35 protein-coding genes and 8 riboswitches are annotated in these 57,671 nt (G+C 44.4%); of the genes, 22 read left to right on the top strand and 13 right to left on the bottom strand.

Annotated elements, in window-relative coordinates; genetic code table 11:
* Nucleotides 1-243 precede the first annotated feature (243 nt).
* From carB to NBH07_RS15605, 6 genes are all read left to right on the top strand, one after another.
* A complete protein-coding gene (carB, locus tag NBH07_RS15630) occupies nucleotides 244-3,462 on the top strand; it encodes a carbamoyl-phosphate synthase (glutamine-hydrolyzing) large subunit (protein WP_009016854.1) in 3,219 nt (1,072 codons plus the stop codon).
* A gap of 77 nt (nucleotides 3,463-3,539) precedes the next feature.
* Entirely contained in the window at nucleotides 3,540-5,600 is a 2,061-nt protein-coding gene (locus NBH07_RS15625) for a ligand-binding sensor domain-containing protein (RefSeq protein ID WP_039848535.1), read from the top strand.
* A 254-nt stretch (nucleotides 5,601-5,854) separates the two neighbouring features.
* Entirely contained in the window at nucleotides 5,855-6,094 is a 240-nt protein-coding gene (locus NBH07_RS15620) for a hypothetical protein (protein ID WP_008779155.1), read from the top strand.
* An 82-nt stretch (nucleotides 6,095-6,176) separates the two neighbouring features.
* Entirely contained in the window at nucleotides 6,177-7,229 is a 1,053-nt protein-coding gene (locus tag NBH07_RS15615; RefSeq protein ID WP_229033860.1) for a DUF4934 domain-containing protein, read from the top strand.
* Nucleotides 7,219-7,812, top strand: coding sequence for a hypothetical protein (locus tag NBH07_RS15610; RefSeq protein ID WP_005859604.1), 594 nt, complete (start codon nucleotides 7,219-7,221; stop codon nucleotides 7,810-7,812). Before NBH07_RS15615 ends, NBH07_RS15610 begins: the two co-directional genes overlap by 11 nt.
* 397 nt (nucleotides 7,813-8,209) lie before the next feature.
* Nucleotides 8,210-9,586 carry an NAD(P)/FAD-dependent oxidoreductase gene (locus NBH07_RS15605; RefSeq protein WP_008772856.1) on the top strand — a complete coding sequence of 459 codons (1,377 nt, stop codon included), beginning with the start codon at nucleotides 8,210-8,212 and terminating at the stop codon, nucleotides 9,584-9,586.
* A 100-nt stretch (nucleotides 9,587-9,686) separates the two neighbouring features.
* Here the strand turns inward: NBH07_RS15605 and NBH07_RS15600 are convergent, their stop codons facing one another.
* From NBH07_RS15600 to accC, 8 genes are all read right to left on the bottom strand, one after another.
* A complete protein-coding gene (locus NBH07_RS15600) occupies nucleotides 9,687-12,458 on the bottom strand; it encodes an FAD-binding and (Fe-S)-binding domain-containing protein (protein ID WP_009016852.1) in 2,772 nt (923 codons plus the stop codon).
* 63 nt (nucleotides 12,459-12,521) lie between these two features.
* Nucleotides 12,522-13,640: an ABC transporter substrate-binding protein gene (locus NBH07_RS15595; RefSeq protein WP_005867452.1), complete on the bottom strand. Its 1,119-nt coding sequence runs from the start codon at nucleotides 13,638-13,640 to the stop codon at nucleotides 12,522-12,524.
* The gene (locus NBH07_RS15590; protein ID WP_005859612.1) at nucleotides 13,640-15,004 is read right to left on the bottom strand and encodes a DUF5074 domain-containing protein; all 1,365 of its coding nucleotides are present in this window, start codon (nucleotides 15,002-15,004) and stop codon (nucleotides 13,640-13,642) included. The genes NBH07_RS15595 and NBH07_RS15590 overlap by 1 nt, the downstream gene beginning before the upstream one ends.
* A gap of 20 nt (nucleotides 15,005-15,024) precedes the next feature.
* Entirely contained in the window at nucleotides 15,025-17,028 is a 2,004-nt protein-coding gene (locus tag NBH07_RS15585) for a TonB-dependent receptor plug domain-containing protein (protein WP_034526476.1), read from the bottom strand.
* A 38-nt stretch (nucleotides 17,029-17,066) separates the two neighbouring features.
* Nucleotides 17,067-17,271: riboswitch (cobalamin riboswitch) on the bottom strand.
* A 109-nt stretch (nucleotides 17,272-17,380) separates the two neighbouring features.
* The gene (locus tag NBH07_RS15580; protein ID WP_005859616.1) at nucleotides 17,381-19,063 is read right to left on the bottom strand and encodes a putative transporter; all 1,683 of its coding nucleotides are present in this window, start codon (nucleotides 19,061-19,063) and stop codon (nucleotides 17,381-17,383) included.
* Between the two features lie 300 nt (nucleotides 19,064-19,363).
* Nucleotides 19,364-19,564: riboswitch (cobalamin riboswitch) on the bottom strand.
* A 157-nt stretch (nucleotides 19,565-19,721) separates the two neighbouring features.
* The gene (locus NBH07_RS15575) at nucleotides 19,722-21,254 is read right to left on the bottom strand and encodes an acyl-CoA carboxylase subunit beta (RefSeq protein ID WP_005859626.1); all 1,533 of its coding nucleotides are present in this window, start codon (nucleotides 21,252-21,254) and stop codon (nucleotides 19,722-19,724) included.
* Nucleotides 21,247-21,771 carry an acyl-CoA carboxylase biotin carboxyl carrier protein subunit gene (locus NBH07_RS15570; protein WP_005859628.1) on the bottom strand — a complete coding sequence of 175 codons (525 nt, stop codon included), beginning with the start codon at nucleotides 21,769-21,771 and terminating at the stop codon, nucleotides 21,247-21,249. Before NBH07_RS15570 ends, NBH07_RS15575 begins: the two co-directional genes overlap by 8 nt.
* A gap of 12 nt (nucleotides 21,772-21,783) precedes the next feature.
* Complete coding sequence (accC, locus tag NBH07_RS15565) at nucleotides 21,784-23,295, bottom strand: acetyl-CoA carboxylase biotin carboxylase subunit (RefSeq protein ID WP_008777846.1); 1,512 nt, start codon at nucleotides 23,293-23,295, stop codon at nucleotides 21,784-21,786.
* A gap of 86 nt (nucleotides 23,296-23,381) precedes the next feature.
* Nucleotides 23,382-23,582, bottom strand: a riboswitch (cobalamin riboswitch).
* Nucleotides 23,583-24,071: 489 nt separating this feature from the next.
* Between accC and NBH07_RS15560 the strand changes: the two genes are divergently transcribed.
* The 6 genes from NBH07_RS15560 (at nucleotide 24,072) to NBH07_RS15535 (ending at nucleotide 30,000) form a co-directional block, all read left to right on the top strand.
* On the top strand, nucleotides 24,072-24,665 hold the full coding sequence (locus tag NBH07_RS15560; protein ID WP_008772864.1) for a sugar O-acetyltransferase: 594 nt from the start codon (nucleotides 24,072-24,074) through the stop codon (nucleotides 24,663-24,665).
* Nucleotides 24,658-25,275 (top strand): HAD family hydrolase, encoded by a 618-nt coding sequence (locus NBH07_RS15555; RefSeq protein WP_009016851.1) that lies wholly within the window; start codon nucleotides 24,658-24,660, stop codon nucleotides 25,273-25,275. Before NBH07_RS15560 ends, NBH07_RS15555 begins: the two co-directional genes overlap by 8 nt.
* Nucleotides 25,276-25,287: 12 nt before the next feature.
* On the top strand, nucleotides 25,288-25,425 hold the full coding sequence (locus tag NBH07_RS15550; RefSeq protein WP_156682557.1) for a hypothetical protein: 138 nt from the start codon (nucleotides 25,288-25,290) through the stop codon (nucleotides 25,423-25,425).
* Nucleotides 25,426-25,530: 105 nt separating this feature from the next.
* Complete coding sequence (locus NBH07_RS15545) at nucleotides 25,531-26,328, top strand: TerB family tellurite resistance protein (protein WP_009016850.1); 798 nt, start codon at nucleotides 25,531-25,533, stop codon at nucleotides 26,326-26,328.
* A gap of 179 nt (nucleotides 26,329-26,507) precedes the next feature.
* Nucleotides 26,508-26,704: riboswitch (cobalamin riboswitch) on the top strand.
* Between the two features lie 112 nt (nucleotides 26,705-26,816).
* Nucleotides 26,817-28,880, top strand: coding sequence for a TonB-dependent receptor plug domain-containing protein (locus NBH07_RS15540; protein WP_009016849.1), 2,064 nt, complete (start codon nucleotides 26,817-26,819; stop codon nucleotides 28,878-28,880).
* 22 nt (nucleotides 28,881-28,902) lie between these two features.
* Nucleotides 28,903-30,000, top strand: coding sequence for a sirohydrochlorin cobaltochelatase (locus NBH07_RS15535; protein ID WP_009016848.1), 1,098 nt, complete (start codon nucleotides 28,903-28,905; stop codon nucleotides 29,998-30,000).
* A gap of 80 nt (nucleotides 30,001-30,080) precedes the next feature.
* On the opposite strand, the gene NBH07_RS15530 is transcribed toward NBH07_RS15535, so the two are convergent.
* Both NBH07_RS15530 and NBH07_RS15525 read right to left on the bottom strand, forming a co-directional pair.
* Nucleotides 30,081-31,010 carry a sirohydrochlorin cobaltochelatase gene (locus tag NBH07_RS15530; RefSeq protein ID WP_250833556.1) on the bottom strand — a complete coding sequence of 310 codons (930 nt, stop codon included), beginning with the start codon at nucleotides 31,008-31,010 and terminating at the stop codon, nucleotides 30,081-30,083.
* A gap of 33 nt (nucleotides 31,011-31,043) precedes the next feature.
* A complete protein-coding gene (locus tag NBH07_RS15525; protein ID WP_250833555.1) occupies nucleotides 31,044-33,227 on the bottom strand; it encodes a TonB-dependent receptor in 2,184 nt (727 codons plus the stop codon).
* A 49-nt stretch (nucleotides 33,228-33,276) separates the two neighbouring features.
* Nucleotides 33,277-33,478, bottom strand: a riboswitch (cobalamin riboswitch).
* A 261-nt stretch (nucleotides 33,479-33,739) separates the two neighbouring features.
* Here NBH07_RS15525 and NBH07_RS15520 point away from each other — a divergent pair.
* The 10 genes from NBH07_RS15520 to NBH07_RS15475 all read left to right on the top strand — a co-directional run bounded on the left by NBH07_RS15520 (nucleotide 33,740) and on the right by NBH07_RS15475 (nucleotide 50,322).
* Nucleotides 33,740-35,947: an anaerobic ribonucleoside triphosphate reductase gene (locus NBH07_RS15520; RefSeq protein ID WP_009016845.1), complete on the top strand. Its 2,208-nt coding sequence runs from the start codon at nucleotides 33,740-33,742 to the stop codon at nucleotides 35,945-35,947.
* Nucleotides 35,948-35,980: 33 nt separating this feature from the next.
* Nucleotides 35,981-36,481 carry an anaerobic ribonucleoside-triphosphate reductase activating protein gene (gene nrdG, locus NBH07_RS15515; RefSeq protein ID WP_009016844.1) on the top strand — a complete coding sequence of 167 codons (501 nt, stop codon included), beginning with the start codon at nucleotides 35,981-35,983 and terminating at the stop codon, nucleotides 36,479-36,481.
* Nucleotides 36,482-36,521: 40 nt separating this feature from the next.
* A riboswitch (cobalamin riboswitch) is annotated at nucleotides 36,522-36,730 on the top strand.
* Nucleotides 36,731-36,783: 53 nt separating this feature from the next.
* Complete coding sequence (locus NBH07_RS15510) at nucleotides 36,784-38,799, top strand: TonB-dependent receptor (protein ID WP_005859654.1); 2,016 nt, start codon at nucleotides 36,784-36,786, stop codon at nucleotides 38,797-38,799.
* Nucleotides 38,796-39,950, top strand: coding sequence for a YncE family protein (locus tag NBH07_RS15505; RefSeq protein ID WP_039848533.1), 1,155 nt, complete (start codon nucleotides 38,796-38,798; stop codon nucleotides 39,948-39,950). Before NBH07_RS15510 ends, NBH07_RS15505 begins: the two co-directional genes overlap by 4 nt.
* A 9-nt stretch (nucleotides 39,951-39,959) precedes the next feature.
* Complete coding sequence (locus NBH07_RS15500) at nucleotides 39,960-41,240, top strand: hypothetical protein (RefSeq protein WP_009016841.1); 1,281 nt, start codon at nucleotides 39,960-39,962, stop codon at nucleotides 41,238-41,240.
* A complete protein-coding gene (locus NBH07_RS15495; protein ID WP_009016840.1) occupies nucleotides 41,237-43,093 on the top strand; it encodes a DUF5074 domain-containing protein in 1,857 nt (618 codons plus the stop codon). The genes NBH07_RS15500 and NBH07_RS15495 overlap by 4 nt, the downstream gene beginning before the upstream one ends.
* 11 nt (nucleotides 43,094-43,104) lie before the next feature.
* Nucleotides 43,105-43,303: riboswitch (cobalamin riboswitch) on the top strand.
* A 46-nt stretch (nucleotides 43,304-43,349) separates the two neighbouring features.
* Nucleotides 43,350-44,687, top strand: coding sequence for a threonine/serine exporter family protein (locus NBH07_RS15490; protein ID WP_044544886.1), 1,338 nt, complete (start codon nucleotides 43,350-43,352; stop codon nucleotides 44,685-44,687).
* A 114-nt stretch (nucleotides 44,688-44,801) separates the two neighbouring features.
* Nucleotides 44,802-44,998, top strand: a riboswitch (cobalamin riboswitch).
* Nucleotides 44,999-45,074: 76 nt separating this feature from the next.
* Entirely contained in the window at nucleotides 45,075-47,414 is a 2,340-nt protein-coding gene (locus tag NBH07_RS15485; RefSeq protein ID WP_009016838.1) for a TonB-dependent siderophore receptor, read from the top strand.
* Between the two features lie 14 nt (nucleotides 47,415-47,428).
* Nucleotides 47,429-48,529 (top strand): PepSY-associated TM helix domain-containing protein, encoded by a 1,101-nt coding sequence (locus tag NBH07_RS15480; protein ID WP_009016837.1) that lies wholly within the window; start codon nucleotides 47,429-47,431, stop codon nucleotides 48,527-48,529.
* Between the two features lie 74 nt (nucleotides 48,530-48,603).
* Nucleotides 48,604-50,322, top strand: coding sequence for a PD-(D/E)XK nuclease domain-containing ATP-binding protein (locus NBH07_RS15475; RefSeq protein ID WP_009016836.1), 1,719 nt, complete (start codon nucleotides 48,604-48,606; stop codon nucleotides 50,320-50,322).
* A gap of 108 nt (nucleotides 50,323-50,430) precedes the next feature.
* On the opposite strand, the gene NBH07_RS15470 is transcribed toward NBH07_RS15475, so the two are convergent.
* The 3 genes from NBH07_RS15470 to NBH07_RS15460 all read right to left on the bottom strand — a co-directional run bounded on the left by NBH07_RS15470 (nucleotide 50,431) and on the right by NBH07_RS15460 (nucleotide 57,555).
* Nucleotides 50,431-50,988 (bottom strand): DUF2284 domain-containing protein, encoded by a 558-nt coding sequence (locus tag NBH07_RS15470; protein WP_009016835.1) that lies wholly within the window; start codon nucleotides 50,986-50,988, stop codon nucleotides 50,431-50,433.
* A 346-nt stretch (nucleotides 50,989-51,334) separates the two neighbouring features.
* Nucleotides 51,335-52,618, bottom strand: a complete 1,284-nt coding sequence (locus tag NBH07_RS15465) for an Ig-like domain-containing protein (protein ID WP_227154235.1) — start codon at nucleotides 52,616-52,618, stop codon at nucleotides 51,335-51,337.
* Nucleotides 52,619-52,650: 32 nt separating this feature from the next.
* Entirely contained in the window at nucleotides 52,651-57,555 is a 4,905-nt protein-coding gene (locus NBH07_RS15460) for an Ig-like domain-containing protein (protein ID WP_009016833.1), read from the bottom strand.
* Between the last annotated feature and the right edge of the window lie 116 nt (nucleotides 57,556-57,671).

Genomic DNA, 57,671 nt, shown 5'->3' with positions numbered 1-57,671 from the left:
GCCGAAATTTTGAAGAGAGAGCAGATGACAAACAAGACACATAAGGATAATCCGAAGTTCTATTCCGGTTATATGTCGGAGGTTGAGGCTCTTTTCTCTATTTTACGGGATTATAATTTGGTTATATAAGATGCGTTGGTTACTTTTACTAACGCATTTTTTTTGTGTCCAGCGGTCCGGTGATATAATATAAAGGTATAATATTCTAAAATCATTATAATAAACAAAACAACCCAAATTACTATGTCGAAAAGTGATATCAAAAAGGTGATTGTTCTGGGCTCGGGTGCCCTGAAGATCGGACAGGCCGGGGAGTTTGACTACTCTGGTTCGCAAGCGTTAAAGGCTCTGAAAGAAGAAGGGATCAGTACCGTATTGCTAAATCCGAATATCGCGACTATCCAAACATCCGAGGGAGTAGCCGATAAGGTATATTTCTTGCCTATCACTCCTTACTTCGTTGAGGAAGTTATCAAAAAAGAACAACCGGACGGAATCCTATTGGCGTTTGGCGGCCAGACCGCTTTGAACTGCGGTACTCAACTTTACACCAGCGGCACGTTGGCTAAATATGGCGTGAAAGTATTGGGTACATCCGTTGAGGCTATCATGTACACCGAGGACCGTGACCTATTTGTTAAGAAACTGAACGAGATAGAAGTGAAGACCCCGATCAGCCAAGCCGTAGAAAGCATGGACGACGCCGTGGCTGCCGCTTACAAGATCGGTTTCCCCGTAATGATCCGTTCCGCTTACGCATTAGGTGGTATGGGCAGTGGTATCTGCAAGGACGAGGCCGAGCTTCGCACCTTGGCGGAAAGCGCTTTCGCTTACTCATCCCAGATCTTGGTCGAGGAATCTTTGAAGGGTTGGAAAGAGATCGAGTTCGAGGTGATCCGCGACAAGAACGACCATTGCTTCACGGTAGTGAGCATGGAGAACGTTGACCCGCTAGGCGTACACACCGGCGAGAGTATCGTAGTGGCTCCGACTTGCTCCTTGACCGAGAAAGAATTAGACCTGTTGAAGGAACTTTCTACCAAGACGATCCGCCACTTAGGTATCGTGGGTGAATGTAATATCCAATACGCTTTCAACTCCGAGACTTGCGATTACCGCGTGATCGAGGTGAACGCTCGTTTGAGCCGTTCTTCCGCCTTGGCATCCAAGGCCAGCGGTTATCCATTGGCTTTCGTCGCCGCTAAGTTGGCGTTGGGCTACGGATTGGACGAGATCGGCGAGATGGGTACCCCGAACTCCGCGTACAAAGCGCCGGAGGTAGATTATATGATCGTGAAGATCCCGCGTTGGGACTTGACGAAGTTCGTGGGTGTCAGCCGCCAGATCGGTTCCAGCATGAAATCCGTCGGCGAGATCATGTCGATCGGTAAGAGCTTCGAGGAGATCATGCAGAAGGGTCTTCGTATGATCGGACAAGGAATGCATGGTTTCGTAGGTAACAACGATATCCACTTCGATAACTTGGACGAGGAGTTGGCGAACCCTACCGACTTGCGTATCTTCGCCGTGGCGCAAGCCTTGGAACAAGGATATAGCGTAGACAAGATCCATGAGTTGTCAAAGATCACACGCTGGTTCTTGGAAGGCTTGAAGAATATCGTGGATTACGCCAACGTATTGAAAGGCTACAACAAGATCGAGGATCTTCCGGAGGATGTATTGAAAGAGGCTAAACGCCTTGGTTTCTCAGACTTCCAGATCGCTCGTTACGTAGAGAGCCCGGAAGGCAATATGGAGAAAGAGAATATCCGCGTACGCAACTTGCGTAAGAAAATGGGCATTCTCCCTACCGTGAAACGTATCAACACGATCGCTTCCGAACATCCGGAATTGACCAACTATCTATATATGACTTACGACGGTACGCCGCACGACATCACCTACTACCCGAATGAGAAGAGCGTGATTATCTTGGGCTCCGGAGCTTACCGTATCGGCTCGTCCGTTGAGTTCGACTGGTGTTCGGTGAATGCCGCCCAGACCGCTCGTAAGCTAGGTTATAAATCGATCATGATTAACTATAACCCGGAGACCGTATCTACCGACTACGATATGTGCGACCGTCTTTACTTCGACGAGCTTTCATTCGAGCGCGTGCTAGACGTGATCGATCTGGAATTGCCGAAGGGCGTAATCGTCTCCGTAGGTGGACAGATCCCGAACAACTTGGCGATGAAACTCTACCGCCAGAATGTTCCGGTATTGGGTACTTCCCCGCTATCAATCGACCGTGCCGAGAACCGTCATAAATTCTCCGCGATGTTGGATTCGCTAGGTATCGACCAACCTCGTTGGGCAGAGCTTACCAGCATGGAAGAGATCGACGCGTTTATCGAGAAAGTAGGTTTCCCGATCTTGATCCGTCCGTCTTACGTATTGTCCGGTGCGGCGATGAACGTTTGCCATACGAAAGAGCAGATGATTGAGTTCTTGGATTTGGCCGCTAAGGTTTCCAAGGAATATCCGGTGGTCGTATCCGAGTTTATGCAAGGAACGAAAGAGATCGAGTTCGACGCTGTCGCTATGAATGGCGAGGTGGTTGAGTATGCGATCTCCGAGCATATCGAGTTCGCCGGTGTTCACTCCGGTGACGCTACCTTGGTGTTCCCGGCTCAGAAGATTTACTTCGAGACAGCCCGTCGTATCAAGAAAGTAAGCAAGATGATCGCGAAGGAGTTAAACATCAGCGGTCCGTTCAATATCCAGTTCTTGGCGAAGAATAACTTCGTGAAAGTAATCGAATGTAACTTACGTGCCTCACGTAGTTTCCCGTTTGTATCTAAAGTATTGAAACGCAACTTTATCGAGACGGCTACCCGCATCATGCTGGACGCTCCGTATACGAAACCGGATAAGAGCGCATTCGATATCGACTGGATCGGTATCAAGGCTTCCCAGTTCTCATTCGCCCGTTTGCACAAGGCAGACCCCGTATTAGGTGTGGACATGAGCTCCACCGGCGAGGTAGGTTGTATCGGCGACGATTTCAACGAGGCTTTGCTTTCCGCCATGATCGCCGTAGGCAACAGTATTCCTAAGAAGAACATTTTAGTTTCTTCCGGCGCAGCTAAGAGCAAGGTCGATTTATTGGAGCCTTGTCGCATGCTGGATACCAAGGGTTACACGATCTATGGTACGCACGGAACCGCCAAGTTCCTGAACGACAACGGAATCAAGGCAACCGCAGTTTGCTGGCCGGATGAGGAAGGTGATTTGAACATCATGGATATGTTCAGCAATCACGCTTTCGAATTGGTAGTAAATATCCCGAAAGATCATAGCAAACGTGAGTTGACCAATGGCTATAAGATCCGCCGTGCGGCGATCGATCATAACATTCCATTGATCACGAACGCCCGTCTGGCCAGCGCCTTTATCGACGCTTTCTGCAATATGAACGTAGAAGATATTCAGATTAAGAGCTGGCAGGAGTACAAATAATCAAAATTTGATTATATTTGCATGCGTGTAATAGAAAGAGACAAGGCTTTATGCCTTGTCTCTATAGTTTAAAGACCATGTACAGACGGCTACCTTTTATCATATTATTATCTATACTGGCGGTTTTCGCCTTGCGTGCGTCTGTGGTCGCTCCCTCTATCCTCGTACAAAATTATTCCGTAGACGATTACAAGGCTAGTTGCCAAAATTGGGATTTAGCGGTTTCCTATCATGGCATCTTATATGTAGCTAATAATTCCGGTCTGGTTACTTTTGACGGGAATACATGGAACACATATCCATTACCGGATAAAACCCCTATTTATAAAGTATCTTTCCAGAACGATTCTATCTATACCCAAGGCAAATCATCGTTAGGCTATTGGCTATACGACAAACTCGGGAATCTGGAATACCATCCGATCGATACGCTCCCGTCATATATAAATTTCGATGATCCCGAGACGAATTACACGATCCCGAAAGAAATCGAGGAGAAGCACCCAACTTCCTTCGCTAGCGCCGGAGGTCTCAATTTCACGGGAACATCTACGTCCGGTATTTATATCACCAACGACGAAGGGGAGATCTTTCAACATCTCAACATCAATAATCAGTTACAAGATAATATCGTACGCTCCATCTGCGTACAGGATAATAATTTAATCTGGGTCGCCTTGGATAATGGTATCTCCCAAATAGATATCAATCCTCCCATCGCCATGTTAGGTAAAAGAAGCCAGATCGGAAAGTTGGAAGACGCTGTAAAAGAGGATAACCGCCTCTATATCCGGACCAATGTCGGCTACTTCAGCCGGAGCCTGATGTTTGGTGATAAGTTTACCCCGATATCCGATGAGATCGGACGTTCATATATCCATCCGGATACGACCGATAATCATTTATCGGTAAGCTCTTTATTTAAGAATAAAGACGTATTGAGCGTATTCGCCAACGCAGAAAGTATTTACCCGGTTCCAGACAATTTGTATTGGCTCACGATCCAGAATGAGGCCGGACTCTTCCATCGGGAAAACGGTACAGGAACTTTAAAATGCCGGATCCTATTCGATAATTACGATCTGAATCTGGTAACCAATGGCAAACGGATCATCCCCTTGAATGATTCTCTTGATTTGGTATCTGCCATGCAAGGAACCCTATTAATCAACACTCGTCAATTAATAGAGGGAAGCCTAGGAGGATTGACGATGCCACGGTTTATGCGCATCGAGTATCAAGATCAAGAAGGTACACATTATTTATATCCGGACACGCAAAGAATCGACCTGCCCCATAACTTCCAAGAACTCTCGCTATACATCGGAACAACGGTATTCACCCCTAATCACCAAATCTGTTATAAGCTGGAAGGGGTATCCGCCGATTGGTCTTCTTGGCAGAAAGACGGCAAAATTACCTTCTTACAACTTCCGGAAGGAACTTATGAGCTAAGGGTACGTAAATATGTAACCCGTGGGCCGTTTCCCGAGATCACGATGCAAATCACGGTGCGCCCTCCTTGGTATAATACCGTATGGGCCTATTTGATCTACGTCGCTTTGATATGGTTCGCCATTCAAGAAGGACTTCGGTACCATTTAAGGAATTTGCGGAAAAAAGAACAAGAAAAGCTGGAGGCAGAGCGACAAGCCGAACTGCAAAGGCTTCAACAAATGAAAAGCGAGATGCTGGAAACGGAGTTGCAAAACAAAAACAATGAGCTTACTCTCCAGACAACAGCTTTGGTAAAAAGAAACGAGGCAATCCAAGCTTTGTTGGAAGAACTGGATAAGCAGAAAGAGACATTGGGTGACCGATACCCCAATAAGTTATATACCCGTTTACGTTCCTTGATCGAATCTACCTTGAACGATCAAGCGGATTGGGTGCAGTTCGAGACCTATTTCAATAGCGCCCACCAGAATTTCATGGATCGTTTACGCCAGCAATACGCAGATATAACGGCAGGCGATTTGCGTATTTGTTGCTTACTCCGCATGAACCTTTCCACGAAGGAGATCGCATCGTTAATGAATGTATCCGTACGGGCTATCGAGCTAAGAAGATACCGCTTAAGAAAGCGATTAGCCCTTGATGGGGATACGAATCTTGTCGATTTCCTGATGAACTACTAAAAATATTTTCCGAGAATCTCACCAGAACGCCCGACGGGTTGGTTATACGTCCTCCAATTGCACATGGCTACCGGAGGGGAAGAAAGCTACAAGATCGTATTGAAGTAAAAAATTCTTCCCGAAAATGATCTCTCGACAAACTCAACATCTAACATGAATAATTTATTCCGGGAAATTTTCACATGGAAATCATTACACTATCAATATATATATATTTGTATTCAAACTTTTGTTTCACTTAAATTTAATGATGTATGGGAAAGAGATTTTTTAAATTCACGGCGTTAATCAGTTTGATCTTTTTCGCTATAAACGTAGATGTTTTAGCAGAAGGTGACAGTGATGATCATGCTTGCCCGGATGGCGACCAAGGCCCAGTCATAAGCTGCGGCAGATATGAGGGGACTTGCTGGAATGTAGATTGGATAAGTGGTATTTATTATGTGCATTGTTATTTCTCAGGAATGCAAGAACATCATTGTTATCCAGATTAAAAAGCATGAAAAGTATCATCTATTATTTTTCGATGATATCCATATTTTTCTTTCTTGTACGGGATGGAAGGATAAGAAAAATATGGAATCAGATATCATCACCGTGAATTTGGACGAGCGAGACGAGATCTCCACTAAAGATCTATTTTCTGAGATCCAACTCATTCCGTTAGAGACAACGCCAGAATCGCTGATCCGTAATATAACCCAAATCAAGTTTTTTGAGGATCGATATTATATTCACGATTATTCGAGATCCCAAATCTTTGTTTTCGATAGGGAGGGACATTTCCAATTCGCGCTTAACGAGAAAGGAAACGGCCCGGGTGAGTATTTAAACTTAACAGATTTCGCGATCGATACGACCCGCAGGAACCTTGTAGTACTTTGCGCCGTCAGCAACGCTCTCTTTTTCTATGATCTAGGGGGCAAGTTCATCGAGAAAAAGAAACTTCCTGAAATAGCGGGGGCCTACAACAGCCTACAGTTCCAAAACAAGGATACGATAGCTTTCTTCACATACGATTACGACCATCGCTTGAAGTTTTATTCCCTATCAAGAAACGAGATACTCGATGAATATTTTCCTGAAGACATAAAAGATGTATTTTGTAGGGGTGTATTTCCATTTCCACACGCTTTTCGAAGGTCTTTGACTAATACGATTTATTCACTATCGGGAGCGACCTTTACAGAGCTTTATCGTTGGGATTTTGGTGATTTAAATAATGACATCGAAAAATTAGAATTCCATCCCAATATGAGCAAGCAAGAAATAATTCAATACGCGAAGGATGTCTATTCCTCTAAGAGCGTAAATTATATAATAGACTCTCAGGGACAAAACAGCAGATATCGATACGCCATGGTAGTCCGCCAAAACAAGTACATCCAACTGTTTTATAACAGGAAAAACCATGACTTGCTTCAATTCGAGCGAACCAAGGAGGGCTTGCAACTTTACCCGATCTACTTCGGAGAAGACTTCATCCTCTGTACTCCGGAAGGAGGGCTTCCATTAAATGATCTATTTCCCGAGAAGTTAAGAAATGAGGATCAGCAAAGAATTATTCAATCACATTCGGAACAAGAGAATCCTGTCTTAGTAAAATATGTTTTCAAAAATGAAGGTTAACGAGAATACAATTTATATTTTCCTTTTGGGGATACTGGCAGGCATAATTTGTATGCAATGCGTGAATCATTTTAGAAAATCCCCGAAGGATGTGTATGTTGACAATTTTGAATACGAGAAAGAAAGTCTGGGTATCCTTAAAAGAGAAGAACTAAAAAATGAACACTATGAATGCCTTGATCAAATAGCCTATTGGGGAACAGACTCTCTAGATTCTTTCTCCTTAAGTAATTTATGTAATGATAAAAAATTATTCTTTTGTTTTTCAGAGAAAACATGTCCTCCTTGTATCGATGCAGTTGTCGATATAATGAACGAGGTTTTTACAGACGAGGAAATAAAAACAAAAATAGTTTTCGTATCGCCTGATTATCCTGCTCGATTAAGAAACGATTGCTATGGGAAAAAACTATTGAGCTTACATAATAAGAATTTAGGGCTACCTATGGAACTAGAAGATTCTTTCGCTCCTTTCTTATTCATTATGGATAAAGATTTATGTGTTAAATATTTACATATTCACAATAAACCACTCCCACGACTTACTTTAATTTATCTGGAAGAGATAAAAAAAATGTGGTAGATCTTATTGCGGTTGATCGTACGATATTAAGCCGCAGGCTGTTAACGAGGATGGGAAGGAGGATTTGATCATCGTCGGAAGCTTTGAGGAAGCGGAAGGAATGATCGAAGAAAGAATCGTGTTGGAATTGGAGGATGTGCCAGCGTATCTCTGGCTTCCGGATCGCATCACTTTAGAATCTCGCAAAAAGTGAGTCTTATATAATTTTAATCTATTTGACATATAATATACTATATAACAGCATAGTATATATATACAAAAGGAGCTTGAGAAAGTCTTGTAGTAGTCTTATCCAATAAAAAAATCATTTGCGCAAGTCGTGTAGTAGTCATTTTCATGGCTACCGTAATTTATTATGTTTCCTTTGCCGGCGAATAAAATCTTAAATTCTTTCGACATGATGAAACACGAACTGGAGAAACAATTAGATGCGCTAGAAAAGAAAGGTGTCGACAGACGACATTTCTTTAAGTTATTAGCGGCGACAGGACTGATCGCGGGAGTTAATACCGGAAAAGCAAACGCTTTTTCAAGCAGCGCAAAAGGTAAAATCGTTATTATCGGTGGAGGAGCCGCTGGTATCAGTATGGCTGCCCGATTAAAACATTGGCTTGATGAACCGGATATCACCCTGATTGACCCCAGCGATCGTCAGTTTTATCAACCGGGATTCACTCTGATCGCCTCAGGTGTGTACCAACCGGAAGATGTTTGGAAGAAGCAAGAGGATTGTATGCCTAGCGGTATAAAATGGATAAAGGACTCGGTCGCCGCGGTTGATCCCGTATGGAATCAAGTAACGACCAAAAGTAACGGAAAGATTCCATACGACTTTTTAGTACTGACCCCGGGATTACAATGTAACTGGGAAAAAGTAGAGGGTATTACCCACGATACCTTGGGACAAGGAAACGCAAACTCTATTTACGATTTCGAAGGAGCCCAAAAGACATGGAAAGCTCTTCAAGAATTCGCGAAAAAAGGAGGCAAAGGTATTTATACCGATACCTATACAAAACATAAATGTGGCGGCGCCCCCAAAAAGATCTGTTTATTATCCGAGCATTACGCAAGGAAACAAGGGACACGCGACAAACTGCAATTGAATTATTTTACCGCATCGAAGGAACTATACGATATCCCGTATTTCACACCTCGCTTGCTAGAAATATATAATGAACGTAACATACCTATTAACTTGAATGTACGTGTAAAAGGTGTAGACACATCCGCGAAGCAAGTACATTTTGAGAAGATAGAGACAAAAGGCGAAGAAAAGATCGTAACGCCGTTCGTAGAGGATTACGATTTCTTACACTTCACCCCGCCTATGTCCGCTCCTGATTTCGTTCGTGATGCCGGATTAGGTTGGACAGAAGGTAAATTGGCCGCGGACGCATGGGTAATGGTCGATAAAGAGACCTTGGTACATAAGAAATACCAGAACATCGTTTCTCTGGGTGATGTAGCCGGTATCCCGACCAGTAAAACATCTGCCGCTATCCGTAAGCAAGTACCTATCGCCGCCAAGAACCTGATCGCGCTCATGGAAGGCAAAGAGCCGACCGAGAAATACAACGGTTATGCCGCTTGCCCGATCGTCACGGATTACGGTCATGTGTTGCTTTGTGAGTTTGACTACGAAAAGAAACCAGACATTTCATTCCCATTCTCGATGATCGATACATCAAAAGAGCAATGGCTTGCTTGGATCTTAAAGGTATATATTTTAAAACCGATGTATTTCAACGGAATGCTTAACGGTTACGCATAATATGAATAAAAAAAATCTATGAAATAAAACTCCCTATAATTTCGAATGCCAAACTACAAAGCCCCGGGTTTCAGTTGTACGAAACCGGGGTTTTTGATTTTTAACGAGTAGCCTTTTCCACTAAATAGACGATCGATTTATAGGATATCCCACTATTCATCGTCAAACCGATCTCGCACGTACGGCTATTGCTATATCCTTCCGTCGCCCCATGCAAATTCGGTTTCAAGTAATGAAGACCGGAAGCGTTTAGTTCCGGATAGAAGAAACCACGATCGCCCGCCCAACCGCAACAAGTAACTTGAGAGGGAGAGACCACCCGGTTCGCGCATAAGCCCGCCAGTTCCACCAGCTTGTCTTGTACTCCCATCTTCGTTGTACTACAAGTAGAGTGTACCGCTACCGTAACCGGCAACTTAGTAAAGTTCAGACGATCACGCATAAAGTCATAGATAAACTCCACAGGTTCATATAATCGTAAACGTTTATCCAAGGTTTCCCTCATATGCAGCAAGCAAGGGCTCATGTCACACAAAATAGGCAAGCGACCGTTATCGCTCGCCCGCAAAAGAGCCTCATTCAATTCCTCCGCCTTCTGCGCCGCTTGCTTCCGGAACCCTTTACTGCTAAAAGCCATGCCGCAACAAAGCTTACTTAGATTCTCAGGATAACGAATCGTAAAGTCCGCTCTTGTCAATAAAGCGATTATTTGTTCCGTTACACTTACAAAATCCACATCTTCATAATCAGCTGAAGCTCCCATCGTACGGGTAATACAAGACGGGAAATAAACCATTTCCATCCCATTCTCTACACCCGTCAGTTCCTTGAACTTTGACGCGCCAGAAGGTGTATGCCGAGTCCAAAGCGGGAATTTATGAGCGGAAGCCCTAAACAAGAAAGAGGCAAATCTCTCGAATGCGTTATACCCCACCAGCTTTGAAAGCACATGGGGCAGCTTAAGCAAAGGACGAAGCATACCCGTTACGGTTCCCATATTCCCGGCGATGCCCGAAGCGATAGCATTCGCCAAGACACCATTCTCTTTCCACCGTAACTCTTTGATCAATAAACCGGTATTAATGCCAACCGGACATGCCGTAGCACATAGGCCATCGGTAGCGCAGGTAGCGTTACCTTTATAGTTAAAGGCTTTCTTGAGTTCTTTATATCGCTTAGAGTTTGTTTCCCCCTGTTCCGCCAAAGCCGATAATTCCCTATAGATCACGATACGTTGCCGGGGTGTCAATGTCACATGCCTTGACGGACATTGTATCTCACAAAAACCACACTCGATGCATTTATCGATCAGCTCATTCGCCAACGGTATTTGCTTTAAGTTCTTTATAAACACATCCGGGTCCCGATTTAAAAGGACACCCGGATTTAATATATTTTCCGGGTCAAAGAGCCTTTTGATCTTCCACATCAACTCATAAATCTCCTCACCCCATTCATCTTTAACAAATGGAGCCATATTTCGTCCCGTGCCATGCTCCGCTTTCAAGCTACCGTCGTAGTAAAGTACCACATCTACAAGGCTACGCATAAAAGAAGCGTAATGATCGATACCTTCCTGTGCGTTTATATCCGGAAAAATCGTGAAATGAACGTTTCCATCCAATAAATGTCCCCACATCACCGCATTTCCGTATCCATAATCCGACAAGACCCCACGCACTTGTTCCAAAGCCTCTCCTAAAACCTCTTCCCGGAAAGCGATATCTTCAATAATAGATACCGTACCCCGTGGCCGTCTTCCCGCAGCGGAAGTAAATAAACCGTTTCGTACCCGCCAATAAGTAGCGTAAAGCTTCGGATCGGTCGTAAATGATACCGGATATAAGGTCTGTATATCTGCTAGCCGCTCCTCTATATCCCGGAATTGGATTTGAAGTTCTTCTTCCGAATTAGAAGACGTGTCGATCAGCAACGCTACCGCATCCTCGGGTAAAGAATGTAATATCTCCGGCATCCCCGGTTCATCCTCTACCGCATGTAAGGCGTTTCTATCCATCAACTCGGCGGCGGACACTTTGCATTGGCGTAACGGGGCTATGGCTCTGCACGCCTCCATCAAAGAGGGGAAATAAATCAAGGCGGAAGCTTTTAAAGCCTCATCGGGGACTGTCTCGAAAGTAACCGAAGAAATAAACCCTAAGGTTCCTTCCGAGCCAACCATTAAATGCATGAGTATATCGTATGGATCGGTATAATCCAAGAAAGAGTTCATTCCATAACCGCATGTATTCTTCAACTCATATTTAGATAGAATCCGGTCTTCCATGTCCGGATTCAACAAGATCTCCAAACGGAAATTCATCAACTTCTCCAATAAGCCTATATGCGTTTGCATGAAATCCCTGCGACTCGCTAACGAAGAAGTATCCAAAAAGGCTCCATCCGCAAAGATAATCTCCATATCCCGGACCGTATTATAGGAGTTATGGATAATACCATAGCTAGAACCACTCGAGTTATTCGCTACGATCCCGCCGATACGTGCGGATTTGATGGAGGCAGGGCTAGGCCCTAGCTTACGGCCATAAGGTTTCAACCAGCGGTTCGCCTCTTCTCCAGTTATACCACAAGGGAATTTAGCCAAACTCCCATCTCCTGAAATCTTAACCTTTCCATAGTCAGGACTGATTTCCATCAATACAGAATCTGTAATAGTCTGGCCGGATAAAGAGGTCCCCCCAGCTTTAAAGGTTACAGATTTACCAGTCTTCTCACATTCAGCAAGAACACGTTTTACATCTTGCTCACGACTCACGATTTCAACTCGTTTGGGATTCAACCTGTAAATCCCGGCATCTGTTCCCTTCGCTAATGTAGTTAAAGCATCAGCATATACCTTTTTTATCTTCATAGTCTAATACCTTTATTTGTCTAGAAACGACATTTCAACAAAGATATGAAACCTTTAAGACAATCAGGGCATTTCTCTAAAATAACGGGGAGAATACCCGAATACTAGCTCCGGATGGAAAATCCAGATTAAATCTTTCAATAAATATTCCGGATGTATAGGGAATTCCTCGTAATAAGGAACTGCACCTGTATTACAGGTATAAATCCGTTTTTTTTTAAAAGCGTCGAAATTCTCGTAAGGAGTATATTCGGAGCGTAAATCGTTATAGGTCATCTCAGAAGACTGATTATATTTAACAAGCCAAATATCCGCATGGATCGCTTTATCAAACACGGTCTCAAACGCTAAGGGGGTACTTCCGGCACCCGGTAAATCCTTAAACATATAATCAGCTCCGGCGTCCTCGATAAGATGAGCCATATAACTATCTCCGGATGGTACATACCACGAAGAGCCGAACTTTTTCTCCGACAAAACAGTAGGACGATTATCTATATTTGCGGTTAAGTCCTTTAGAGACAAATAGGCTTGCTCTGTTTCTTTAAATATAGAATCGGCCATCTCTTCCTTTCCGAATAGCAAACCATAAAAGCGAATCCACTCCGTACGCCCCAAAGGAAATGCCTCCATATAGTCGGCTCCTTCGATAATGGGTATCCCTATCTTCTCGACAGGCCCATAACTACTGTTCTGGAATGGGGAAGCTATCACGAGTTCCGCGCCGATCTCTATCATTTTCTCTATATTCGGAGAGGTAGCCTCACCTAAATCAGCGATTCTTCCGGCCTGTATACCCTCTTGTATGGCAGGAGTATCCATATAACGAGGCTCACAAACGCCTATAACCTTATCGGTTTCGTGCAGTTGATCAATAATAGCCGCATGGACAGAAGTATAAATCACAATATCTTTTACCGGGACCTTCACGATCGTCCCTTTGGGTAATCCGCCGGGAACCGACTTTGTCCGGTCTACCAATAAATAGCGTTGAAGCAGACGGGTGCTATCCCACGGATCACGAACTTCCACCATTATATAGGTATCAAAGCGCTGAACCGTGAAACCTTGGGCATATTGAATACTATCAGAGGAAAGAGCTTCCTTGGAAGAAGTTTGCTTTCCGGATGGCGTACATGCCACCATCCAGAAAGCGAACCCTAAGAGAATCAGTAATCGCATTAGATATTATCTTTTTGAGCGAGGACTACTTTCATGGGATTTAAACCGGCCTCAAACTTCTTGAACAATTTACCGTCACCTCCGAAACAATAGATATCGCCATTATTCTTATAATCAGACTCTGCGACATAGACATTTCCACCCACGGCACTGATTGAATAAGGGGATTGTATTGAGGTTCCATCTGTAATAAAGCTCGTTCCCGCAGATTGGCTCTTTGTATCAAATGTTAAAAATGCAGGGCTAGACATTCCCCATTGCGCATAGAACAGAAATAGCTTGCCATCCTCATAGGCCATCTCCGTTGCGTTTGGACAATTCGTAAGGGAAGTAACCTCATAAGTCTCCGTATTTATCTTTTGTACCGTATTGGGTATATCCGCATAGTTACCCATAGAAACCACATATACATTTCCTTGCTCATCCGCCTGTATCCGTGTGGGATTCAATACTACATCCAACTTCTTTATCTCTGTAAAAGTAGACAGATCAACCACTGATACCGTTTTATCATACCCAACCTCGGTACTGTAATCCATACCTCCGGAGTTTGAGACAAACAATTTATTAGAAGATACCGCCAATTGTTCCGGATTCCGTCCGACCTTTACTTTCGCCTCAACCTCCAAGGATGCGGTATCCAAACGAGCGACATATCCATTATAATAGCTAATATAGACTTTTCCACCCTCTGATACCATATAACGGGGCTGCCCCTCTGTCTTGACTTGCTTAATGGATTTTGCCTTCAGATCTGTCACTTCTATCGTAGACTCTCCATATACCGCGATATACATCTTATCGCCATACACGATCATATCCTGTGCCGTATCTCCCAGCCCCCTGCCATTTTGAGCCAAGAAATAATCGGGGACAACCTCATCCTTTTCTATGTCGTACATATATAAAGAAGAGTTGTTATTTCCCATATTGCCCGAATTCAAGAAATATAAAGCCATGAAAGAACTATCCTTCACAAAATCAATAACTCTTACGGAAGCATAAACAGAAGACTCACCTTCCGCATTTGCGGCTATAACTAATAAATAGCCTATATTTACGACATCCGTAATAGCATATGAATGTGTTCCAACTTCTACCTCCGCAATTTTCATATCTTTAGCGGTTCCATCAGAGGAACCATAAATCACGTACTTTGTTACATTGTCAACAGAAGACGGAGCTGTCCAATTTAAGGTTCCGCTAACTTTTAAAGCTTCCGGATTCTCATCCGTAAAACTGACATTAGTTACAGATACATTTGGTATGTTCAGTGAAGGCTCATTGTCATCATCACAGCTGACAAACGAGAAAGACATCAATGCACACAAGGCAGAGACACAAACTAAATTCTTCTTTTTCATTACTTTACTTTTATAGTTTACTAATAGGATAAACAAATACTTAAACGCCAAGAACGGCCCGGCATGGGATAATACTGAATAACATCATAATTCACGTTCGCAAGATTTAACAATTCACCTTGCAAACGCAAACCGAAATATCGAAAACGAAAATCTCGATTTATAGAAATACTCTGTTCTATATAAGAATCAATCCTGTTCCGATCTATATTTTGCGGCAATGCATAACGATCACCAACCGCAGTCAGTATATAAGAGACATTTACCCATGGATTTTCCAAGGTTACGGAAACCGTGCCAGAATGACGAGGTGTATAAGGAATCTGATCCTTATAATTCTTAGCTTCCGGATCTGTCACATCAACCGCGTATTGAAAAGAATAAGTGGAAGCCAAAAGCAAGCTCATTCGTAAGGGCAATCGGAATTGTGTAGATAAATTTACATCTACCCCTTTAATATCCACTTCGCCCATATTCATCATCTTCCAAACATACATGGTAGGTAAAGCCACGATCTTATCTTTCACCGTATTATAATATCCATCCGCCGAAATACTGAAATGCCGCAGCCAATCCCCACAGGAAGAACTCCATGTTACCCCTACATTATATTGGGAAGTTTCTTCCGGTTTCAAATTTGTATTTCCCATACGGAGGTAATACAAGTCCGTAAATGTAGGAACCCGGAATATATCTTTGTAAGAGGCACGTATCCGCAAAGTACTTTCCGAGAATGGCCGCCAAGACAAACTTACAGCCGGGGATAAACGCCTCTTATCATCCGGTTTTTCCCCTTGCTCCACTTTATCAGTGATATATGTTCCCAATAAACTAGCGGTAGCCGTGAATCGACTGTTCTTATATTGCACCGCTAGTACTGATTGAGAGGCCATTCGCTTTGGATTAGGGCCGTTCACAAAATTATTGTCCAGCATAGAGCGAGTTAAATCCGTAGTCAACGTCGCCGATACATACTTTATAGGAGTATACAGCAAACCTACAGAGCCATAATACTCATTCTGTGTATTCAAATCGACTTGTTCGCCCGCAGCATATTTATCATTTATATCTAAATAACGAGTAAAAGCATAATTATACTTAGCCATGGCCCGTAGCGTAAATTTCTCATTAAGAACATTCTTATACCCCGATTGCACGAAAAAGTTATTATCCCATAATCGTTCAGAAGTGTTCTTGTTATATAAATTAACAGAACCGGGAAGCCCCCGCTCCGAATCAAAATAGTACGCCTTAAAGGAAAGTTCGCCTCCCCTTCCAAAATCGCCGAATAGATTACCTTCCAAATGGAAAGAATGGATATCGCTATTTCTTCGCTTCTCTCTCGTTTCCAATTCCCCATTAATTAATGTATAGGGATATTGTCCATCCGCACGCACGAAATCACCATGTAAGGATGCGCTCCAACGCTTTCCTAATTTTTGATCATAATGCAGCACAGGATTAAAAAGCCCGAAGGAACCTCCCTTAACCTTAAGATAAGTATGAAACGATTTGTCTTTAAACGTGGGCTTTCCGGTTTGTATATTCAAGGCGCCTGCCGAAGCATACACCCTTGCCGTTTGGAAAATGTCATCCGACTGCCCGATTGACAAGGAAACCATCTCCACATTATCCAACGAGAAACGGCTGATATCGACTTGCCCGCTTTGCGCGTCCGTAATCGTCACCCCATCGTAACTGACGGCGGTATGCTTCGCCCCCAAGCTACGTACCGAGACCGTTTTCAATCCTCCGATCCCCCCATAATCCTGTACCGTAACTCCCGAGAAGCGTTTCACGGCCTCGGATAGGTCTTGTACTCCCAAGCGATCGATTCCCGCCCGGTCCATAATTTGCAAAGGCGTACCTTCACGGGTGACCGACGGACGTACCTTCTCCACCACTTCCACCCCGGAAAGCTCGTGATAGGCCGTCGTATCGATCTGTTGACCGTAAGCGACACCCAAAGAGAATAACCATGCGCTAAAAACGCATAGGCATCTTATAAGATATAAATCTCGCATAGCAACATTTAGATTTACCAACGTCTTCACCCGAAACGTCGCATAACAAAATCATGGCAGGTTTTCTGGCTCGTCCACCCTCTGTCGGCTACCTTCCCGCCTATCCGATAGGCAGTGGCAACAAGATTTGCCGGGGCTCCAAGGACTTACAGCTACGGGTACAGCTCCGGACTCGCACCGGATTCCCTTTTACTGATTATTATCGGAATCGATAACATCTACACCTTGATTGGCCGCAAAGATACATGTTTACTTTTTGATTAGCAACAAAAAAGCCCCCCGGCGAATCACTTCGGCGGAAGGCTAGGGAGTTTACACTTTTCTAAACATTACTAACAACAAAATATTTATTCTATGTATAAAAGAATAATATCATTAACTGTGCGGTCAACACACGCAAAAACATGGTCAATGGATAAACCGTCGCATATCCAACCGCCGGCGCATCATTTCCTGCCGCCATATTGGAATAGGCTAACGCAGGAGGATCGGTCGTACTTCCCGCAATCAATCCCATCAACGTAAAATAATTCAGTTTATAAAAATACCTTCCCACACAACCGATAATCAGTAGAGGCAATAACGTTATTATAAAACCATAACCGATCCAAGCTACACCACCCTTATTGACTATCGTATCGACAAAACCTTCACCCGCACTCAATCCCACGCAGGCGAGAAACAACGTGATTCCTAATTCCCTCAATAGTAAATTAGAACTTTGCGTGGTATAAGTAACCAATTTATAACGATAACCGAACCGGCTTATCAATATCGCAACGATCAACGGACCTCCCGCTAATCCTAATTTCACCGGTTGAGGAATACCCGGAAAACTAATAGGAAGACTTCCCACGATAATACCCAAAACTATACCAACAAAAATAGTCACCAAATTAGGTTCATTCAAGCGTTTCATTGAATTACCCAGCGTCTCGGCAACTTTCTCCACCGCCAATTCACTACCGACCACTGTCACCCGGTCGCCTATTTGCAAGACCAGATTAGGAGTAGCTACCAACTCCAGCCCCGCACGATTGATCCGAGTCACGTTAATTCCATGTAAACGGCGTAACTGCAAAGCCCCTAATTGCTTACCGTTGATTTCAGACCGGGTAACCAAAATACGCCGGCTGATAAACTGGCTTTCCGCCGGAATCCATTGCTTACGATCCATCTGTATTTCTTGACCGATAAAAGTCTTTATCGCCTCCACGTCATGCTCTGCGGTAATAACAAAAATCTTATCATCCCCATTCAATACCGTGTTCCCCGCCACGATCTCTATCCGATTCGTATCGTTACGTAAAATACGGGAAATAACAAATTCACGGTGTTCCAACAATTTAGATAGCTCACTTACGCTACGACCAAAAATCGCCGGATTCTTCACCACCAAAGAGATAGGTACAGCCTCTCCTCCCGATTCCGTATCCGTCTCTTCTTCCAATTGTTCCGTCTCCTTCGCAAAAGAGATACGGAAAACATAACGGATAAAAATCATCGACAAGATAATGCCGATCACACCTAACGGATAGGCAACCGCATATCCTAAAGCGATCGTTTCATCCGAGATCCCCGTCATATCTGAATAAGCCTGTTGAGCAGCGCCCAATCCCGGTGTATTCGTCACTGCTCCGGATAAGATACCTACCATTGTCGGTATAGGAATGCCTGTAATATAATGTATAATCAAGGCAGTAATCACCCCTAGAAAAACAATACCGCAAGCAAGCATATTCAACGTGATCCCTCCCTTTCGAAACGAAGAGAAAAATCCGGGGCCTACTTGCATACCTACCGAGTAAACAAATAAGATCAAACCAAACTCTCTAAAAAAATGAACGACCGACGGATTCGCCGTAAAACCGAAATGCCCGAGAAAGATCCCGACAAACAGTACCATGGTAATCCCTAAAGAGATACCGAATAGCTTCAGTTTACCAAGCTGGATCCCCAGAGCGATCACAACGGATAACAAAAGGATAGAATGCCCTACCCCTTCTCCCCATAACAATTCATTAATCCATTCCATATCTATTCATGTATATATTAATTTAAGATAAAAAAGTACCTCTGGCGAATCACTTCGGCAGAGATACACATATTGAACATTTAGTATCCCAGTTTAATCTGGCATCCATTCTAACAACATTTACTAATATATTTTCTATTTCTTATGCTGATAATTTAGACAAACTTTCCTCTTCCGGCAAAAGGGTTACCGGCCATTCAAATGTCGCACGACAGTGCGAACAGATCCTTTTCATACGTCTTTGTTCCTTTTAAGATATTGCTTATCTTTTCGTACTGCTTTCCTAATCCCTCGAGCAAAAACAGCCTTTAATGAATGGCAGGTCTTCTGACTGACTCCCATCTTGAAGCCTTCCCGGTCGCTAGAACCAGTGGCGATAGTGTTGTTTCAAGATGTTCTTCGGAGCTTCACAGCAGCGGGACTGTCCGGGATTTACACCCGATTCCCTTTTAATCCACATACCCGAATGGTATATGCGGAACCGATTCGGGAACAAAGATAGCATGTTTTCCGTATATATCATATCTTTTCGCTTTTTTGTTTACTTTTATTATCCAAATAAAAAAATCCCGGGACAAAACAATTGAACCGGGATCTTTTAACCTCTAAGCTATCCTCCCGACAGGAAGAGGCTTTGATTTTCCTTAAATAATAATTACTACAAGGGAATATTTCCATGTTTTTTAGGAGGATTACTCTGGCTCTTATTTTTCGCCATTTCCAACGCCTGAATCAATTTAAAACGTGTGTCTCTAGGTTGTATGACTTCATCTATAAATCCTTGCTCGGCTGCCCGGTAAGGATTTGAGAATTTCTCGGTGTATTCACGAATTGCTTGTTTCTTCTCCTCATCGTTGGCTTTCCGGTATAATATATTCACGGCACCTTCAGCCCCCATCACCGCAATCTCAGCCATCGGATATGCCAAGTTTATATCGGCACCGGTAGGCTTACTTGCCATTACGATATAGGCTCCCCCGTAAGCCTTCCGGGTAATCAACGTGATTTTGGGAACCGTGGCCTCCGCATAAGCGTAGACAATTTTTGCCCCGTGGCGTATAATTCCCGCATGTTCTTGCGTACAGCCCGGCAAGAAGCCCGGCACATCCTCGAACGTGATCAATGGAATATTGAAGCAATCGCAGAAGCGAATGAAACGTGCGGCCTTATCAGAAGCATCGATATCCAAGACTCCCGCTAAAAAGGCAGGTTGGTTCCCTACGATACCTATGGTACGGCCTCCCAAACGAGCGAATCCCACTACAATATTGCGAGCGAAATGAGGCATAACCTCGAAAAAGTAATGATTATCCACTATCGGCTCTATAATATCCTTGATGTCATAAGGGACATTAGGATCTTCCGGAATCACATGCTGCAACGACTCTTCTACCCGACGCACATCGTCAGCACAAGCTATAACTGGAGCGTCTTCCATATTATTAGAAGGCAGGAAACTCAGAAGTTCCCGGATACTCATCAAAGTCTCCTCTTCCGTATCACACACAAAATGTGCGACCCCGCTTTTTCCGCTATGTACCTGCGCCCCGCCCAGCTCTTCCTTATCGATCACCTCGTGAGTCACCGCCTTTACGACATCCGGCCCCGTGATAAACATATGACTTTGCTCTTTGACCATAAAAATAAAATCGGTCAAAGCCGGGGAATAACAAGCGCCCCCCGCACAAGGCCCCAAAATAGCCGATAATTGGGGAACGACTCCCGAGGCCATCGTATTTTGGTAAAAGATAGAAGCATAACCAGCCAAGCTATTCACCCCTTCTTGAATCCGGGCACCCCCCGAGTCATTCAAGGCGATGATCGGCGCTCCGTTCTTTAAGGCTAATTGTTGCACTTTCACGATCTTAGCGGCATTCGTGGCACTCAAGGTCCCACCGTATGCGGTAAAATCATAAGCGTAAACAAATACCAAACGACCATCGATCTTTCCATAACCACTTACCATTCCATCACCGGGAATCTTATTCTTATCCATCCCGAAGTTTGTACACCGATGCACCACGAATTTATCCAGCTCATTGAAAGTCCCTTTATCCAACAGCATCTCGATTCGTTCACGGGCGGTCATACGCCCGCAAGCATGTTGTTTCTCAATGCGATTCAATCCTCCTCCCAACGAGGCCTCTTTATTCAAAGCCTCAAAATCTTTATATAATTGCTCGTTATTCATATGAATCATCTTTTAATAGGTCTAAAGTCATAAGCACTTGATTGTTATCAACGGAATCTCCCTCGGATACCAATATATCTTTTACCACGCATGCTGAGCTTACCTTATAGTTACTCTGCATCTTCATCGCCTCAAGTACGACCACGGTATCCCCCGTTTCCAAGCGATCTCCTTTCCGCACAGGTATTTTCACGACTTTACCCGGCATCGGGGCGACAATCTTGTCATCTTGCTTCTCTTCCGCACTTTTACGCATACGCAAATATTTCTTTTGGGTATCTACGATATCCACATGATAGGAACGGTAGAACATATTCACGTCATAACTCCGATGATCTTCTCCGGAGATGATCTCCGCGTTAAATGAGTTCCCATCGTGCAAGACAGAACAACTGCCGTTCTCCGTCATCACGATATCCACATCATACGGCTTCCCGTCGATAGAAAGCCGGACTTTATTCCCTTCTTTACTGACCAATGTCACATCGGCCACACGATTTCCGATATGTATTTCCATAACCAATACCCGTTAAATCCGTAAGACACCTTTTTGTAAACCAAACTCCCGCCAACGGCTGATAGGACGTGTATCCACCAATTGGGTAGAAGTATTTTCCTCTAAATTCATCAAATAATCCATATAAGCGGCGATCATGGCGATATTCTCGATTTCCTCGTTATTACCGTTAGACCGTTGTAGCATCCGGGCATTCTTAGCGATAAATAATGTATTATATTCCCCTTTCACGAAATCAGGATTATGCATGATACGTTTCAAATAACTGAGGTTCGTCTTTAAGCCCGTGATTTTATATTCATATAGAACCCGGCGCATACGCTCGATCGCATACGCACGTGTCGTTGCCCATACGATTAATTTACCGATCATAGGGTCATAATAGACCGGAATCTCATACCCTTCATATACATAGCTATCGATACGTACCCCGATACCATTCGGTTCCGTTAATTGCCGGATAATACCCGGGGAAGGCATGAAATTATTTTCCGTATCCTCCGCACAGATCCGGCACTCGATGGCATGTCCTCGTTGGAAAAGATCTTCTTGACGAAGATGCAAAACCTCATTATTGGCGATACGGATTTGTTCCTTTACCAAATCCACCCCTACCACTTCTTCCGTGATAGGATGCTCTACTTGTAGCCGGGTATTCATTTCCAAAAAATAAAAATGGCGGTCCTTATCTACAAGGAACTCTATCGTTCCCGCTCCGGAATAATGAACCGCTTTAGCCGCAGCCACAGCCTTTTCCCCCATTTCTTTACGTAAGTCCGCTGTTAGGAATGGAGACGGGCTTTCCTCTACTATTTTCTGGTTACGACGTTGAACCGAACATTCCCGGTCAAATAGATGAATGACATTACCATGGTTATCTCCCAATATCTGGAATTCTATATGATGCGGCTCCTCTACGAATTTCTCTATATATACCGTATCATCACCAAATGAGGACAACGATTCTGAACGAGCCGTATGATAAGCCTCGACAACCTCGCCCTTCTCATGTATCAGGCGCATCCCTTTTCCTCCACCTCCCATAGAAGCTTTCAGCATAACAGGGAAACCAATTTCTTCGCAAACCCGAAGCGCTTCTTCCGCACTTTGCAACGGTTGCTCCGTACCAGGAACCACAGGAACCTCTGCGGCGATCATGCGTTTGCGTGCGGCGATCTTATCTCCCATCGCTTCCATCGTCTCCGCTGACGGACCGATAAATATCAATCCTTCTTGCTTACAACGGCGTGCGAAGTCCGCGTTCTCCGACAAGAAACCATAACCGGGATGTATCGCATCGGCATGGTGCCGTTTCGCCGCAGCGATCAGATTGTCTATATTCAAATAACTTTCCTTGGAAGCCGCCGGGCCTATCAAGGCTGCCTCATCCGCATACATTACATGCCGAGCGGTACGATCGGTCTCCGAATATACGGCAACAGTGCGAATCCCCATCTCCTTACATGAGCGCATCACACGGATAGCGATCTCACCTCGATTCGCAACAAGCACTTTACGGATCATGTCGCCACGAGGACATAAATTCTCCATAAATCATTAACTATTGATTCTTATTCTTTTCGTACTGCTTTCCTAATCCCTCGAGCAAAAACAGCCTTTAATGAATGGCAGGTCTTCTGACTGACTCCCATCTTGAGGCCTTCCCGGTCGCTAGAACCAGTGGCGATAGTGTTGTTTCAAGATGTTCTTCGGAGCTTCACAGCAGCGGGACTGTCCGGGATTCACACCCGATTCCCTTTTAATCCACATACCCGAATGGTATATGCGGAACCGATTCGGGGGCAAAGATAGTATTTTTTATTTAACTATCCACTTCAGCCAGGCCGGAATATACGGAATACACGGATCCCAAGTAAAATTCCGTACAATAAGCTCACAAGAGAAGCTTATGCATAAAGCATTAAAAATCAACATTAAAAAAACAGGATAATCTTTCTGCGAAAACACATACATGTTTTTGAAAAAAGTCGTACGTGTTTTCTGGAAAGGTCGTACGTGTTTTCCTGAATCCTTCCACCGAAAACAATAGCGCATGCTAAAATTTACAAGAAGCTCCACTTAAATGAGATGTTAAATGAAAAAGCCTTACTTTTTGTAGAGTCAACAGGCAAGTACAGTTTTTATACATTTCGTTTGTTCGTGTTCTCAGCTATTTTGTGTAACTTTGCGTATGCTTGAAGGCATATCAATTTGAAGCTGCCTATTCTTGCTTGCGTTACCTTGTCGTAATAATTGGCTCAAATAAAGAATAAGACTCTACAATGAGATGAATTGAACACATGAAAACTGAATATCAAAAATGTATGGATGAGGAGCCTTTCGACGGCTCATCGCCCGAAATAACGGAAATGACTGTCCGTAACAAAAGGCTACTACACCAACTCAGAGAAACGGATTATGCCGACAATGAGGCAAAGCAGCGCATCTATCGGCAGATGTTCGGAAGTATCGGCAAGGATGTTTACATCGACATAGACTTCCGATGCGAGTATGGGAAAAACATCTATTTCGGGAACAAGGTGATCGTGAACATGAACTGCACGTTCCTCGATAATAACAATATCATTATCGGTAACAACGTGATGATAGCCCCCGATGTAAAAATATATACCGCTACTCATTCCGTTCACCTTGCGGAAAGGATGCCGGAAAGGACATGTCCCGGAGCGTCCATCTGCGACACAATTGCCCGACCCGTCCTTATAGAAGATGGTGTATGGATAGGAGGCGGCTCTACAATCCTTCCGGGTGTGACCATCGGTAAAAACTCTGTCATCGGAGCAGGCAGTGTTGTCGTGAAACATATTCCTGCCAATTCCATAGCTGTCGGCAATCCTTGCCGTGTAATTAAAAATATCGAAGATAATGATTAAAAACCTCATTTTTGATTTTGGCAAGGTCCTTGTAAATCACGATTTGCAACCCTTGCTTGAACGACATTTCGGGGATGATGAAGTGTCGCTAATCGGTTTTCACAAGATTCTATCAGATCCGGAATTTATAAACATGTGCGACCGTGGAATAATCCCGTTTGAGAAAATGATTGACGGAGCGATAAAAAGGTATCCTGAATATAGCGATGCCTTCACGTTTTTCAAGGATAATTATCTTGAAGAGATAACAGGAGAGATTGAAGGTATGCGTGTACTTCTAAAAAAATTAAAGCAATCCGGATTCAAACTATATGGGTTGACGAACTGGAGCGACACAATTTACCGGGTCATGGAGAAATTCGACATATTCCAGTTGCTTGACGGTGTGGTAATATCGTGTGAGGAACACTTCATCAAGCCTGAAAAGGAAATTTATCTTCGCCTTTGTGACAAATATGGCCTTAAACCGTCGGAATGTTTGTTTACGGATGACAGAATGGTGAATGTGTTGGGTGCAAAGGCGATTGGAATGGAAGCCGTATTGTTTACAACAACCAAAAAGTATATTTTTGAAATAGAGCGAATTTTCGGGATCAAAATTGAACAATAATAGCTACAGCCAGTGATGGTGATCGCGCTCAATGGAAAGATTGTACGCTACCAAAAGCAAATAGGCTTACAGGGCTACAAGGGATTGCCCTTCGGTACGTATGTCATCCGGATAAATGAGAAAACATTCAAGATCCAACTCTCCAAATAACCGCAAGGCGGGTATGCTTCACGCACCCGCCTTTCACATTTGCATATCTCCCGTTTTTTTACGAATATTGCATATCGGTAATCAACAAATAAGATAAACAGGAATATGGGTATCGGGAAATGGATAGGTGGCGTCTTGGGATTTATGGCGTTCGGACCGCTAGGCGCTCTAGCCGGCATTATATTAGGCTCTTTCTTCGAGGAAGGGGCAAATATGACGGGGCAGTCTTTCGGTGGCGGCACCAATTACGATGATGAATATACACGAAGAGACCCATACGCCGGGGAACGTAACAGTTTCCTTTTCTCCATGTTGGTTATGGCATCCTATATCATCCGTGCCGACGGGAAGATCATGCATAGCGAGATGGAATACGTCCGTCAATTCCTTCGGAGAAACTTCGGCGAGATCGCCGTAAGCCAAGGTGAGGAGATATTGCTAAAGCTTTTCGACCAAGCTAAACGCATGGATCAGGAGAACAACATGGGATTCAAGAATACCATCTGGGAATGCGGAACCCAGATCGCATACAACCTAAGTTATGAGGAGCGGCTGCAATTGCTCGCGTTCCTCGCCGAGATCGCTAAGAGTGACGGGAATGTGTGCGCGGCCGAGATCAATGCCTTGAAAGAGGTAGCGATGGCGATGGGAATGTCTGATAGAGAAGTTGAATCCATGTTGAACCTAAAAGGAAGTTCCTTGGACGATGCCTACAAGGTGCTAGAGATAGAACCGACCGCCACGGACGAGGAAGTCCGTGCCGCCTATCGCCGGATGGCCGTCAAGCATCATCCGGACAAAGTAGCCAGTTTGGGAGAAGACATCCGCAAGGCCGCCAACGAGAAGTTTCAGAAAATAAATGAGGCCAAGGAAAGGATCTATCAATCGAGAGGCTTGAAGTAAGATTCGACAAACAGTATTACTTACGAATTGTCAGCCAATTACATTTACCTTCTTTATGATGTAAATATTCTTTCTCCTAAATAGAAGTGGACAGACATATCATACCTTACAAAAACGCAATCGGCTGTTTATAGAAAAACTTTTTCATATATATTTTCTAAATATTAGAAAACATTCATATCTTTGCCTCCGATTTTAGTAATCAAGCTATCACATAGTTTGGTGAGAGGGAATCCGGTGTGAATCCGGAGCTGTTCCTGCAGCTGTAATCCTCATTAAGTTGGTTAGAAGTTCAAAAGCCACTGTTCTTGAATTGGAATGGGAAGGTTTCTAACCAGAGGAGAGCCAGAATACCTGCTAAAGTCTTACAATAACATCAAGCTTCCAGGATAGAAGTATGTGTCATACAAAAAACGATTCAATTTATTTTTTGAGACATAACCAGATAGAGGCTTGTTGTTTTATTTTGTGTACAAATAAAACACTATATGAGGCTTTTAGCATTCGCTATTCTGGTGGCATGCGTACAATCCGTATGCGCCCAAAGCATATTGAAAGATCCGAAGGAACTTTCCGTGCTATTGAACGAGGTCGTGGTCACCGGTACGGGTACCGAACACTATCTGAAAGACGCCCCTGTGCAAACAGAGGTAATCACCGGCAAAGCCCTTGACAGTTACCAAGGACGCAGTATGCAAGATATTCTGGAAGGACTGAACGCTTCCATCACCTTCAATCCGAGCGACATGGGTAGTGGCATCCAGATGAACGGATTAGGCAACGATTACATCTTGATCCTTATCAATGGCAAACGGATCAACGGAGATACCGGCGGACAAAACGACTTGAGTATTATCAACCCCGCCAATATCGAACGTATCGAGATCGTAAAAGGTGCCGCCTCTTCCCTGTATGGCTCGGACGCTATCGCCGGTGTTATCAATATTATCACGAAAAAGAACCGGGATAAAGTGAGCCTATCGAATACGACTCGTGTCGGATCATATGGAGATATATTGGAAAGCATACAAATCGGCTTTGGGCATAAGAGAGTGAATTCCACCACCTCACTTAGTACGACCCATACGGACGGCTGGCGAAATACGACCCAAGAATGGGACCATCACGAGGTAATGGATGGAACCGTGACACGAACCGTAAACCGATCCACGAACTTTACGCTAAGGGAGAACTTAACCTACAAAGTGAACGACCGGCTGAGCCTCTCGGCCGATGGCTCTTTTTACCAGAAATGGAATTATCGTCCGCACGGCGCATTCAAGTATTATACCTATGATCAATTCTACCGGAACTTCGATGTGGCCGGAGGAGCTAAATACACATTGGGAGGACTGAATTTTCTTTCGGTAGACCTAACTTATGGTAACTATAGCTATTTCTATAATTACCATCATAAAGATGTCACGAACTTCTTCGATCCGGAGACGGATTTACGTATCACTCGTTATCCCGGAGAACATATTCTGGAAACCTCTCAACAACGTTTCCTAGGACAAGCCAAAAGCGTATTCCACCTCGGGGAAAACAATATCCTAAGCGCCGGACTCGAATATCAATACGATCATTTGAAATCTCCCCGGCGTATCGAGAACGGGAAAGCCTCCGTATTTACGGCTTCCGCTTATGTACAAGACGAATGGAATCCGACGGATCGGTTGAATGTGACGGTAGGTGGGCGCTTCGTCGTGCACCAAGAGTTCGGGGCTACGTTTACCCCTAAAGTCTCCGCCATGTACAAACTAGGCGACTTCAATATCCGAGCCACATACTCAAATGGATTTAAGGCTCCTACCTTAAAGGAGTTGCACGATGATTATATCACGCAGATCGGCGGCGGCCCGTGGAAACATTATTATGGTAATAAGGATTTAAAACCGCAAAAGTCCAATTATTATTCGGCGAGCGTAGAATATCACGCGTCGAACCTGCAGATCACGGTAACAGGATTCTACAACCGTATCAAGAACATGATCGCCCTGACCGAGATCCCGACAAGCGCCGAAGACCGATTGGATGAGATCGAGGCCAGCATGCAACACAAGAACTTATCCAAAGCCCGCTCTTTCGGGGGAGATATATCGCTCACCTATCAAATCTTATCTTCCTTGGCTATTGGTGGAGGCTATAGCTATACGGATGCCAAAGCGCAATATACGGATGATCCGGCCGACCCGAATTATATGCTCTACACCCCGATCAACGGAACCTCATTCCATAATGCCAATTGGAAACTAGCATGGAACCATGCGTGGAAAAAGTATAAATTGGATGTCACCTTGTTCGGCCGGTACCAATCCACCCGCTTTTATATCACAGACGGTGATGGAAAAAGTTATCAGCTATGGCGATTGAATACCCGTCATAGCGTATTGAAAAAGAAAAAATGGAACCTAGATATCAATGTCGGTATCGATAATATCTTCGATTATGTGGATCGTACCCCGTTCGGACGCCATCGTGGAACTACGTCTCCCGGACGGACTTGGTACGCCTCCTTTATCGTGAAATTTCAGAATAAACATAAACTATAAACAATCTTAAAAGTTAAATGCGATGAACAAATTTAAGTACCTTTTGCTTGCGGCGAGTCTATTTGCCTCAAGCGCAGTTTTTACCTCCTGTGATGATGGAGACGACAACAATACCGCAAACCCGGCGGAAGAAGTCGTAAAGACAAGTAAGAAACATGACACGGCGATCTTGTTGTGTACATTCGGTAGCACATTCAAAGAGTCTATCAAGACTTACGACGCAACATTGGCCGATTTCCAGAACGCATTTCCCGATGCGGACATCTATTTGTCATTTACCTCCCGTACTTGCGTGAATCGTGTAGAGGCAGAGACCGGTATCGCACGTTACCAACCGGACCTTTGGTTACAAGCCCTAGGAAATGCCGGTTACAAAAAGGTTGCGGTACAGTCCTTACACATCATCCCGGGTGAGGAATACCTAAGCTTGATGAATACGGACGTGAAGAAGAAATTCATGATCGAGTCTTTCCCGAGTGTTCAAGTCGTAAAAAGCCCTTGTTTGGTATACGACGAGGATGATGTGGAAGCCGTAGCGAAAGTCCTATACAGCCACTACAGTGATAAATTGGCTGATAACAAGAACATCCTTTTATTAATGGGACATGGTAACCCGGATAAAAACTATAACGCAAATACGAAATACACGGAAACAGAAGAGGCTATGCAAGCCTTGGCCGCTAACAAGAATGTATTCGTAGGTACCGTTGATTACGGAGATATGTTGTTCTGGCCGGAAGAAGGCGAACCTAATGAGGAATGTGTCTATTCCAAACTTACCAAATACTGCGAGGATCATAACTTAAAACCGGAAGAGATCACGATCTCCTTAGCTCCGTTCATGTCTATTGCCGGAGACCATGCGCATAATGACCTTTGGGGTATCGAGGAGGGTGATGATTTCAGCGCTGCCGCTCCTAACGCCGACGCTTGCTGGAGACTAAAACTTTTGAAGATGGGCTTCAAGCTTGACACGAAAGAAAGCCATAACGGAAGTTTAGAGAACTGTAAGATCATAGGCTTAGGCGATTACGACGCTGTTCGTCAGATCTGGGTGAACCATCTAAAAGCATTATATAATGATGCGGAGGCTTGGGAAACCGGAGAAGACTACCAGTAAATAATTGAGAATTGAGAATTGAGAATTGAGAATTGAAAATTGGTTCAGTAAGTACTCACTAATTTTCAATTCTCAATTGTTCAGTGTGTATATAATTTCTTTCGATCAAAAATCGTCGCCCGTTTATATTTCATGGCGAAACGGATGTGATCGATAAATAAAGACCGGATCGCCGGATTCTCACCTAGAGGCTTTAAATAAATATCCACATCGAAACCCTGTTGACGTAGCCCTTTCTGCCAGAAATCCGTAACCGTATTTTCCGTACCTCGAATCAGTACGAACATAAAAGGAATCAACTGCACACGCTTATGACCGGCTTGGCGCATTTGCTCACCTATATCCTCGATCGTAGGGAAACCCTCACGGGTTCCGGTATAATAATCTTTCATTCCTTTGGTCTGGAACATATACCCCAATTTCGCGTAAGCCGAGTTACTGGCATGATAAGTTCCGTGCGCCACCAATAACTTAGCCCCATTTTTAGTCACTCCAGAAGGTGAGGAAACCGCTTTCATCACCGCCTCATAATCGGTATCATCATATAACAAGGGATTACCTACACGCAAATCCTTAAACAAACCTTTTCGCTGTTCCGCCTCTTTGCGGATCGCTTCCATCTCCACACCCTCTATAATGATAGTCGGTTGGATTATCACATGGGTAAACCCTTGATCACGCAACTCTACCAAGGCGTCCGCCGGCAACTGAACCCAAACACCTTGCGCCCTCAACCGACTCACTACGCTACGGGCGCTATAAGCCTGCCGGACTTCCACGTCTGGGAAAGCCTCCTTGACACGCTTGTTCATCACATCGAGTACTTGGGTACGAGCTTCCGGGTAAGCACTCCCGAAATGTACCATCAAGATCGCTAACTTATCTCCCTTTTCCATGCTCTCCCGGATATCGGAAGCGTAAAACTCCCGCCCGGGTTTCGCCCATAATGAACAGGCGAGCCCAAGCAGGAGTGAACAAACAAACATGGATCGTAAAAATCCCCTATACATTATTATATTAGTTAATAGTTGACATGTGACAGTTTACTGCTTGAAACGGACCAGAAGGCTGACGTAATAGGTACGGCCCGGGGTCAATGTAGCGTAATTGTAATTAAAGGGGCGATCGTCTACATAATCAAAAAGGTTCTCGATACCTACTCCCGGTTCCAACAAGAAATCGCCGGCTCTAAACGTATGGCTCGTATTGAGATTCCACAAGGAATATTTCGGTGCGTATCCATAAGAAGTAGAATAACGTTCCCCTTGGATACGTCCGTTAAAATTCACGTTCAGCTTATACTTATTCCAAGTATGAGACCACATAGCCGCTACCGTACCACTATGCTTAACGGTCTTATCCAAAGGTTCATCCTCGTATACGTTCTTTCCATCCATGAAACTATAGCCACCATTCAAGGTAAAGCCCGCTCCCAGATAACTATTGAAGGTCACGTTAATACCTTTGATCTTCGCTTTATCGATATTCGCACGCATCTGTATCTCATCATAGTCCGTACCATGGGCGGTGTTATAAGCATCCCGTTCCGCCGTATCCAACATCTTATAGTTAATCATGCTACGTACGTTATTCATAAAAGCGGATACGGACAAAGAGAAATACCGCATCGTATATTCTGCGCTCAACGTGAAATTGTCGCTCTTCTCCGGGTCCAGATCCGGATTACCGATCGTAAGGCGAGTCGCTCCGGACGCTTTCTTCTCCGATTCCGTATACTGCTCTTTCAATTCAGGTGTACGGAAACCAGCCGCATACGATCCGCGGAAATTAAAACCGCCTACCTTATACAGCAAAGCCACGTTAGGAGTCGCATAACTCTTAAAATTCTCATGGTAAATATAGCGCAAACCCGCGTACGCTTGGAAATGCTCATTGATATTGATCTCGTCTTGCGCATAAAATGCGGTCGTGTACATACTTTTACCCGCTATGTTATCCGTCTCACTGCTCAGTAATTCTTTAATGAACTCCGCACCAGCCGAAAGCTTATTATACTTGCCCAAACGAAAGATTCCCTTGACATTCAAGTTATGGTAATGAATCCGTTTCGTCATATCACTCTCTCCGCTTTTCTTTCCATCAAAGAAATCCTTATACGTACTATGATTGTCCGACAGATAATCAGCGTTCAAATAAGAGTTCTTATTAATCATGTATTGAGCGCCCGCCCCATAAGTGAACGTCTCTTTTCTCATATCATAGTTGGTCGTATTCACTTTATCCATCGGCATCGGACGATCGCTGGAACGTCCGAAGAAAGTACCACGCACATAAAAAGACAAACGATCCGTAGCGTCGTACGTGAAACGTTGGTTGATCACGTTCCGGTGAAATCCCTCGGAAGCTTGCTTATTGGTAGGAACCAACTCGCCTTTACTCTCCGTATAGGGATTTAATTGCCAACCATCGGCCCGTTGATATTGATAAGAAGTATATGAACCGAACTTCCCTACATTCACGTCCGCGTTGACCGACTGCAAGAATTGGTTCTTGCTACCATAACGGCTATTGCTCGTCACGTTCACCTTATTGCGGGAATCATCCGTGATGATATTGATAACGCCGGCGATCGCGTCGCTACCATACAAAGCGGAAGCGGCCCCGTTCAAGATCTCTACCCGCTTTACGTTAGACATATCGATACGGGAATAGGTATCATCGCCGGCCAAACGCTTACCGTTTTCCAAGATAACCACGTATTTCTCTGTCAATCCGTTCATATTCATCGTAGCCCCCTGTCCGTTTTCCATAAATACGATACTCGGATTCAGCTTGGTCATCGCATCTTGGAAATTGGTTACGCTCGCCTCTTTCAAGTCTTTTCCCGTAAGCACTTTCACGGGAATAGGGGAATTACTCATGCGGCGATGCGAACCGGTACCGGTTACCACCACTTGATCGATATTCACATACTTTTCTTTCAGCTTAATAACGACATCTTTTTCCGAGTGATCCGTTTGATACACGCCTTGCTCATAGCCAAGGTAAGTCACACGAATACGATGTCTACCATCGGGAAGGTTCAGCTCAAATTTTCCGCTGGCATCCGTGGTTGTACCATTCAAGGATTCCGACACGCGGATATTCGCGCCCGGAATTGGTTCATTACTTTCATCCACGACCTTACCCTGTAAACGTACCTGCGCAAATGATACGTTTATCGCACAACTTACAGCTAAAGCCGCGCACAAACACTTTCTTTTCATAAACGATTTGTTATTATGTATATTTCCGCTTTCCTGACCCCGAGAAAAACAGCAATAAAAACGCTTGGCAGGTTTCCTGACTTACCTCGTAGAAAACGACCTTCCCGTCTTTTACAGACAGTGGTATGAGAAATGTTTTCTACTTTACAAAAGCTTACAGTAGCGGGCACTGCTCCGGATTCACACCGGATTCCCTCTTTATGACGAAACCGGATGGTTTTACGTCATCACCAAAACGGGGGCAAAAGTATGAATTATTTTATATAAACAAAAATATATCCCGGCTTATGTTCTTTAAAAGCTTTACAAAGAGAAGCTTATAACACATCACATCGCCAAAAAGGAAAACAAAAGCAATCATACAAGACACAAAGTTTTCCAAAACTTTTCACAACGCACTACAAATTAACACCTTAACATAATTTAATCAGCAAAAAGTTTTCCAAAAAGAAAATCATATAGTGTAATAAGATACCTTTGCACGCATAATCAATCACAAATTAATCGACATCATGATACAGACAGTTGTTAAACGGGACGGGCGTATCGTTGGCTTCAACGAGGAGAAGATAGTAACCGCTATCCGTAAAGCCATGTTGCATACAGACAAGGGAGAAGATATGCAACTGATTCGCCAAATCACAGATCATATCTCATTCAAGGGAGAACCTCAAATGACCGTAGAGGCGATTCAAGATGCCGTGGAACTGGAATTGATGGCCAGTAGCCGGAAGGACGTAGCGCAGAAATATATCGCTTACCGAAATCAGCGAAGCGTAGCCCGCAAGGCGAAAACACGGGATATGTTCTTGGAGATTATCAATATCAAATCCAACGACATCACCCGTGAGAACGCGAATATGAACGCCGATACACCCGCCGGCATGATGATGAAATTCTCCAGCGAGACCACCAAGCCGTTTGTCGATGACTATTTATTGAGCGAAGAGGTCAAGGAAGCCGTATCTAACAACTACCTCCATATTCATGATAAAGATTATTATCCGACTAAAAGCTTGACCTGCGTACAACACCCGTTGGATCGCATCTTGAAATACGGGTTCTCCGCCGGTCATGGCGAATCACGTCCGGCTAAACGAATCGAAACCGCTAGTATCCTTGGCTGTATCTCTCTGGAGACCGCCCAAAACGAGATGCATGGCGGACAGGCGATACCGGCGTTCGATTTCTACCTAGCACCTTACGTACGTAATAGCTTTATCGAGGAAGTAAAGACCTTAGAGGATTTATACGGGCAGGATTTCTCCCACTTATATAATAAGCCTATCGACGATTACCTGACACAGACCTTGGATGGATTAAGCGGTGATAGACGGGTTATACAACATGCCATCAACCGCACGGTAAGCCGTGTACACCAATCGATGGAGGCTTTTATCCATAATATGAACACGATCCATTCCCGTGGAGGCAACCAAGTGGTATTCAGCTCCATCAATTATGGGACCGACACCTCGGCGGAAGGTCGTTGCATCATCCGGGAGTTATTAAAAAGTACTTACAGAGGCGTAGGTAACGGCGAGACCGCTATCTTCCCGATCCAGATATGGAAAAAGAAACGAGGCGTAAGCTATCTGCCGGAAGACCGCAACTACGATCTTTACCAATTGGCCTGCAAGGTCACCGCCCGTCGTTTCTTCCCGAACTTCTTGAATCTCGACGCGACCTTCAACCAAAGCGAGGATTGGAAAGCGGACGATCCTCAGCGCTATATCCACGAGGTAGCGACCATGGGATGCCGTACTCGTGTATTCGAGAATCGTTTCGGACCGAAGACTTCTATCGGACGAGGTAATCTCTCTTTCTCGACGATCAATATCGTGCGATTGGCTATCGAGTGCATGCAAGTGGAGAATAAGGAAGAGCGTATCGCCCTATTTTTCGCTAAACTGGATCATATGCTGGAACTTACGGCTCGTCAGTTGCATGAGCGTATGGAGTTCCAGAAAACCGCTTACGCGAAGCAATTCCCGTTGTTGATGTCTTCCTTGTGGTTAGGCTCGGAGAAGTTGAAACCCAACGATTCGATAGCCTCCGTTATCAACCAAGGCACCTTGGGTATCGGCTTTATCGGACTGGCCGAATGCTTGGTAGCCCTTACCGGGAAGCATCATGGCGAAGATGAGGATTCGCAAGCCTTAGGCATAAGGATCGTTACGTATATCCGGGATCGCGCCAACCAATTCTCGGAGCAATACCAACACAATTATAGCGTACTGGCAACTCCGGCTGAAGGCTTGTCCGGCAAGTTCACGGGAAAAGATCGTAAGAAGTTCGGATCGCTCCCCGGTATCACGGATCGGGATTATTATACGAACTCTAATCACGTCCCGGTATATTATAAGTGCAGTGCCCGTCATAAAGCCGAAGTGGAAGCTCCTTATCATGATTTGACTCGTGGTGGCCATATCTTTTACGTAGAGATGGATGGCGACGCTACCCATAACCCCGAAGCGATCATGCGTGTCGTGGATATGATGGATAAATACAATATCGGATACGGTTCCGTAAACCATAATCGTAACCGTTGCCTGGATTGCGGCTACGAGAACTCCACCCCGAATCTGGAAGCCTGCCCGAAATGCGGCAGCAAACACTTGGACAAACTTCAACGTATCACCGGTTACTTGGTAGGAACCACCGACCGTTGGAACAACGCCAAGCTATCCGAGCTGAACGACCGCATCACCCACAACTAATTTTCAATTGTCAATTGTCAATTTTCAATTACCATGTTGTCTATCATAGATATCATCGAAGATACCACCGTAGACGGTCCGGGATTCCGGACCGCCATCTATGCGGCGGGTTGCCCGAACAAATGCCCGGGTTGCCACAACCCCGAATCATGGGACATCCATAAAGGGAAGAAAGTAAGAACGGAAGAGATCGTGGAGAAAGTGCTGGCTGACGAGTTCGCCAACGTCACCTTCAGTGGTGGAGATCCCATGTTCCAGCCGGAAGGCTTCACCGAGGTAGCCAAGGCGATCAAGGAAAAAAGCCAAAAGACGATCTGGTGCTACACGGGATATAAATTCGAGGACCTGATAAAGAACCCGGCACAAGCCGCCTTATTATCCTATATCGACGTATTGGTAGATGGCCGCTACAAACAAACCCTTCGGGATGAGAGCCTTTTATTCCGGGGAAGCAGCAACCAACGGTTAATTGACGTACAAGCTTCTTTAAATAAAAAGGAAATCGTAACATACAAGTACAACCCTTTCATTTAAGGAAATTCTCCAATTATAACCCGGATATTAACAAGATTTCATACCTTTGTCCCGAATTGGTTCCGTTTCACCCAACCGGGGTTACGGATTAAATGGGAATCAGGTGTAATTCCTGAACAGTCCCGTTGCTGTGAAGCTCTATTTCAAACATTCCGGAAACACTTTCGCCACTGGTATATAAGGATATATATCGGGAAGGCTTTCGGGATGGGAGTCAGTCAGAAGACCTGCCAGTTAGGGAGAAGTCGTTCGCGAGGACAGAGCGGCTTGGTACGAATCATTTTCTAAACAGGTTTTAAATAATGGTGTTATCCTTTGCTAGAAAGGGATACCTCGCTTGCGTATTATCGATGCTGGCGATAGGTATGTCCCATGGACAAAGCAAACTCGACTCTATCCAACACTTGGACGAAGTTACGGTCACGGCCCGGAGTTTCAGCTTTAAAGAGGTAATTCCTTCCCAAAAACTATCGGGGAAAGAATTACAAAATTTGAACAGTCACACGGTAGCGGATGCTTTACGCTACTTCTCGGGTGTCCAATTGAAAGACTATGGGGGCGTAGGAGGTATCAAGACAGTAAATATCCGAAGTATGGGAACGAACCACATGGGTGTTTTCTACGACGGCATCGAATTAAGCAACGCGCAAAACGGACAAGTAGACCTTGGAATGTATTCCTTAGACAATATCGAGGAGATTTCTTTATACAATGGCCAGAAGAGCGATATTTTCCAATCCGCAAAAGATTTCGGTGCGGCCGGTACGCTTTATCTGCGTTCTCGTCGTCCTCGTTTCGAAGATGGAAAAACAACGAATATCCGTGCCACGATGAAAGTCGGTTCTTTCGACGTTATCAACCCCTCGGCGCTGTTTGAATATAAGATATCAGAAAACATAGCCGCCTCTTTCAGCGCCGAATGGTTAAGCGGAAGCGGTAAATACAAATTTCGTTACCGCCGTATCAACCCTGCCGGAGAGATCGCTTACGATACGACCGCCGTCCGGGAAAACGGGGATATCAACGCCACCCGCCTAGAGGCCGGATTGTATGGCAAGATGAGCGACGGTACTTGGAATCTTAAGTTCTACAACTACAATTCCGAACGAGGTATCCCGGGGGCTATCGTAAACAACGTATGGCGACGCGGCGAACGAGTATGGGATACGAACTCTTTCATGCAAGGCTCCTATATCAAAGAAATCAATAGTAAATTCAAGACACAGGTCAATGCGAAATACGCTTTCTACCGTACGCATTATGTGAACAACGACGACAAGCTGATTCATGTAGATAACCTGTATAAGCAACGGGAGATTTACCTATCTTCCGCTAATGTCTACTCCATCCTCTCGAACTGGGATGTCTCTGCTTCTTACGACTTGCAATGGAACAAGATGAACGCCGATATGTATGGATTCGTTTACCCGGAACGCTTCACCAACCTCCTTTCGGTCGCTACGGCGCTCCGGTTAGGAAAAGTAAAATTACAGGCCAGCGGACTGGCGACTTTTATCAACGACCGTGTAGAAGAAGGCCCCGCACCGAAAGCCCGGCAAATCCTTACACCCGCCGTATTCGCCTCCTACAAGCCGTTCGAGAAACAAGACTTTAATGTACGCGCTTTCTATAAACGGATCTTCCGTATGCCTACCTTCAACGATTTGTATTACGCCGATATGGGAAACTCCAAATTAAACCCGGAATACGTAACCCAATATGATGCCGGCTTCGCTTACACGAAAACATGGGAGAACTATCTTTTCTATCGCTTCAAGATACAGGCGGATGGTTATTACAACAAGGTGAAAGACAAGATCATCGCTTACCCCAAAGGCCAGCAGTTCCGTTGGACGATGCTGAATTTGGGTAAGGTAGAAATCAAAGGTATAGATGTCAGTACGGAAACGACCGTCAATCCGGTAAAAGATTTGTTCGTCACGCTACGCGTACAATACACCTATCAAAAGGCCCAAGACTTCACGGATCCCTCGGATACCTATTACGGAGATCAAATCCCTTATATCCCTTGGCATAGCGGCTCCGCCATCGCACAAGCCTCTTTCAAGGGATGGAACCTCAACTATAGTTTCATATATGTGGGAGAGCGGTATAACCAGCAGGAAAATATCAAATACAATTATACGCAACCGTGGTACACCAGCGACATCTCCTTGTCGAAAGATTTGAAATTCAAATTCGGACTTATCAAGGCTGCCGTAGAGGTAAACAACCTGTTAAGCCAAGACTACGACGTGATCCTGAATTATCCGATGCCGAAACGAAATTACAAAGTGTCTTTAACGATCGAGATATGAAAAGACATACATTATATATAATAGGTATCCTGATCGGTTGCGCTTTTTCATCCTGCCGTAAGATCGAGATCGTAGTTCCATCGGAATACGAGCTGGTCTCCGATGGTATCCACCCCGAGGCGAATCCTCAAGGGATGTATTTAGTGAACGAGGGGAATATGGGAAGCAATAAATGTACGCTGGATTATCTGGATTACGTGAACGGTTATTATATCCGTAACCTCTACTCGGAACGGAACCCAAACGTGGTCAAGGAGTTGGGCGATGTAGGCAATGATATCCAGATTTACGGAAGTAAGCTATATGTTGTAGTCAATTGTTCCCATAAAGTAGAAGTATTGGACGCCCGGACTTGTGAGCGGATCACGCAAATAGACATTCCTAACTGCCGGTACATCCGTTTTTACCGGGGAAACGCCTATGTAACCTCTTATGTCGGCCCCGTGCAAATCGACCCGAATGCTCCACAAGGAGCCGTATATCGGGTAGACACGACCAGCCTGAAAATAGACGCTAAAGTCATTGTCGGCTACCAGCCGGATGAATTAGAGATTTTGGGTGAATATATCTACGTAGTGAATTCCGGAGGCTATCGTGCCCCGGAGTACGACAATACGGTTTCCGTCATCGAACTAAACCGTTTCAAGCAAGTCCAAAAGATTCCGGTAGGGATCAATCTGCACCGTATCCGTGCGGATAAATACGGTAAATTATGGGTAACTTCTCGGGGAGATTACGATACGGTACATTCCAACCTGTATGTACTGGAAAAGCGAAAAGGATATAATGAGATGGTGGTTACCGATACCCTGAATATCCCTTGCTCCAACCTTTGCATCAGCGGAGATTCCCTCTTCTATTACAGTACGGAATGGAACGTGAATACGCAGAGTAACAGCATCTCGTACGGAATCATAGATGTCCGTACCAAAGAGGTGATCAGCACGAACTTTATCACCGACGGTAGCGAGAAAGACATTCGTATCCCATACGGGATCATGGTCCATCCCTATACGAAAGACATCTTCGTCACCGACGCCAAGAATTACGTATCCAGCGGAACCCTCTATTGCTACGATAAGAACGGGATACGGAAATGGGGCGTACGTACCGGGGATATCCCCGCCCATATGGTTTTCCTTTATAAATAGAACAGCGTTATGAGACAAGTTTTATATCTATTCATTTCAGGTTTCCTAGCATTTCTATCCTGTACCCAAGACAAGATACAGATGGTTAGCTTGGGTATCGATGATGTCTATTATCTGCCCCGCATGAAAACTTATCTACTCAGCCCGGCCTTTACCGGCGACGAGTATCGGTGGACACTTCACCGGAACGGGACGGACTCTCTCGTATCTACCGAACGTTCTTATATCTTCCTCGCAAAAGATACGGGCACCTATCAGATGACCTTCGAGATCATCGATAAGGAGACCCCCTATAAGCACGATTTTCGTTTCGAGGTGATGCAGGAGGAAATAGAATATAGCCCTTATTTATCCAAAGTGTACGACTTTTGTCCCGCACCGGGTCAGTTTGTCAATACGATGCCCGAATACGAGGAAGGCGATACGAAAGAAACCATACTGAAAAAGGTAGAGGAGAATATCTCCGGTACGAACGACGTGATGATCTCCCTCGGAGGATACGGAGGATATGTTATCTTTGGTTTCGATCATACGGTCATCAACGTCAAAGGGAAAAAGGACTTTATGATCCTCGGGAACTCTTTCTATTCCGACCTACCGGAGTATCAAGAGAAAAAGGGAGGCAGTTGCGAGCCCGGCATTGTCATGGTCTCTTTCGACACGAACCAGAACGGCTTACCGGACGACGAATGGTACGAGCTGGCCGGTAGCGAGTACTATAAACCGGAAACCGTCAAGAATTATCGTATTACCTATGATCGCCCGGATCCCGACAAGATTCCCGAGCCGGACATGAGCCAGCAATGGAGTGATGCCACCTATCTGTCGTGGAAGGATAACCAAGGCAATACCGGCTATTTGCCAAAAAACGTGTACCACACGCAGAGCTATTATCCGGAGTGGATCGAGGAGAGCACCTTGACTTTTACCGGAACCAGATTGAGGGATAACGCCACGGACGAAAGCGGTACAGGCAAATACTACGTGCTCTACTCCTATCCATGGGGATATGTAGATAACCACCCGAACGATTATCAAGATCTAAATAGCTTCGATATCGAATGGGCCGTAGATGCGGAAGGTAATAAAGTAGAATTACCCGGTATTGATTTTATCAAGGTGTACACGGCGGTAAACCAATATTGCGGTTGGATCGGGGAAACCTCGACAGAGATCATCCGTGCGCAGGATTTACACATCGTCCCCCCCTCCATCATCGTTCCAGATCCGGTAAGCGAGCAAATGAAATTACAATATGATCAAGCAATCCTAAAAATAAAAGGCTTATGAAAAAGACGATTACCTTATTTCTCTGTACGTTCGCCACGAGTGGCCTAATGGCCCAAGGCAACACCTCATGGATGGTCGCCGGCATAGATCCGGCCCAAATGAGGGATGTACCGTCACAATCTTCCATCCTGCGTTCTACGGATATGGATTACAGTCAGGGTACATTTATCGTAAACGAGGACTGGTACGGCCATCAGAACAGCACCGTCAATTTCCTCACCCATGATGGGGAATGGCACTATCGTGTCTTCCAGACCGAGAATCCGGGTCATGAGCTGGGATGTACCACGCAATTCGGTACCATCTATGGCGATAAATTCTACCTTGTCTCTAAGCAAGAGCGCGATCCCGGGGCAAAAATCACCGGAAGCCGATTTGCCGTATGCGATGCCAAGACCATGAAGGTGATCAAGGAGTTCAAATATATCGCCCAAAACGCCGAGGGTAAATCCATAGCCGATGGCCGCTCTTATCTTCCGGTAGACGAGCACAAAGGCTATATAGGAACCAGCAACGGTATCTGGATCTACGATAGCGATAAGATGACGATCGGCAAACAAATAGAAGGTTCCGGAAATCCGAACGCCGATGGATACGGTGAATTGTATTATGCCCAGATCGGAACCATGGTACGTGCCAACGACCTTGTCTTTGCCGTCCATCAACAATATGGTCTATTAATAATAGACCCGAAAACCGATAAAATTATCCGTACCATCGCCGCCCCGATCGAGAAAGAGACCGTAAAAGGGCAAGAGAAGGAGATTCAACGAGGCTTCGGCTCTATCGTTCAGTCCAAGGATGGTACACTTTGGATCAGCATGACCCAGAATACGGCCGGGGATGGTTCCGCCTTGGAATATATGCTAAACTTGAACCCCTATACCTTTAAGGTGGACACGGTAAAGATCCCGTTAAGCGAGACCATCGGTGTCGTTCCGAACTCTTGGTACGCATGGACCGCCGACGGTTTCTGCGCCAGTGCCAAAGAAAATAAGATTTACTGGAACGGACAACCGAAAGAAGGCAGTTGGTTCACGGGGTATCAAATCTGTGGGTATGATATTGACAAGAAGCAATTTTTCCAGCTAATCGACCTCCGAAAACAGGACTGGGATTGGCGCTTGTACGGAACCGGATTTCGCCTTAACCCAAAAACCGACGAGCTATACACCTTCTTGTATCATGAGTTCCAAGATCCTACGCACATGTTAGCTCGTATAAATAACAAAGGCAAAGTGGTACAAGAATATTCGATGATCGTCAACTATTGGTTCCCCGCTATCCCGGTTTTCCCGGATAACGCAGTACCTGTCGTTTCCTCCAGCTTCCCTTCTTCTATAAGTCTGACGGAAGACAAGCCTGTCTATAAACTTGCTCTAGGTAATATGGTTAGTGACGCAGACAATATGGATGCCGCCATCGTGAAATCAATCTCCTCCGTTACGCCCTCATCTCCTATCAGCGCAATTATTCGTAACGACTCATTAATTGTCAGTACTACTACCACGATCAATGAGGATCATAAGTCCACGATAACGATCCGCTTCAACTCCAATGGGAAGATCGTCACGAAAGACCTTCTTGTTAGCACGGGGAACCCTCCGACAAGCGTAGAAAAAGTCTCACGGCCAACACTTAATCTCTATCCCAATCCAGCGGTAAATACCATACAAATCAATATCGGCACAACCGCCACCGTAGAGATTTACACGACGAACGGTACTAGGGTCCAAAAAACGGCGATCAATCCGGGTGAATTTATTGACGTAAGCCATTTATCCCAAGGTCTCTATTTCATCCGTGTGATCACTGGAGAAAAGACAGAGACCGTAAGGATGATTAAGAAATAAAAAAAATTCCTTACCTTTGTGCCCGAATTGGTTTCGTAATGCCTATTCGGGCATACGGATTAAAAGGGAATCCGGTGAGAATCCGGAACAGTCCCGCTGCTGTGAAACTCCTTTAACATTCTAATACTACTTTCGCCACTGGCTCAAGGTAGTCGGGAAGGCATTAGGATGGGAGCTAGTCAGAAGACCTGCCATTCATTTAAGATTCATATCCTCGTGGGCTAGGATATAGAGTACAACATAAGAATTAAAAGAAATGATGACAGACAAGGAAGTATTGTTGTTACGGCGCAAATTGGATCTTTTGCTCCGTACGGGAAAATTATTGATGGAAAGTGCCGCTGACACGAATCGTATCGAGCGAAACATGAAACGAGTTGCCGCCTTTATGGGTATCCCCGAGGAGAAGTTGCATATCGATATCCGGTGGACCATGATCATGGTAAACGTAAGCGATGAGCGAAACTCATTCTCCAAATTCCAGAAATGCGAGAAGCATGGCATTAACATGACGACAATCTCACAGGTAAGCAAGCTTTCATGGCGGGCGATCGAGCAAGATTATTCCTTGGATAAATATGAGGAAGAACTGGAGAAGATCGTTCACCAACCCCGGAATTATACCCCTTATATCGTAGCTATCGGAGCGGGATTCGCATGCGGAGGATTCTGTAAGCTATTCGGATGCGACTGGATGGCATTCCTATTCGCTTCCATTTGCGCTTTCGTCGGGTTTAGGGTACGGGCCCGCTGTGTCGAGGCTGGACTTAACGTATATATGAGTATCGCCGCGGCCGCTTTCGTATCCACCTGCTTGGCATACGCATCCTCCTTCTCCGGGCTATCCGACACTCCTTATCATCCATTATTAGCCTGCGCTTTATTTATCGTGCCGGGCGTACCCTTGATTAACTTCGTGGATGATATGCTAGACAATCATTTGCTTGTCGGCATCACCCGGGCCTCCAATACGGTCATGATGGTAGCCGCCATGACTTTCGGTATCGCATTCGCCATGCGGGTACTTGTCATGAATGATGTCGAGATAGATCATAAGTTCAGTGAATTAAATATGGTTCCACATGACCCGTACTACATATATGCATTAGCGGCAGCTATCTCCGCCATAGGCTTCTCCATGATATTCAATATTCAACGCCGATTATTATGGGTGGTAGCCGTAGGAGGTATCATTGCGGTATGTACCCGTAACTTTGTGAACTTCGAATTAGGTTATGGTCCTGTGATCGGCTCGTTTATGGGAAGCTTCGTAGTCAGCCTCCTTGCCGTAAAAGCGGTTCATTGGTGCCATGTTCCCAATCACGTATTGACGATTCCATCTGTCATTCCTATGATTCCGGGAGTACTCATGTATCGCTCATTACTGGCATTTATAAACCTGCATGGAGTAGTCGGTGAGGTCACAAACGCATTCTTCAACGGGATCAATTCCGCACTCATCATTCTTTGTATCTCACTCGGTGTAGCTGTCCCGAACATCTTCGCCCGTCGTTACATCGCCAAAGATCGCCAACGACATTTACAAGAGGAACTGGAAAAGCGCCGGGAAAGAGGAAAGTTCATTGAATGGTGAAAAAACTTTTCCATAAAGATTAGTCCGGGAAAAACTATCGCATAAGGATATGCCAAATTGTTTAACACGTTCAATATATTTAACATATTTCATTAAAAAAAGCCCTATCAATACTATACTTTTGTGATGTCTTGGTGATAGACGTTGCATTCTGCAAGTCTATAAAAGGGAATTTCGGTTAGATTCCGGAACAGAGCCCGCTACTGTAAAACCCGTAAAGAGGAAAGCTTCTTCATGCCACTGTCTTTTCTAAAGATGGGAAGGTCGCTTTCCGGGTTAGTCAGGAAACCTGCCAGATAAAAAAAGAAATAGATTCTCCCGGGATTTGGGGAACTAGTGGAACGATTACATTAGAGATGTAAACTGCGTAATTAATTTTTATACATTATGAGACACTTTTATTTGTTCCTGCTAATTGTTAGCGGGATTGTTTTGTGTGGCACCCGGACGGTCGCTCAAAGTAGGCCATCCGAGGGAAGTTCCAGAGTCATATCCGGTACGGTCGTAGATGAAGACAACAAGGCGATGGCAAACATTGTCATTTACATTAAGGGTACGGATATACGGGTTATTTCAGATACGGATGGGTATTTCTCCTTATCACTAAAGGACACGAAGGACCACGTACTAATCACCAACAGTTACAACACCGTCTCGGCGATCCGGGATATTCCCGCGGGAGAAGGAAATTACGAGATGGAGATTCAGTTATCTTACAAACTATTAGGATTACCCGAGGTAGATATCGTCGGGGCAAAACCACAGAGTTATAACTCCGACATCGCTAATTCGGCTACCCGTATGGATATCCCCGTGATGGAAATACCCGGAACCGTAGGCATAGCGACCCGGAAATTATTGGAAGACCAACAGGCTACCACCATGACCGAGGCCGTAAGGAACCTGGGCGGCGTGAAAGGCGGACCTTCCGGCGAGGCTTCCAACATCAACGAGGTCTTCTCTTCCCGTGGTTTCTCCATGACGAACTCCCGTAACTATTTCAGGAACGGGGTACGATACCTAAAGTTCTCGAACGACGCGCTATCCAGTATCGAGCGTATAGAGATACTCAAAGGCCCGGCATCTGTCCTTTATGGAGCGGTAGAGCCCGGAGGTATCATCAACTTTATCACCAAGCCGACCTTATATACGCCCCGGTATGGCGCTACGATCAGATACGGCAGTTACGACTATAAGCAAGCCTCTATCGACATTTCCGGCCCGCTGAACACCAAAAAGACCATCCGTTACCGCTTGAACGGAATGTATGAAGATGCCGACAAATTCAGGAAACCGCAAAACAGCAAACGATACGACATCACCCCAGTCATCGACATTGACTTAGGACGCAAGACCACCCTTAATATCGATGCCGATATCTTCCGGGATAAAAGGACACAGGATCCGGGCGTTTTGCATATCAACAATGAGGTGATAGATAACGGATTCAAGACATTCCTTGGCGAACCGTGGGCCTATGGCAAGTTTACCAATAATAGCGTTGGTTTCCAGTTGACCCACCGTTTCAACCAGAACTGGTCATTCAGAAGTTCCGCCCGCCAATATTTCACGCATGAGGATCGTCTGTATTTCCAGATGAAAACCCCTCAGAAGGACAGCACGATTACCCGCCGTTTGGCACATTGGGACGCAAAAATCAATTATACCAATGTATTGGAGGAATTGAACGGCAGCTTCAAGACGGGCTTCATCCAGCATAAAGTAATAGCGGGCTTGGAATACGGATGGCTTACCAACCGAAGGAAAGTAAAAGGGAATATGTACACCCCGATTAGTTATGTTCATCCGGAATATTCCGAAGAACCAGTTGATTTCGAGATGGAACAGAGTACAGACTTACGTATCACCCAACGTACCTACGCAATCTATCTACAAGACCAAGTAAGCTTTTCCGATCAATGGAAGTTATTGCTTGGTGCCCGTGCGGACTGGGTGAACGATAAACAAGATAATTATATTAAGGATAAAAAAACGGATGAAAACAACTTTGCCATCTCGCCTCGTGTGGGTCTTGTTTATCTGCCCATGCCCGACTTGAGCCTATATGCTACCTACAGTCAGTCTTTTGTCCCTCAATCCGGGCAAACGAAGGATGGCGAGGCATTCGACCCGATTACCTCTAAACAATGGGAAGCGGGAGTCAAGAAATCATTCTTCAACGATCGCTTGAGCACCGGCCTAGCCTTCTATACCTTGTCGAAGACCAACTTGCCGACGATAGACCCAGAAGACGAGGAATATAAGATACTGATCGGCAAGCAGACCAGCAAAGGTATAGAGTTTTCGGTAAACGGAGAGATCACTCCCAGTTGGAGCGTAGCCTTCAATTACGCATATACGCATGCCGAGGTAACGAAAACGAACGACGAGACCTATCCCGTAGGTACGCAACTGGCCAATATCTCACCAAGCCAGTTCAACCTATGGACCTCCTACCTAATCCGTAAAGGCCCGGTTAAAGGCTTATCTTTCGGCGGTGGTTGGTACTTCCAAGGTAAATCCTACGGAAACATGGCACATACGATCGATCTGGACGCCTATCATCTGGTTGACTGTTTCGTGGCTTACAAGCGCAGTTTCTACAAGATCTCGGCGAACTTGAAAAACGTATTCAACCAAGAATATTATACCGGATCCCAAGGGAACTATCTTTTATTCCCCGGCTCGGCCAGGACGCTGATGGTTATGCTAGCGGTCAACTTCTAAAAAAGGCACAAGACATGTCGCATAATTCGATCATTAGAAAGATCATAGTAAAGTTACATTTATACACCGGACTCATATTAGGGCTAATAATAACCCTAATATGCCTCTCCGGCACAGCGATCGTGTACAAGCCGGAACTTGAAAAACTATCTGTCAAGGATATCGCTTTTGTCAAGCCAGCCTCCCGAACCGTGTCGCCGCAAACTTTGCTAGAGAACGTAAGGCACGAATATCCACAAGCTAAGATCAATAATATGGTCTTATACGGAGGCGAGGATTGCGCCTACAGTTTCCGTACTACATTCCCGGATGAGAAAGGCCGTATCCAGATCTATGTCAATCCCTATACAGGGGAAGTTACGGGAGTGGACAGATACCGGCATAAGGTTTTTCAATGGTTATACGACTTTCACGTGAACCTGCTATTGAAAAAGCAAGGAGCGACCATCGTCGCCTTATCGGGATTCCTGTTGATTTTCCTAACTCTCTCCGGCTTTCTATTATTACCCAAGCGTCGTATCTTCTCCGTGAACCGAAAGATGGGCTTGAGAGCCAAGCTTTTCAAGTCGCATTCCATCATAGGTATATGTACATCCCTCTTTTTGCTGGTCATCGCTTTTACCGGCTCTTATTTCGGGTTCAAGAAAGAATATCAATCTTTCTTTGAATCCATATCCGCAGGAAAAGCAGTCGCACCGGCACCAAAAACAGATAAATACACAGGTGATTGGGTATCATTGGATTCCGTTTTAGCGACCGCCCAAGAAGAGTTCAAAGAGGGAACCCCGACAATGATCTTCTTCCCGAAAGACAACACGTCTGTCTTCTCCGTACGGATGTATCAGGAAGGGGACTTCGAAAGAACGGGAAGCAACCATATCTACATCCATCCTATCACCGGAAAGGTCGTCGCCACAAACCTATGGAAAGACAAACCGGCCGCCGAGAAGCTTGTCCGCTCCATGTACTTTGTCCACTTCGGCACTTTCCTCGGGCACTTCTCCAGAATCCTATGGATCCTCATAAGCCTAGCCGTACCGTTTCTCTATTTCATTGGTTTTTACATTTGGGTTATTCGCCATCGGCAGAAACAATACCCTTTCCGGAAAACATAAGTCCAGGAAATCTCATCGCATAAGGAATTTTTATATATTTGTAGTATTGTGTAATATACGAAAAAAGAAATGTCATGGAACGAATAACGATTCCTTATGCGGTAGCGGATTTTATAGATTTACGGGAGCGTAAGTTCTATTATGTGGATAAAACGAGCTTTATCCCCGGATTGGAGAACTACAACGCCCCGGTCTTCCTGCGTCCCCGTCGTTTCGGGAAAAGCCTACTCGTATCCACTCTTGCCTGTTACTACGATCGCACCAAGGCCGATCGTTTCGAGGAATTGTTCGGCGGCACTTGGATCGGGGAACACCCGACGGAGGAACATAGCCGCTACATGATCGTACGCTATGATTTCTCCGCTATGGCCATGGCAGATGACATGGAGGGGTTGGAGCGGAATTTCAACCGCTTGAATTGCTCTCCCGTGGAGATCATGGTGACACACAACCGGGACTTATTCCAAGACTTCCAGTTTACCACCAAAGGCAATGCCTCCCAAATGCTGGAAGAGGCCTTGGGGTATGCCCGTGAGCATGACCTCCCGAAGGTTTACATATTGATAGACGAATATGATAATTTCACCAATCAATTATTAACCGCCTATAAGGATCCGCTCTATGAGCAAGTAACCACGAAGGACAGCTTCCTGCGTACCTTCTTCAAGGTAATAAAGAAAGGTATTGGCGAAGGCAGTATCCGAACTTGTTTCTGCACGGGTGTCCTTCCCGTAACGATGGACGACCTGACGAGCGGGTACAATATAGCGGAGATCCTCACCTTGCAGCCACGCTTCCTAAATATGCTGGGATTTACCTATGAGGAGGCCAACGCTTACCTAAGGTATGTCATCGACAAATATGGTATGGGGCAAGACTCCTTTGAGGAGCTTTGGCAACTCATCGTAAATAATTATGATGGTTATCGTTTCCGTCCGGGAGCCGAGCCTTTGTTCAACTCTACGATATTGACTTATTTCTTTAAGAACTTCGCGGCGCTGAATGGCTTTATCCCCTCTGAACTGGTCGATGAGAACCTGCGTACCGATATCAGCTGGATCCGTCGTCTGACCCTATCCATGGAAAACGCAAAAGAAATGCTTGATGCTTTGGTTATCAATGATGAGTTATCTTACAACATCGCCGACCTATCCAGTAAGTTCAACAAGAAGAAATTCTTCGATAAGAACTTCTATCCGGTCAGCCTCTTCTATCTGGGCATGACCACGCTGAGGAATAATTACCGTATGGTGTTACCCAACCTCACGATGCGCAGCATCTACATGGACTATTACAACGAGATGAACCATATAGAAGGTGGCGCTCCCCGTTATGTACCCACCTACGAACGCTTCACGGAAGACCGCCGTTTCGAACCGTTGGTACAAAACTACTTCGAGCAGTATCTCGGGCAGTTCCCGGCGCAGGTATTCGACAAGATCAACGAGAACTTCATCCGTTGCTCCTTCTTCGAGCTTTGCTCACGCTACTTGAGTAGTTACTATACGTTCGCCATCGAACAGAACAACTCGGCGGGCCGCTCCGATTTCGAGATGACCGGCATACCCGGCACGGATTATTACAAAGACGATCGCATCGTGGAATTCAAGTATTTCAAGGCGAAAGAGGCCGAACACATGCTGGCGCTAAACGATCCTCGCCCCGAGGACGTGGCGCAAGTACGTGCTTACGCCAAGGATACCAAACTGAAATTCCCTATATATAATGTACGCTCGTACATTGTATATATCTGCGCCAATAAAGGATGGAAATGCTGGGAGGTTACCGAATAAATAAAGCCTAGCCGTACCACTCCTCCATTTCACGGAGTTAACTTCATCGGTAAAGTAAGTTAACTCCATCGACGAAGTAAGTTAACTCCATCGACGAAGTAAGTTAACTTACCAAATCGGGGTTTCCCTATCAGATAAGAATCCACTAACCAGAAGTAAATATTCCGGCAAATTCCGATTCTCGGACCACTTCATCTCTATACCGAACAACTCCGAGGTAGTACGTCCCAGATCGAACCCACAGGCTTCAAGGGAACGACGAATCCGCGAGGGGTAGCGGCAAGCCTTACCAGATCTACGTGCACACTCTTCCCAAGGGCAAAGGATACAACTACCGGCATAAAACGCCCGCCCATTATATTCCTCCTCCAACGCAAGAAGACGTTTATCCAATCGGCTCCTTTCCCGGTGCATCAACTCTTGCCCCGCTTCCACCGCATCCGGTACATCCAATACGACAGGAGTAATCCGCGTACAAACAATCAATAGATTCCGAAACCCGGATAAATAGTCCTCCGAATCATTAAAAGGCGGACAACTCCAACTGTTTCCATACCTACGACACTCCCGGCAATAGGCCATGAAACGCCGCTCATCCCGATAACGTAAGATATAATCATCCACAGGGATGGTTCTTGTATAATCGTAGCTTTTATATTCGATCATATGAAAAGAAAATTTTCTTGTAAAGAAATAAAAAAATCAGCAACTACATACATTATAATACAGGGAACACAGTACAGCTACACGTGAAGCTTTCAATGAAAAAACAATGGCATGGTATTATGGTGATATACTCCGGGATCGTCGCAAGGAACGCAAATTAACCCAAAAGAAGCTAGCTTGTAGTCCGATAAAAAGATATATGATCTTACCATTATAAGATGTATGATCTTACCGTTGTAAGATGTATAATCTTATCGCCGTAAGATCATACATCTTTCACGGAATCTGTAACGCTAGAGTACTCTCATGAGTAAGAGAGAGCGCTCTAGCGAAATCAAGAGATGATTTACTTCACGACAAACTTAACAGAGACTTTCTCTGTACCTTTTACCGCTGTAAAGCCATAAACACCTTTATTCAAGTTTACTGTTTTCACGTCATCAGAAGAGGTGATCGCATAAGTAGATACTACAGAACCTGCGGTGTTCGTGATGTAACCGGTATAACCGGCTAGATCTTTTACATGCAAGGTATTGTCGGAATAAGAGATGTTTGCGGTTGCGGCCGCTGATTTCGTGGCTGTACCGGTTACGGTTACTTTACAGTACGTGTTATATTTACCATTAGCTGTAATTAATTTGATTTCAGTTGTACCCGGAGCTACAGCCGTAACTTTACCCGTTTGATCAACTGTCGCAACAGCAGTATTCTTAGAAGACCATACCGCACCCGTTAAAGAAGCATAAGCAGATTGTACAGACGCAACTAATTGATAGGTTCCACTTCCACTCAAAGAAATAGCTTTCTTATTAAGCCAAATGATAGGAGTTGCCGCTACTAAATTATCACCCGGTTCTGTTCCCGATGTCGTTCCCATAAAACTATTCCAGCTCCAAGCATCCCAAGTACCATTCTGGACTTTTCGGCTTGATGCCCCGTATCCGGAATAAGAGAAATCTTGAGTATAGGAATCACGAACGAAATAACTCCAATAACCGGAATACCAACCAGCGAACCAGTGGTTAGTTGCCGTAGCCGTAGCCACCCAATAGTCATAATCATAAGCAGGATAACTTGTTCCATTTGAACCAAATGGATGATAAATAACACCTGATGATTTTCCTTGGTTTATAGCAGTTCTTGCAAGTGTTGCCGCATTATCTGGATAAGTATAACTAACATGAGCTTTAGCGCTGTCTAACTGAAAAGATATTTGCATTGAAGTCGCTCTTGGTTCACAGTATCCAATGCCATTAATCGTATAACCCATTGAACCTGTATATTGAACCAATCCAACCAAACGGGGATCAGCTTTCATCACAGACTCAAATAGGCTCAATCCAGAAATGGTATCTACATCAGCAGACCATCGATATCCCCATACCATATTATCGGGTACGGTTTTATCAGTGTCATGCCAAGTCAAAACTATAGCCGCACGGTTTTCACCATCACCTACCCAGAAATCAATACTGTCAAAAGAAAAAGTACGGTTACTCCTTGCGGACATCAAAGCCGCTTTCTGTTTTTCCGCCGGTAAATCCGAACGTAACACACCTTGTACCATACGCTGTGCGCTGATACTTCCCGCCATTAAGATTAATGCGAGAAAAAGATAAAGCTTTTTCATGCTCATCAATGTTTAATTTGTTAATACATTATTTATTTAACAACGATCGTCTTGCTCATCCGATCATTATCTTTTACCACTACTATAATATAAGCACCTCTTGAATATTGGATTGGATGAGACTCGTTAATTCCCGATATCTTAAAAAGATCCAATATAGCGCCATTCATATTTACAATATAGCAAGAATAACCTTCCAGATTATTCAAATGCAATCGACCTTCATAGTAATAAATCATCGCTTCACCAACACCGATAGCCTCATTACCCACCGGACCGGATGTGGAGAATGGCTCACTATAGAATGTTCCTAATATCTCTTGCCTACCATCACCTTCCTTGATAGCTGTAACTTTTACGATATATTCTGAACTTCCATCTAATTCAGGAATAGAGACCTTGATCTTTTCTTGTTCCCCAGAACGAAGCTCACTCATCAAGCCAGTAAGGATATTACCCTCTGCATCAACCGTGTAAACACCAAATAATACAGGTATCCCATTTACGTACTTATAAATAAACACCTCGTAGAAAGTAGCCTCCGGAACTTTCGGAAATGTTAATATAGCCGTGGAATCTTTTACTTCAACCACGGGATTTTCCAAATTCGGATCTATTACCGTTACTTCACAAGTAGCGGTATAACCACCTTCATCTGTTGTCACCGTAATTGTAGCTACACCGGCGATACCGGCCTTAACCGTACCGTCGTTAGTTACTGTGGCTACCGTGGCATCCGAAGAACTCCAAGTTACTGATTTATTAATCGCATTGGATGGAGATACCACCGCTGCTAATACAGCCTCCTCACCTTTATTCAAAGACAAAGAAGACGCATTTAGGCTAACACCCGTAACATTTGCCCCCGGTTTTTCCAGTTCCGCAGAAACAATCACTTTACAAGTAGCTGTATAGCCTCCATCAAGGGTTGTTACCGTGATCGTAGCAGTTCCTTCCTCATATGCGGAAACATTGCCATCTTCATCGACTTCCGCAACCAATCGATTATCACTTGACCAGTTTACAGTTTTTGTTTTAGCATTTTCCGGAAGAACTGTCGCTATTAATTGAGCAGAACGCCCTATTAGCAACTCCAGCCGATCTTGATTTAAAGAAACACCTGTCACTTTTATAATACCCTTTCCCACAGACAATGTGCACGTCGCAACAAACCCACCAGTATCAGTCTTCACTCGAATTGCCGTTTCACCGTCAGCTAATGCTTGGATCTCTCCTGTTTTAGAATTAACTGTCGCAACATTTTCATCACTGCTAGTCCATGTCACACTTTTTTCCACATCCGGCTTTGTTGGATCAGTTTGTACTTCATAAGATAAAGTGAAATGCTCACCAATAGCCGCTACTCTTTGAGAAGACTCTAAAGTCACACCCCAAACCCCTAAGCTCTTATCAGTCACATGGATTTGAACAGAATCTTTAAAACCGCCATCTATCGCCTCAAACACAACTCCTGTTGTCCCAACCTTTGATGGTTTATAACCTCCGTTCAATCCTGAGGGATCCGGTTTTACATAAGTAATAATATCCTCATCTTCGATAACCACTTCAGGAAGCATTGTACTAGAAGCGCAAGACGCATTCATTGGATAATAATTAAATTTAAATTTAGAGCGCAAATCATAAACCTGTCCATCATTTATATCCCATAATATATCTTTAGGTTCTACACTAAAGGATTCTAGAGGTATTTCTCCTTGTACATAAACCATACACGTGTCAGACGCTTGACCATCTTCCGATGTTGCTATGATTGTATGCTTAGACATATTGCGACATTGAAATAAACCATTTTCATCAATATAAGTAGAACCACTCCATTTTACCGAAGAGAAACTAACATCATCAGGATAAACTTTTGCGGTGAACTGAAACCTTTCATTTTGTCCCACTTTCACAATTCTATCTGGTACAAGAATTGTTAATCTGGCAGCAGCAACTTTTGCAACAGTTATCTGACATTCTGTAGAAGCCAAACCATTTTCAAGATATACTTCAATATTTGCTTTCCCTTCTTTATGGGCCGTAACCAATCCTCCATCATCAACAGAAGCTATCGTTTCATCCGATGAAACATATAAGACTTTTACAGGTTCTACGTCTCCCCACTCTATTTGAGGTTTTAACTGAAAAGTTTCATCGGTTTTCATAAACAATGAACTTTTTTCCAATTCGAACTTAGTTAAATCATTTGCACTACACAGAAGACAAGAGATTTCACTCGTTTCCCCTGTCTGCGAGTCCTGGACTGTCGCTATAAGTGTTCCTGTCCCTTGAGTATCATCATAACAGTTCAAAACTAAATTCTCACCGTCAAAACTGTCAAATCCCCAACGATCCGCTAAATCTCCTTCAACTCTAGCATCTATAATATCAATATAATCAGGCTTAGCTGGTTTAAAAACAACAGGAATTTCCAAAAACCACTCTCCGGCACCATCATTATAATTATATTTTACAGTCTTATTTTTAAAGGCCGCACCTTCATACTCAAACGAACAAGAAAGTTGACACGAAGCTAAAGCATCACTACCCGCAGCTGAAACAGTAATAGTCACTTCACCACTACCCTTTGCTTGTATCACTCCTGCATTACTAACAGAAAAAACAGTTTCATCACTAGAAGACCATTTCAAATCCTTCGAACTGGCATTGTCCGGCCTAACAATAGCGGAAAGCTGTAGCTTGTCATTCAGGTTCATCGTTATGACATCTTCTGGCAGCAACTCTCCTGAAGATGCGAATCGCAATTCTATTTTTTCGACAGGTATAAATGTTTCTACCGTTACCTTACGTTTAGTTACAGACAAAGTTTCTCCGGTTATTTCCGATTTAATTGTCGCAATAATTTCAGCGACACCAGCAGAATGAGCAGTAACATTCGCATAATATGCCGTTCCTTCCACCGTTACGATATTTTCATCGGATGAAGTCCACTCTATCTTTTCTCCTAATTCTATTCTATTATCTACAGGAGTCAGCACTCTTTCTTTTGTTTCTCCAACATATAATTCTACAGAAGATTCCTTTAATGTCATTGCTGGACGCTTGACAGTAACAGAACATTTCGCAGAAAGTGTCGGGCGTATCTTACTCTTCGCTGTAATTATCGCAGTACCATAAGTGACACCAATGACAGTACCATCTTCCGAAACCCTCACAATTTCAGGATGAGAACTACTCCATTCTATTGTCTCTTCCGCTAATCCTGTAACAGCCAATGTTAAAGTTTTTTCTTTTCCTTCCAGTGTCACCTCTTTTTCATTAAACTCAAAAGGAGCTACTGTTGAAGTTGTCAACTTTACGACAACTTGTTTATTTACGATCTTACCATTTGAGTTAAACTCAAAATTAAGTTGAATTTCTTTCACTTCTTGGATACTCTCCACGATCGGAGCAATAGTCAACGTGTTATTTATCACCTCCGCACTAATTAGTTCCGGATTCGGATTCACAATCGTAGTAACAACCGCTGAAATCATATTATCACCATCTTCTATAATCTCATCCATTGATTTACTATACTTCGTATTTTCAGCGGAAAACGTAATTTCGCTAGGTAAACCGTCTGTGATTGTCGGAGCCATGTTATCCGGGAACACAGGCAAAGCAGGGAACCAATAATTCACTTTCTCATAAGGATAGCGACCTACCATTGTTCCGTTCGTATCCCCTCTTCCGTCTGTTTTAATTACCGCTAATTCATGTTCCGGGTTTAAGAATTCATGATAAAGGAAACAATACATATTATCATCCACCGGATCAATACGGAATCCCGTACCATAAAGACGCCAATCTCCTTTATCTAGCTTTGTAAAGTCGAATACTTGATAAAAAGAATCCTTATCTATGTCATAACAGAAAATCTTATATCCCGTGAACCAACTACCGGAGCCTTGTCCTTTCCAATAGATCTTATTCTCTTTCGTACTGGCACAGAAACCATCGGCGGTCCATGCATACCAAGAGTTGGGAATCTCCTCAATACCATCCGTTGTTGGTATATCTACCTTTTGCGTTGTTAACGTATATGGATTCACTTTCCACATATAAGGCATTGTCGCTCCGGTACCAGTTAACTCGAATGTCACGCTAGCCCATAAATTACCATCTTTAGAAAGCACGATAGAGCCCAAGCCATGATTACTATCCTCCTCGGGCTTCAATATCATATTGATAACTTTATCTTCTTTCGGATCGATCACCAACAATCCTTTCGTTTGATGTACCGCAAATACATATTTTCCAACACGGATCATGGTTCCAATCTGTGAATGATACAAATCGCTGGAAGAAATTCCCGTCGTTCCTCCGATTGCGCTGGCCTCGATAGACATCTGGTTTTCATCATATTTTCCGGTCTTTTCATCGTATCCTGTATGAAAAACATAAATACCATTACTCGTTCCGATATAACCTTTCGTCAGATCCACTCCTAAAAAAGAACGTCCATCAGCTCCTGCGCTGTTGATCGTCTGAAATTCCTTCTTCACTTGCATCGTTTTCGCGTCAATTACCGCTAAGCGACTTCCCTCTACAGATGCCGCACCATCTTTTGATTGCTTGGACACGATATACAACAAATCCCCATAAATCGTACCGAACTGGCTCGTACATCCCAATTCATGTCCCGGATTCTCTCTTTGGAACGCGTTATATGTCCAAGTCCCATCATCCGACAGGAAGTTCACCGAACTGTTTTGGTGCCCGTACCAATCTTCGTTTACGATAAAGGTACCTTTCGTGTAATCCACGCTTTCATTGGATCGAAGCATCGAGGCTCGTGCCTGCGAACCGGGTAATTCAGGTAATTGCAATTTCTGTTTCTCTATCGGATTCAGATCCCGCGAACCGGTTTGGCCTACTACCAACAGAGCCGATAGCAAACAGACCATACTTAAGTAAAGTGTTCGTCTCATGTTAATAAATTTAATTATTGAGTAATATGAATTTTAAATGTCTTTTTATCGCCATCCTTTTCGCCTATCAGTAGATAATTCCCGGATGGAAGAGATATTGGATGAAGTTCCTCCCG

Origin of the sequence: Parabacteroides sp. B2-S-102, from assembly GCF_023656665.1 — a bacterium.
Lineage (GTDB): Bacteria > Bacteroidota > Bacteroidia > Bacteroidales > Tannerellaceae > Parabacteroides > Parabacteroides distasonis.
The sequence above is the reverse complement of the archived record's forward strand: the minus strand, read 5'-3'. Positions and strand labels throughout refer to the sequence as shown.

Bases quoted from the DNA above. Each gene is read 5' to 3' on its own strand.
- NBH07_RS15625 (WP_039848535.1), top strand. From the start codon at position 3,540: ATGTACAGACGGCTACCTTTTATCATATTATTATCTATACTGGCGGTT.
- NBH07_RS15490 (WP_044544886.1), top strand. From the start codon at position 43,350: ATGATGACAGACAAGGAAGTATTGTTGTTACGGCGCAAATTGGATCTT.
- NBH07_RS15505 (WP_039848533.1), top strand. From the start codon at position 38,796: ATGAAAAGACATACATTATATATAATAGGTATCCTGATCGGTTGCGCT.
- nrdG (WP_009016844.1), top strand. From the start codon at position 35,981: ATGTTGTCTATCATAGATATCATCGAAGATACCACCGTAGACGGTCCG.
- NBH07_RS15535 (WP_009016848.1), top strand. From the start codon at position 28,903: ATGAACAAATTTAAGTACCTTTTGCTTGCGGCGAGTCTATTTGCCTCA.
- carB (WP_009016854.1), top strand. From the start codon at position 244: ATGTCGAAAAGTGATATCAAAAAGGTGATTGTTCTGGGCTCGGGTGCC.
- NBH07_RS15475 (WP_009016836.1), top strand. From the start codon at position 48,604: ATGGAACGAATAACGATTCCTTATGCGGTAGCGGATTTTATAGATTTA.
- NBH07_RS15520 (WP_009016845.1), top strand. From the start codon at position 33,740: ATGATACAGACAGTTGTTAAACGGGACGGGCGTATCGTTGGCTTCAAC.
- NBH07_RS15510 (WP_005859654.1), top strand. From the start codon at position 36,784: ATGGTGTTATCCTTTGCTAGAAAGGGATACCTCGCTTGCGTATTATCG.
- NBH07_RS15545 (WP_009016850.1), top strand. From the start codon at position 25,531: ATGGGTATCGGGAAATGGATAGGTGGCGTCTTGGGATTTATGGCGTTC.
- accC (WP_008777846.1), bottom strand. From the start codon at position 23,295: ATGATCCGTAAAGTGCTTGTTGCGAATCGAGGTGAGATCGCTATCCGT.
- NBH07_RS15495 (WP_009016840.1), top strand. From the start codon at position 41,237: ATGAAAAAGACGATTACCTTATTTCTCTGTACGTTCGCCACGAGTGGC.
- NBH07_RS15500 (WP_009016841.1), top strand. From the start codon at position 39,960: ATGAGACAAGTTTTATATCTATTCATTTCAGGTTTCCTAGCATTTCTA.
- NBH07_RS15580 (WP_005859616.1), bottom strand. From the start codon at position 19,063: ATGGAATGGATTAATGAATTGTTATGGGGAGAAGGGGTAGGGCATTCT.
- NBH07_RS15595 (WP_005867452.1), bottom strand. From the start codon at position 13,640: ATGCGATTACTGATTCTCTTAGGGTTCGCTTTCTGGATGGTGGCATGT.
- NBH07_RS15555 (WP_009016851.1), top strand. From the start codon at position 24,658: ATGATTAAAAACCTCATTTTTGATTTTGGCAAGGTCCTTGTAAATCAC.
- NBH07_RS15605 (WP_008772856.1), top strand. From the start codon at position 8,210: ATGATGAAACACGAACTGGAGAAACAATTAGATGCGCTAGAAAAGAAA.
- NBH07_RS15620 (WP_008779155.1), top strand. From the start codon at position 5,855: ATGGGAAAGAGATTTTTTAAATTCACGGCGTTAATCAGTTTGATCTTT.
- NBH07_RS15525 (WP_250833555.1), bottom strand. From the start codon at position 33,227: ATGAAAAGAAAGTGTTTGTGCGCGGCTTTAGCTGTAAGTTGTGCGATA.
- NBH07_RS15600 (WP_009016852.1), bottom strand. From the start codon at position 12,458: ATGAAGATAAAAAAGGTATATGCTGATGCTTTAACTACATTAGCGAAG.
- NBH07_RS15560 (WP_008772864.1), top strand. From the start codon at position 24,072: ATGAAAACTGAATATCAAAAATGTATGGATGAGGAGCCTTTCGACGGC.
- NBH07_RS15590 (WP_005859612.1), bottom strand. From the start codon at position 15,004: ATGAAAAAGAAGAATTTAGTTTGTGTCTCTGCCTTGTGTGCATTGATG.
- NBH07_RS15470 (WP_009016835.1), bottom strand. From the start codon at position 50,988: ATGATCGAATATAAAAGCTACGATTATACAAGAACCATCCCTGTGGAT.
- NBH07_RS15610 (WP_005859604.1), top strand. From the start codon at position 7,219: ATGAAGGTTAACGAGAATACAATTTATATTTTCCTTTTGGGGATACTG.
- NBH07_RS15460 (WP_009016833.1), bottom strand. From the start codon at position 57,555: ATGAGACGAACACTTTACTTAAGTATGGTCTGTTTGCTATCGGCTCTG.
- NBH07_RS15485 (WP_009016838.1), top strand. From the start codon at position 45,075: ATGAGACACTTTTATTTGTTCCTGCTAATTGTTAGCGGGATTGTTTTG.
- NBH07_RS15480 (WP_009016837.1), top strand. From the start codon at position 47,429: ATGTCGCATAATTCGATCATTAGAAAGATCATAGTAAAGTTACATTTA.
- NBH07_RS15575 (WP_005859626.1), bottom strand. From the start codon at position 21,254: ATGAATAACGAGCAATTATATAAAGATTTTGAGGCTTTGAATAAAGAG.
- NBH07_RS15615 (WP_229033860.1), top strand. From the start codon at position 6,177: ATGGAATCAGATATCATCACCGTGAATTTGGACGAGCGAGACGAGATC.
- NBH07_RS15530 (WP_250833556.1), bottom strand. From the start codon at position 31,010: ATGTATAGGGGATTTTTACGATCCATGTTTGTTTGTTCACTCCTGCTT.
- NBH07_RS15465 (WP_227154235.1), bottom strand. From the start codon at position 52,618: ATGAAAAAGCTTTATCTTTTTCTCGCATTAATCTTAATGGCGGGAAGT.
- NBH07_RS15585 (WP_034526476.1), bottom strand. From the start codon at position 17,028: ATGCGAGATTTATATCTTATAAGATGCCTATGCGTTTTTAGCGCATGG.
- NBH07_RS15540 (WP_009016849.1), top strand. From the start codon at position 26,817: ATGAGGCTTTTAGCATTCGCTATTCTGGTGGCATGCGTACAATCCGTA.
- NBH07_RS15570 (WP_005859628.1), bottom strand. From the start codon at position 21,771: ATGGAAATACATATCGGAAATCGTGTGGCCGATGTGACATTGGTCAGT.